At 51.5% G+C, this 57,671-nt stretch carries 51 protein-coding genes and 1 other RNA gene (2 of these 52 cut by a window edge); 24 read left to right on the plus strand and 28 right to left on the minus strand.

Annotated elements, in window-relative coordinates; genetic code table 11:
* Both hyuA and arcC read left to right on the plus strand, forming a co-directional pair.
* Positions 1-843 carry the 3' portion of a D-phenylhydantoinase gene (hyuA, locus tag FEK46_RS00225; RefSeq protein ID WP_130258070.1) on the plus strand. Its footprint begins 543 nt before the window's first position, so 843 of the gene's 1,386 nt are visible here — the last part of the coding sequence; its start codon lies off the left edge, out of view; its stop codon occupies positions 841-843.
* 47 nt (positions 844-890) lie between these two features.
* Complete coding sequence (gene arcC, locus FEK46_RS00230) at positions 891-1,823, plus strand: carbamate kinase (RefSeq protein WP_130207792.1); 933 nt, start codon at positions 891-893, stop codon at positions 1,821-1,823.
* A gap of 219 nt (positions 1,824-2,042) precedes the next feature.
* Here the strand turns inward: arcC and yqeB are convergent, their stop codons facing one another.
* Entirely contained in the window at positions 2,043-3,668 is a 1,626-nt protein-coding gene (gene yqeB / locus FEK46_RS00235) for a selenium-dependent molybdenum cofactor biosynthesis protein YqeB (RefSeq protein ID WP_130207794.1), read from the minus strand.
* Between the two features lie 47 nt (positions 3,669-3,715).
* Positions 3,716-4,486: a selenium cofactor biosynthesis protein YqeC gene (gene yqeC / locus FEK46_RS00240; RefSeq protein ID WP_131161991.1), complete on the minus strand. Its 771-nt coding sequence runs from the start codon at positions 4,484-4,486 to the stop codon at positions 3,716-3,718.
* A 92-nt stretch (positions 4,487-4,578) separates the two neighbouring features.
* Between yqeC and mocA the strand changes: the two genes are divergently transcribed.
* The 8 genes from mocA (at position 4,579) to ghxQ (ending at position 17,910) form a co-directional block, all read left to right on the plus strand.
* Entirely contained in the window at positions 4,579-5,157 is a 579-nt protein-coding gene (gene mocA / locus FEK46_RS00245; RefSeq protein WP_135407747.1) for a molybdenum cofactor cytidylyltransferase, read from the plus strand.
* A gap of 322 nt (positions 5,158-5,479) precedes the next feature.
* A complete protein-coding gene (gene ygfK, locus FEK46_RS00250) occupies positions 5,480-8,578 on the plus strand; it encodes a putative selenate reductase subunit YgfK (RefSeq protein ID WP_135559253.1) in 3,099 nt (1,032 codons plus the stop codon).
* Positions 8,579-8,580: 2 nt separating this feature from the next.
* Positions 8,581-9,909, plus strand: a complete 1,329-nt coding sequence (gene ssnA / locus FEK46_RS00255; RefSeq protein ID WP_130207802.1) for a putative aminohydrolase SsnA — start codon at positions 8,581-8,583, stop codon at positions 9,907-9,909.
* 50 nt (positions 9,910-9,959) lie between these two features.
* The gene (gene ygfM, locus FEK46_RS00260) at positions 9,960-10,739 is read left to right on the plus strand and encodes a molybdopterin-dependent oxidoreductase FAD-binding subunit (protein WP_130259390.1); all 780 of its coding nucleotides are present in this window, start codon (positions 9,960-9,962) and stop codon (positions 10,737-10,739) included.
* Positions 10,736-13,606 carry a molybdopterin-dependent oxidoreductase Mo/Fe-S-binding subunit gene (locus FEK46_RS00265; RefSeq protein WP_135559252.1) on the plus strand — a complete coding sequence of 957 codons (2,871 nt, stop codon included), beginning with the start codon at positions 10,736-10,738 and terminating at the stop codon, positions 13,604-13,606. The genes ygfM and FEK46_RS00265 overlap by 4 nt, the downstream gene beginning before the upstream one ends.
* A 166-nt stretch (positions 13,607-13,772) precedes the next feature.
* Positions 13,773-15,173 carry a xanthine/proton symporter XanQ gene (xanQ, locus tag FEK46_RS00270; RefSeq protein WP_130259392.1) on the plus strand — a complete coding sequence of 467 codons (1,401 nt, stop codon included), beginning with the start codon at positions 13,773-13,775 and terminating at the stop codon, positions 15,171-15,173.
* Positions 15,174-15,190: 17 nt separating this feature from the next.
* Entirely contained in the window at positions 15,191-16,507 is a 1,317-nt protein-coding gene (gene guaD, locus FEK46_RS00275) for a guanine deaminase (RefSeq protein WP_135559310.1), read from the plus strand.
* Positions 16,508-16,542: 35 nt separating this feature from the next.
* Positions 16,543-17,910, plus strand: coding sequence for a guanine/hypoxanthine transporter GhxQ (ghxQ, locus tag FEK46_RS00280; protein ID WP_130207810.1), 1,368 nt, complete (start codon positions 16,543-16,545; stop codon positions 17,908-17,910).
* 33 nt (positions 17,911-17,943) lie between these two features.
* Here the strand turns inward: ghxQ and FEK46_RS00285 are convergent, their stop codons facing one another.
* The gene (locus FEK46_RS00285) at positions 17,944-18,432 is read right to left on the minus strand and encodes a 4Fe-4S dicluster domain-containing protein (RefSeq protein ID WP_130259394.1); all 489 of its coding nucleotides are present in this window, start codon (positions 18,430-18,432) and stop codon (positions 17,944-17,946) included.
* A complete protein-coding gene (ygfT, locus tag FEK46_RS00290) occupies positions 18,432-20,351 on the minus strand; it encodes a formate-dependent uric acid utilization protein YgfT (protein WP_135559251.1) in 1,920 nt (639 codons plus the stop codon). The genes FEK46_RS00285 and ygfT overlap by 1 nt, the downstream gene beginning before the upstream one ends.
* A gap of 436 nt (positions 20,352-20,787) precedes the next feature.
* Here ygfT and uacT point away from each other — a divergent pair, with 436 nt between their 5' ends.
* Entirely contained in the window at positions 20,788-22,236 is a 1,449-nt protein-coding gene (gene uacT, locus FEK46_RS00295) for a urate/proton symporter UacT (protein ID WP_135559250.1), read from the plus strand.
* Between the two features lies 1 nt (position 22,237).
* Positions 22,238-22,363 carry a hypothetical protein gene (locus FEK46_RS00300; protein ID WP_130207818.1) on the plus strand — a complete coding sequence of 42 codons (126 nt, stop codon included), beginning with the start codon at positions 22,238-22,240 and terminating at the stop codon, positions 22,361-22,363.
* Between the two features lie 14 nt (positions 22,364-22,377).
* Here FEK46_RS00300 and FEK46_RS00305 read toward each other — a convergent pair whose 3' ends face one another.
* A complete protein-coding gene (locus tag FEK46_RS00305) occupies positions 22,378-22,431 on the minus strand; it encodes a hypothetical protein (protein ID WP_123057966.1) in 54 nt (17 codons plus the stop codon).
* A gap of 54 nt (positions 22,432-22,485) precedes the next feature.
* On the opposite strand from FEK46_RS00305, the gene idi reads away from it, so the two are divergent.
* Entirely contained in the window at positions 22,486-23,034 is a 549-nt protein-coding gene (idi, locus tag FEK46_RS00310; protein ID WP_135405583.1) for an isopentenyl-diphosphate Delta-isomerase, read from the plus strand.
* A 43-nt stretch (positions 23,035-23,077) separates the two neighbouring features.
* Here idi and lysS read toward each other — a convergent pair whose 3' ends face one another.
* The 5 genes from lysS to xerD form a co-directional block, all read right to left on the minus strand.
* Positions 23,078-24,595, minus strand: a complete 1,518-nt coding sequence (gene lysS, locus FEK46_RS00315; protein WP_021529652.1) for a lysine--tRNA ligase — start codon at positions 24,593-24,595, stop codon at positions 23,078-23,080.
* 9 nt (positions 24,596-24,604) lie between these two features.
* Positions 24,605-25,703 (minus strand): peptide chain release factor 2 gene (prfB, locus tag FEK46_RS00320; protein WP_096179399.1). Its coding sequence is split into 2 segments (ribosomal slippage): positions 24,605-25,627 and positions 25,629-25,703, totalling 1,098 coding nucleotides; the frame shifts between segments, so codons are not numbered across the junction.
* Positions 25,704-25,794: 91 nt separating this feature from the next.
* The gene (gene recJ, locus FEK46_RS00325; RefSeq protein ID WP_135559249.1) at positions 25,795-27,528 is read right to left on the minus strand and encodes a single-stranded-DNA-specific exonuclease RecJ; all 1,734 of its coding nucleotides are present in this window, start codon (positions 27,526-27,528) and stop codon (positions 25,795-25,797) included.
* 5 nt (positions 27,529-27,533) lie between these two features.
* Positions 27,534-28,244: a bifunctional protein-disulfide isomerase/oxidoreductase DsbC gene (dsbC, locus tag FEK46_RS00330; RefSeq protein ID WP_130207826.1), complete on the minus strand. Its 711-nt coding sequence runs from the start codon at positions 28,242-28,244 to the stop codon at positions 27,534-27,536.
* Between the two features lie 24 nt (positions 28,245-28,268).
* Entirely contained in the window at positions 28,269-29,165 is an 897-nt protein-coding gene (gene xerD, locus FEK46_RS00335) for a site-specific tyrosine recombinase XerD (RefSeq protein WP_064529792.1), read from the minus strand.
* 111 nt (positions 29,166-29,276) lie between these two features.
* Between xerD and fldB the strand changes: the two genes are divergently transcribed.
* On the plus strand, positions 29,277-29,798 hold the full coding sequence (fldB, locus tag FEK46_RS00340) for a flavodoxin FldB (RefSeq protein WP_130207828.1): 522 nt from the start codon (positions 29,277-29,279) through the stop codon (positions 29,796-29,798).
* Between the two features lie 39 nt (positions 29,799-29,837).
* On the opposite strand, the gene FEK46_RS00345 is transcribed toward fldB, so the two are convergent.
* Both FEK46_RS00345 and sdhE read right to left on the minus strand, forming a co-directional pair.
* On the minus strand, positions 29,838-30,245 hold the full coding sequence (locus FEK46_RS00345; protein WP_064529790.1) for a protein YgfX: 408 nt from the start codon (positions 30,243-30,245) through the stop codon (positions 29,838-29,840).
* Positions 30,226-30,492 carry an FAD assembly factor SdhE gene (gene sdhE / locus FEK46_RS00350; protein WP_000354046.1) on the minus strand — a complete coding sequence of 89 codons (267 nt, stop codon included), beginning with the start codon at positions 30,490-30,492 and terminating at the stop codon, positions 30,226-30,228. The genes FEK46_RS00345 and sdhE overlap by 20 nt, the downstream gene beginning before the upstream one ends.
* Positions 30,493-30,743: 251 nt before the next feature.
* Between sdhE and ygfZ the strand changes: the two genes are divergently transcribed.
* Positions 30,744-31,724 (plus strand): tRNA-modifying protein YgfZ, encoded by a 981-nt coding sequence (ygfZ, locus tag FEK46_RS00355; protein WP_130207830.1) that lies wholly within the window; start codon positions 30,744-30,746, stop codon positions 31,722-31,724.
* Between the two features lie 314 nt (positions 31,725-32,038).
* Here ygfZ and FEK46_RS00360 read toward each other — a convergent pair whose 3' ends face one another.
* Positions 32,039-32,698, minus strand: a complete 660-nt coding sequence (locus FEK46_RS00360) for a hemolysin III family protein (protein ID WP_135490303.1) — start codon at positions 32,696-32,698, stop codon at positions 32,039-32,041.
* 163 nt (positions 32,699-32,861) lie between these two features.
* The gene (yqfB, locus tag FEK46_RS00365; RefSeq protein WP_130259399.1) at positions 32,862-33,173 is read right to left on the minus strand and encodes a N(4)-acetylcytidine aminohydrolase; all 312 of its coding nucleotides are present in this window, start codon (positions 33,171-33,173) and stop codon (positions 32,862-32,864) included.
* 44 nt (positions 33,174-33,217) lie between these two features.
* Between yqfB and bglA the strand changes: the two genes are divergently transcribed.
* Positions 33,218-34,651 carry a 6-phospho-beta-glucosidase BglA gene (bglA, locus tag FEK46_RS00370; protein ID WP_138194629.1) on the plus strand — a complete coding sequence of 478 codons (1,434 nt, stop codon included), beginning with the start codon at positions 33,218-33,220 and terminating at the stop codon, positions 34,649-34,651.
* Positions 34,652-34,712: 61 nt separating this feature from the next.
* Here bglA and FEK46_RS00375 read toward each other — a convergent pair whose 3' ends face one another.
* From FEK46_RS00375 to ygfB, 8 genes are all read right to left on the minus strand, one after another.
* On the minus strand, positions 34,713-35,456 hold the full coding sequence (locus tag FEK46_RS00375) for an SDR family oxidoreductase (RefSeq protein ID WP_130207838.1): 744 nt from the start codon (positions 35,454-35,456) through the stop codon (positions 34,713-34,715).
* A gap of 168 nt (positions 35,457-35,624) precedes the next feature.
* The gene (gene gcvP / locus FEK46_RS00380) at positions 35,625-38,498 is read right to left on the minus strand and encodes an aminomethyl-transferring glycine dehydrogenase (protein ID WP_135559247.1); all 2,874 of its coding nucleotides are present in this window, start codon (positions 38,496-38,498) and stop codon (positions 35,625-35,627) included.
* 118 nt (positions 38,499-38,616) lie between these two features.
* Entirely contained in the window at positions 38,617-39,006 is a 390-nt protein-coding gene (gene gcvH / locus FEK46_RS00385; protein WP_001295377.1) for a glycine cleavage system protein GcvH, read from the minus strand.
* A 23-nt stretch (positions 39,007-39,029) separates the two neighbouring features.
* Positions 39,030-40,124 carry a glycine cleavage system aminomethyltransferase GcvT gene (gcvT, locus tag FEK46_RS00390; RefSeq protein WP_135559246.1) on the minus strand — a complete coding sequence of 365 codons (1,095 nt, stop codon included), beginning with the start codon at positions 40,122-40,124 and terminating at the stop codon, positions 39,030-39,032.
* 444 nt (positions 40,125-40,568) lie between these two features.
* Positions 40,569-41,771 carry an FAD-dependent 2-octaprenylphenol hydroxylase gene (gene ubiI, locus FEK46_RS00395; RefSeq protein WP_135559245.1) on the minus strand — a complete coding sequence of 401 codons (1,203 nt, stop codon included), beginning with the start codon at positions 41,769-41,771 and terminating at the stop codon, positions 40,569-40,571.
* A gap of 22 nt (positions 41,772-41,793) precedes the next feature.
* Positions 41,794-42,972, minus strand: a complete 1,179-nt coding sequence (gene ubiH / locus FEK46_RS00400; RefSeq protein ID WP_135559244.1) for a 2-octaprenyl-6-methoxyphenyl hydroxylase — start codon at positions 42,970-42,972, stop codon at positions 41,794-41,796.
* Positions 42,969-44,294 carry a Xaa-Pro aminopeptidase gene (pepP, locus tag FEK46_RS00405; RefSeq protein ID WP_135559243.1) on the minus strand — a complete coding sequence of 442 codons (1,326 nt, stop codon included), beginning with the start codon at positions 44,292-44,294 and terminating at the stop codon, positions 42,969-42,971. The genes ubiH and pepP overlap by 4 nt, the downstream gene beginning before the upstream one ends.
* Positions 44,295-44,319: 25 nt before the next feature.
* Positions 44,320-44,898, minus strand: coding sequence for a UPF0149 family protein YgfB (gene ygfB, locus FEK46_RS00410; protein ID WP_135383206.1), 579 nt, complete (start codon positions 44,896-44,898; stop codon positions 44,320-44,322).
* 167 nt (positions 44,899-45,065) lie between these two features.
* On the opposite strand from ygfB, the gene zapA reads away from it, so the two are divergent.
* The 3 genes from zapA (at position 45,066) to FEK46_RS00425 (ending at position 46,243) form a co-directional block, all read left to right on the plus strand.
* Positions 45,066-45,395: a cell division protein ZapA gene (gene zapA, locus FEK46_RS00415; protein WP_001276008.1), complete on the plus strand. Its 330-nt coding sequence runs from the start codon at positions 45,066-45,068 to the stop codon at positions 45,393-45,395.
* A 41-nt stretch (positions 45,396-45,436) separates the two neighbouring features.
* A non-coding RNA gene (gene ssrS, locus FEK46_RS00420) (6S RNA) lies at positions 45,437-45,620 on the plus strand.
* A gap of 20 nt (positions 45,621-45,640) precedes the next feature.
* The gene (locus FEK46_RS00425; RefSeq protein ID WP_130207850.1) at positions 45,641-46,243 is read left to right on the plus strand and encodes a 5-formyltetrahydrofolate cyclo-ligase; all 603 of its coding nucleotides are present in this window, start codon (positions 45,641-45,643) and stop codon (positions 46,241-46,243) included.
* 100 nt (positions 46,244-46,343) lie between these two features.
* Here the strand turns inward: FEK46_RS00425 and FEK46_RS00430 are convergent, their stop codons facing one another.
* From FEK46_RS00430 to rpiA, 3 genes are all read right to left on the minus strand, one after another.
* Positions 46,344-46,403: a type I toxin-antitoxin system Ibs family toxin gene (locus FEK46_RS00430; RefSeq protein WP_100635201.1), complete on the minus strand. Its 60-nt coding sequence runs from the start codon at positions 46,401-46,403 to the stop codon at positions 46,344-46,346.
* Between the two features lie 239 nt (positions 46,404-46,642).
* Positions 46,643-47,875: a phosphoglycerate dehydrogenase gene (serA, locus tag FEK46_RS00435; protein ID WP_064529774.1), complete on the minus strand. Its 1,233-nt coding sequence runs from the start codon at positions 47,873-47,875 to the stop codon at positions 46,643-46,645.
* Positions 47,876-48,129: 254 nt separating this feature from the next.
* The gene (gene rpiA / locus FEK46_RS00440) at positions 48,130-48,789 is read right to left on the minus strand and encodes a ribose-5-phosphate isomerase RpiA (RefSeq protein WP_130207853.1); all 660 of its coding nucleotides are present in this window, start codon (positions 48,787-48,789) and stop codon (positions 48,130-48,132) included.
* Between the two features lie 329 nt (positions 48,790-49,118).
* On the opposite strand from rpiA, the gene argP reads away from it, so the two are divergent.
* The 5 genes from argP to scpC all read left to right on the plus strand — a co-directional run bounded on the left by argP (position 49,119) and on the right by scpC (position 55,648).
* Positions 49,119-50,012, plus strand: coding sequence for a DNA-binding transcriptional regulator ArgP (gene argP / locus FEK46_RS00445; protein ID WP_000828349.1), 894 nt, complete (start codon positions 49,119-49,121; stop codon positions 50,010-50,012).
* 203 nt (positions 50,013-50,215) lie between these two features.
* Positions 50,216-52,360, plus strand: coding sequence for a methylmalonyl-CoA mutase (gene scpA, locus FEK46_RS00450; protein ID WP_130207855.1), 2,145 nt, complete (start codon positions 50,216-50,218; stop codon positions 52,358-52,360).
* The gene (gene meaB, locus FEK46_RS00455) at positions 52,353-53,348 is read left to right on the plus strand and encodes a methylmalonyl Co-A mutase-associated GTPase MeaB (protein WP_130259408.1); all 996 of its coding nucleotides are present in this window, start codon (positions 52,353-52,355) and stop codon (positions 53,346-53,348) included. The genes scpA and meaB overlap by 8 nt, the downstream gene beginning before the upstream one ends.
* A gap of 10 nt (positions 53,349-53,358) precedes the next feature.
* The gene (gene scpB / locus FEK46_RS00460) at positions 53,359-54,144 is read left to right on the plus strand and encodes a methylmalonyl-CoA decarboxylase (RefSeq protein ID WP_130258048.1); all 786 of its coding nucleotides are present in this window, start codon (positions 53,359-53,361) and stop codon (positions 54,142-54,144) included.
* Between the two features lie 25 nt (positions 54,145-54,169).
* Complete coding sequence (gene scpC / locus FEK46_RS00465; protein WP_135559242.1) at positions 54,170-55,648, plus strand: propionyl-CoA:succinate CoA transferase; 1,479 nt, start codon at positions 54,170-54,172, stop codon at positions 55,646-55,648.
* Here the strand turns inward: scpC and FEK46_RS00470 are convergent.
* The 3 genes from FEK46_RS00470 to argO all read right to left on the minus strand — a co-directional run.
* Entirely contained in the window at positions 55,645-56,541 is an 897-nt protein-coding gene (locus FEK46_RS00470) for a LysR family transcriptional regulator (protein WP_130207863.1), read from the minus strand. The genes scpC and FEK46_RS00470 overlap by 4 nt on opposite strands.
* Positions 56,542-56,711: 170 nt before the next feature.
* Positions 56,712-57,452, minus strand: a complete 741-nt coding sequence (locus tag FEK46_RS00475; protein WP_064529765.1) for an oxidative stress defense protein — start codon at positions 57,450-57,452, stop codon at positions 56,712-56,714.
* A gap of 92 nt (positions 57,453-57,544) precedes the next feature.
* A protein-coding gene (gene argO, locus FEK46_RS00480; protein WP_130207865.1) for an arginine exporter ArgO crosses the window boundary here: on the minus strand, positions 57,545-57,671 show its 3' portion. Its footprint extends 509 nt past the window's final position; 127 of the gene's 636 nt are visible here — the last part of the coding sequence; the start codon falls outside the window, past its right edge — the gene reads right to left on this strand; it ends in the stop codon at positions 57,545-57,547.

Below are 57,671 nucleotides of genomic sequence, written 5' to 3' on the forward strand. Positions count from 1 at the left end.
CACCCAGAAAATGACGCCGCAATCGCCAGTAAGCGAGCTGAGTTTATCGCCGCTGGGTTAACCGCACCGCGCTACCACGCCTTGAGCCGACCTCTGGAATGTGAAGCCGAAGCCATCGCAAGAATGATTAACCTGGCACAAATTGCCGGTAACGCCCCGCTCTATATCGTGCACCTGTCTAACGGCTTAGGTCTGGATTATCTGCGCCTTGCTCGCGCGAATCACCAGCCAGTCTGGGTTGAAACCTGCCCGCAATATCTCCTGCTGGACGAACGCAGTTACGATACAGAAGATGGCATGAAGTTCATTCTTAGCCCACCGCTGCGCAACGTTCGCGAGCAGGACAAGCTGTGGTGTGGCATCAGCGATGGTGCGATTGACGTGGTGGCGACCGATCACTGCACCTTCTCGATGGCCCAGCGCCAGCAAATTTCTAAAGGCGATTTCAGCCGCTGCCCAAATGGCTTGCCCGGTGTGGAAAATCGCATGCAGTTGCTGTTCTCCAGTGGCGTAATGACGGGACGTATCACACCGGAGCGTTTTGTTGAATTAACCAGTGCGATGCCCGCAAGGCTGTTTGGCCTGTGGCCACAAAAAGGATTATTAGCACCCGGTTCCGATGGCGACGTGGTGATTATCGACCCACGCCAGAGCCAACAAATTCAGCATCGCCATCTCCACGACAACGCCGACTACTCTCCCTGGGAGGGTTTTACCTGTCAGGGCGCGATTGTCAGAACCTTATCCCGTGGTGAGACGATTTTCTGTGACGGCACCTTTACAGGCAAAGCCGGACGAGGACGTTTCCTGCGACGCAAACCGTTTGTCCCTCCCGTGCTCTAACCACTGCCAGGGATCTATACACAATCAAGAATGATGAGTGAGGAAAAATGAGTAAGAAAATTGTTCTCGCCCTCGGCGGGAATGCGCTGGGCGACGATCTGGCCGGACAAATGAAAGCGGTAAAAATTACGTCTCAGGCAATTGTTGATTTAATTGCCCAGGGACATGAAGTTATCGTCACTCATGGTAATGGACCACAGGTAGGCATGATTAACCAGGCATTCGAAGCCGCTGCAAAAACTGAAGCGCATTCACCGATGCTGCCAATGTCTGTCTGTGTTGCGTTGAGTCAGGGATATATTGGTTACGATCTGCAAAACGCCTTAAGAGAAGAACTGCTTTCTCGTGGCATTAATAAACCCGTTGCAACGCTGGTTACCCAGGTCGAAGTCGACGCTAACGATCCGGCCTTCCTCAACCCAACCAAACCAATCGGTTCGTTCTTTACCGAGCAGGAAGCAGAGCAACTGACAAAACAGGGCTATACCCTGAAAGAAGATGCGGGTCGCGGCTATCGTCGTGTCGTTGCTTCGCCTAAGCCGGTAGATATTGTTGAAAAAGAGACAGTTAAAGCGCTGGTAGATGCAGGACAGGTTGTGATCACCGTTGGCGGTGGCGGTATTCCTGTGATTCGAGAAGGTAACCATCTGCGCGGCGCCAGTGCGGTTATCGATAAAGACTGGGCCAGCGCCCGTTTAGCAGAAATGATCGATGCCGATATGCTGATCATTCTGACTGCTGTAGAAAAAGTGGCGATTAACTTCGGTAAAGAGAATGAGCAGTGGCTCGATCGCCTGTCATTGGCTGATGCAGAACGCTTTATCGAAGAAGGGCATTTTGCAAAAGGTTCTATGCTGCCGAAAGTGGAAGCCGCCGCATCATTTGCCCGCTCTCGCGCAGGTCGCGAAGCACTGATTACCGTGTTGAGCAAAGCGAAAGAAGGGATTGAAGGAAAAACCGGAACGGTGATTTCTCAGTAATTTATTGGCCGGGTGGCGATGCCATTCGGCCAAAGATTGTTAACAAAGTGCGCGTTATTGATGCCGGATGCGGCGTGAACGCCTTACTCAGTCTACAAAACATCTAATATTCAATGGGTTGCAAAGCATTTGTAGGCATAATAAGCGCAGCGCATCAGGCAATTTGGCGTTTGTCATCAGTCTCAGGCCGGGTGGGTAATACCATCCGGCCATTTGCATTTAAGCCACTTCCAGTACTTCTTTCGTCGCTTTAACGCCCTGATGCATCAACATCATTAACGCCTCAAGTACGCCACCACCAATCGCTCGGGCTTTGTCAGAAACGCTGGTGAAATCAGCCGTTTCACCACGAGGATCGATATCACCGATTTTAAAGCCACCGACCACCGCCAGCCCGTCATTAAGTAAACCACGCACCATTCCCGTCAGCGGCGCTTTTATTTCATGCTCGCCAATCCAGGCAATAACATCGCCCTCTTGTACCAGATCGCCTAACTTCACGTTGGACCGCATGATACCTGCCGCCGGAGCGCGAATAACTCGCCGGGTGGTATGCCCCATAATATTTCCAGGAACGCCAGTGTTCTCCTGTGCGCAACCAGAGTAAATAACCTGTCCCAACCAATGCCCACGATTTGTTTCAATCACCGCATGACAATCTTTACCTGCGGTAAAGCCCGGCCCAAGCGCGATCGTCACTGGAGCCATGTCTGCACGCGTACCCAAATTCTGTTTCGCCAGAATAGCGTCCACCACACAAAGTGGTTTCAGCTCATCAAGCAGTAAACAGTCGGGGTCAACTATCACGGGAATAAACCCACGCTCAGTCAGTTTCATCGCCTCTACAGCGCTGGTTGCCAGTCGCGCGGTGACGCCTTCAACCGTCATTTCGTCATCGAACACGGCCTGGGCAAACGCCACGGTACAACGAATCACCGTCGGTTTTTCCACTTCCAGCATGATCACTTTAAAACCCGCATGATACAGACGTAGCGCCACACCACTGGCGATATCCCCCGCACCGCGAATCACCACCAGCTGGTGTCCGGAAGGATGAGAAGGTTTCATCATCAGCCCACCCGGCGCGTTATTTTTCACCTGTAATATTTCTGCCAGAACGCTGATAGCGATCTCCTGCGGCGTTTCAGCACCTATGTTGTAGCCCACCGGTGCGTGCAAACGGGCAATATGTTCTTCAGCCACGCCTTTCTCACGCAATTGACGCAGGAAAAGCTGAACCTTGCGGCGACTTGCCAGCAACCCCAACCATGCAATGGGTTGTTCAATGAGTTTATCGAGGGCTTCACGATCCTGATTATTCGTGGCAATCAGGACAAAATTATCAGGGCGAATATCCAGTGCTTCCACTGCCGCGCCAAACGACTCAGCATGAACAAGCGCAGTTGATGGCGGGAAAAGTTCAGGATTCAGGCTTTCGCGATAAATATCGGCAACAGCAATATCAAACCCCAGCAGTGCTGCGCTTTGGGCTATCGCCCGGTTAACATGCCCCGCGCCGATCAACACCAGCCGGGGTCGCATACCATGTACGCTGATAAACACTGACATTGCGCCTCCGCAATCTGAGCCGACGGCATCCGTGCCGTTACGCGCCATGCGTCCATGGAATAATCGTGGCTTACGTTCCTGCAATGCCTGAAGCGACTCTTCAATCACCTTCCGCTCAACCATTCCCCCGCCAATTGTACCGACGATAGAACCATCGGCGCGCACTAACATTTGTGCAGAATGGCGGGGAGTAGAGCCTCGGCTATCTACAATTTGCGCTATTGCAAAAGGACAATTTTGCTCTTCGAGTTTTGCAGCCTCTGTGAAAATATTCATACCAACCTCAATCGATATCCATTCAGTAACCCGGAAGGCCCGGGCCGCTAATTCACAAATCTGCGCGCGATTGCAGGATGTTCTTGTATATCGCCCAGCCAGATTGCCTCTACGTCATGTTGTTGCAGCGGCTGAAGTAGCTCGCTTTGCGCAATCGCATTCTCACATTGAGAAAAACGGTTAATGAACCAGATTCGTCGACAGCCTTGTGGTACGTTTTTAAACGCGCCCTGAGGGTGACGAACCAGCGCAACGAGATCGCTCAGTTGCAAGGTTGCATCAGGTGTTAACCCGGTAATATCAGCAAACTGCGACCAGCGATGGACATTTTCCGTGCCAACTTGCGCGCCCAAAATATGCCCTCCCATCACAGCAATCACACAGCAACTGCTTTTGGGTATGCAAGGTTCGTGCTCATCAGGCGCTTTTAACGGCATTCCACGCGAGCCATCTGCCTCAATGAGAATTACGTCACACTCTGGTCGTTGCACCAGTGCATCAATCACTTCTGGCGTAAATCCCTGCACTTTTCCCTGGTTCGCTTTCCAGCGGTGAAAACAAAATGAAATGGGGAATTTGAGAGACGAGTGAGGAAGCATTGCGGGATCACGACAGAAAACCACGGGCCAGTGAGAATCTGGCATAAACATATGTGTGGTCGTAGTAATTAACACGCGCCTGCCTATGGACTGAAATAACTGCGCCAGCCAAAAAAGCAGACTGGTTTTCCCCCCAGCGCCAACAACAGAAATCACAGTGGGGTGTTTCTGCGCGCCTAAATCAATGAATAACGCCGATGGGTCAATTATACTTTTCACGAGTCTTCATGGACCTCTCTGAGGTAAATACGCATTAATCAGGGAGTAACACATTTTCAGGCGTTATTAGCCCATATAATAATGGAACCACTATGTCAGCCATCGACTGTATAATTACCGCGGCCGGATTATCATCAAGAATGGGGCAATGGAAAATGATGTTACCCTGGCAACAGGGAACAATTCTTGACGCGAGTATCAAAAATGCGTTGCAGTTTTGTAGCCGAATTATTTTGGTCACTGGTTATCGCGGCAATGAACTGCATAATCGCTACGCTAGCCATAGCAACATTACTATTATTTACAATCCAGATTATGCGCAGGGGTTACTGACTTCGGTAAAAGCCGCAGCGCCAGCGGTACAAACAGAACATTGTTTTCTCACTCATGGTGATATGCCAACCATCAACAGAGATATCTTTCTAAAAATCTGGAAGTTACGAAACAACGGAGCCATACTCCCGCTCCATAATGGTACGCCTGGCCATCCGATTTTAGTGTCAAAATCCTGCCTGATGCAGGCGGTCAAACAACCTAACGTTACCCATATGCGCCAGGCATTACTCATGGGCGAACATTATTTCGTCGAAATGGAAAATGAAGAAATAATTTTAGATATTGATACTCCAAATGACTTTATTGATGCGCAAAAAAAGTATACTAAAATTTAGAAAAGCCAGTTAAACGATTGCGTTCAAATATTAAATCCACTCAGTACATCTTTATCATAATGATACAGAATCACTGATTTTGAGAAATGAGAAAAAGTGATAAAACGCATGACAACAATAATACCAAGGAGTGATTTTAATTCTCATTTAACTCCTGTGAGATCATTCACAAAAGCCCCTTAAGTTTCGAGGCGCTTCACATTTTTTTATATTTCCTGGCGAACATGGCAAGAGTGGTGTGATTGTTGCTCTATCCCCCTAAACCACCGGATTTCTCAATACCGGTCACTCAATGATATCTGTGTAAGCTAAGGAGAGGGTTATGGGGGATATTATGCGTCCCATTCCGTTTGAGGAACTTTTGACGCGCATATTTGATGAATACCAACAACAACGCTCAATCTTTGGTATTCCCGAGCAACAGTTTTACTCACCCGCAAAAGGTAAATCTGTCAGTGTTTTCGGTGAAACCTGTGCGACACCAGTCGGCCCCGCCGCAGGTCCGCACACGCAACTCGCACAAAACATCGTCACTTCCTGGCTGACTGGCGGACGCTTCATCGAACTTAAAACAGTACAAATCCTCGATCGTCTGGAGCTGGAAAAGCCCTGTATCGACGCCGAAGACGAGTGTTTTAACACCGAATGGTCCACCGAATTTACCCTGCTTAAAGCGTGGGATGAATACCTCAAAGCCTGGTTCGCCCTGCATCTTCTCGAAGCTATGTTCCAGCCGTCCGAGTCCGGTAAATCATTCATCTTTAATATGAGCGTCGGTTACAACCTCGAAGGCATTAAACAACCACCCATGCAGCAGTTCATCGATAATATGATGGACGCGTCTGCACATCCGAAGTTCGCACAATACCGCGATACGCTTCATAAACTACTCCAGGATGACGCATTTTTAGCCCGCCACGGTTTGCAGGAAAAACGTGAAAGCTTGCAGGCCTTATCGGCACGTATCCCCACCAGCATGGTACAAGGCGTTACCCTCTCCACGATGCACGGCTGCCCTCCACATGAAATCGAAGCCATTTGCCGTTACATGCTGGAAGAAAAAGAGCTCAATACCTTCGTGAAACTCAACCCGACTTTATTGGGTTACGCGCGAGTGCGCGAGATTCTCGATAGCTGTGGTTTCGATTACATTGGCTTAAAAGAAGAGTCATTTGATCACGATCTCAAGCTAACCCAGGCGCTGGAAATGCTGGAACGCCTGATGGCGCTGGCGAAAGAAAAATCGCTCGGCTTTGGCGTCAAACTGACTAACACCCTCGGCACCATCAACAATAAAGGCGCACTGCCTGGCGAAGAGATGTATATGTCCGGGCGTGCGCTGTTCCCGCTCTCCATCAATGTCGCTGCAGTTCTTTCCCGCGCCTTTGACGGCAAACTGCCTATCTCTTATTCCGGTGGCGCCAGCCAGTTAACTATCCGCGATATTTTCGATACCGGTATTCGCCCGATAACCATGGCAACTGACCTGCTGAAACCTGGTGGCTATCTGCGCTTAAGCGCTTGCATGCGCGAACTGGAAGGGTCAGACGCCTGGGAGCTTAACCGTGTTGACGTCGAACGGCTAAACAGGCTGGCAGCAGATGCGCTAACTATGGAATACACCCAGAAACACTGGAAGCCAGAAGAGCGTATTGAAGTGGCAGAAGACCTGCCACTGACCGACTGCTACGTTGCCCCCTGTGTTACTGCTTGTGCCATCAAACAGGATATTCCGGAATATATTCGCCTGCTGGGCGAACATCGCTATGCCGACGCGCTGGAACTTATCTACCAACGCAACGCCCTGCCCGCGATTACCGGCCATATTTGCGATCACCAGTGCCAGTACAACTGTACTCGTCTGGATTACGACAGTGCGTTGAATATCCGCGAACTGAAAAAAGTCGCCCTGGAAAAAGGCTGGGATGAATATAAGCAACGCTGGCACAAACCAGCCGGTTCTGGTTCTCGTCATCCGGTTGCTGTAATTGGCGCCGGTCCGGCGGGCCTGGCTGCAGGTTACTTCCTTGCCAGAGCAGGTCATCCGGTCACGCTGTTTGAACGCGAAGCTAACGCGGGCGGCGTGGTGAAAAATATCATTCCTCAGTTCCGTATCCCGGCTGAGTTAATTCAGCACGATATCGATTTTGTTGCCGATCACGGCGTGAAATTTGAGTACGGTTGCTCGCCGGACCTGACTGTCGAACAGTTAAAAAATCAGGGCTTCCACTACGTTCTGATTGCCACAGGTACTGATAAAAATAGCGGTGTGAAACTGGCGGGCGACAACCAGAATGTCTGGAAATCTCTCCCCTTCCTGCGCGAGTACAACAAGGGTACTGCGCTCAAGCTGGGTAAACATGTGGTGGTTGTCGGGGCGGGTAACACCGCAATGGACTGCGCCCGTGCGGCATTACGCGTGCCTGGCGTTGAAAAAGCAACCGTCGTTTACCGTCGTTCATTACAAGAGATGCCTGCATGGCGCGAAGAGTATGAAGAAGCACTGCACGATGGCGTGGAGTTCCGTTTCCTGAACAATCCTGAACGTTTCGATGCTGATGGCACCTTAACGTTGCGCGTCATGTCACTTGGCGAACCTGATGAGAAAGGTCGTCGCCGCCCGGTAGAAACCAACGAAACGGTAACACTGCACGTAGACAGTTTGATTACCGCCATTGGCGAACAACAGGATACTGAAGCCCTGAATACGATGGGCGTGCCGCTGGACAACAACGGCTGGCCAGACGTCGACCATAACGGTGAAACCCGCCTGACTAATGTCTTTATGATCGGTGACGTACAGCGCGGACCGTCCTCCATTGTCGCAGCTGTCGGCACAGCTCGTCGGGCATCGGATGCCATTCTTAGCCGGGAAAATATCCGTTCACACCAAAGCGATAAATACTGGAACAACGTCAACCCGACGGAAATCTACCAACGCAAAGGCGATATCTCTGTCACCCTGGTGAACAGCGATGATCGTGACGCGTTTGTCGCTCAGGAAGCCGCACGTTGCCTTGAATGTAACTACGTTTGCAGCAAGTGTGTGGATGTCTGCCCGAACCGCGCCAACGTGTCAATTGCGGTCCCTGGATTCCAGAACCGTTTCCAGACACTGCACCTGGACGCCTACTGCAACGAATGCGGCAACTGCGCCCAGTTCTGCCCGTGGAACGGTAAACCGTACAAAGACAAAATCACCGTCTTTAGCCTGTCGCAAGATTTTGATAACAGCAGCAACCCAGGCTTCCTGGTGGAAGATTGCCGAGTACGCGTGCGTCTGAATAACCAAAGCTGGGTGTTAAACATCGACAGCGAAGGCCAGTTCAACAACGTACCGCCGGAGCTGAACGATATGTGCCGCATCATTAGCCATGTCCACCAGCATCATCATTATCTGCTGGGCCGCGTGGAGGTGTAATCATGTTGATTCTGAAGAATGTCACCGCAGTACAGCTACACCCGGCGAAAGTGCAGGAAGGCGTCGATATCGCCATCGAAAATGATGTGATTATCGCTATCGGCAACGCCCTGACACACCGCTACCCTGAAGCCAACTACAAAGAGATGCATGGTCGGATTGTAATGCCGGGGATTGTCTGCTCGCACAACCATTTTTACTCGGGGCTTTCCCGCGGAATTATGGCAAACATCGCCCCCTGCCCGGACTTCATCTCGACGCTGAAAAACCTGTGGTGGCGGCTCGATCGCGCCCTTGATGAAGAATCTCTCTACTACAGCGGACTGATTTGTTCACTGGAAGCAATCAAAAGCGGATGTACATCGGTTATCGATCACCATGCTTCTCCGGCGTATATCGGCGGGTCGCTCTCAACGCTGCGCAACGCATTTTTAAAAGTTGGCCTGCGCGCGATGACCTGTTTTGAAACCACTGACCGTAACAACGGCATTAAAGAGTTACAGGAAGGGGTAGAAGAAAATATCCGCTTCGCCCGTCAGATTGATGATGCGAAGAAAGCAGCAACCGAGCCGTATCTGGTAGAAGCGCATATCGGCGCTCACGCCCCGTTTACCGTGCCGGATGCTGGACTGGAAATGCTGCGCGAAGCAGTGAAAGCTACCGGGCGTGGTTTACACATTCATGCCGCTGAAGACCTTTACGACGTTTCTCACAGTCACCACTGGTACGGCAAAGACCTGCTGGTACGGCTGGCAGAATACGATCTCATCGACAGTAAAACGCTGGTTGCTCACGGTCTATATTTGTCAAAAGAAGATATTGCTCTGCTCAATCAGCGCGATGCGTTCCTGGTGCATAACGCTCGTTCCAACATGAACAACCACGTCGGCTACAACCATCACCTTAGCGATATTCGCAATCTGGCGTTGGGAACCGACGGCATTGGTTCAGATATGTTTGAAGAGATGAAATTCGCCTTCTTTAAACATCGCGATGCGGGTGGTCCGCTATGGCCAGACAGTTTTGCCAAAGCCCTGACTAACGGCAACGAACTGATAAGCCGCAACTTTGGCGCGAAATTTGGCCTCCTGGAAGCCGGTTATAAAGCAGATTTAACCATTTGCGATTACAACTCGCCGACGCCGCTGCTGGCAGACAATATCGCCGGACATATCGCCTTTGGTATGGGGTCAGGCAGCGTTCACAGCGTGATGGTCAACGGAGTGATGGTCTATGAAGATCGTCAGTTTAACTTCGATTGCGATTCCATTTATGCGCAAGCCAGAAAAGCCGCTGCCAGTATGTGGCGTCGTATGGATGCATTGGCATAAATGACAAAAACCCTCTTCCTTCAGGGAAGAGGGTTAAATAAGGAAAGAAGATGATTGAACAATTTTTCAGGCCCGACTCTGTCGAACAGGCGCTGGAACTGAAGCGCCGCTACCAGGATGAAGCCGTCTGGTTTGCCGGCGGCAGCAAACTCAACGCCACGCCAACCCGCACCGATAAAAAGATTGCCATTTCCTTACAGGATCTGGAACTGGACTGGGTTGACTGGGATAACGGCGCACTGCGTATTGGTGCAATGTCTCGCTTACAGCCACTGCGTGATGCGCGCTTTATTCCTGCGGCACTGCGCGAAGCACTCGGTTTTGTTTACTCTCGCCATGTTCGTAATCAGTCGACTATTGGTGGCGAAATCGCCGCCCAGCAGGAAGAATCGGTGTTGCTTCCCGTTCTGCTGGCTCTGGATGCTGAACTGGTTTTTGGCAATGGTGAAACACTGTCAATCGAAGAGTACCTGGCCTGCCCATGCGATCGCCTGCTAACCGAAATCATCATTAAAGATCCGTACCGCACCTGTGCGACTCGCAAAATTAGCCGTTCCCAGGCTGGATTAACGGTAGTGACAGCAGCCGTAGCGTTAACCGACCACGACGGTATGCGAATTGCGCTGGATGGCGTCACCAGTAAAGCACTGCGTCTTCACGATGTCGAAAAACAAAATTTGGAAGGCTATGCACTTGAACAGGCTGTCGCCAACGCCATTTTCCCGCAGGAAGATTTGCGGGGCAGCGTGGCCTATAAACGCTATATCACGGGAGTTCTGGTAGCCGACCTGTATGCCGACTGCCAACAGGCTGGGGAGGAAGCCGTATGAATATCCACTTTACTTTAAATGGCGCGCCCCAGGAGCTAAAGGCCAATCCTGGTGAGAACGTGCAAAAGCTGTTGTTTGGCATGGGTATGCACTCTGTGCGCAACAGTGATGATGGCTTCGGTTTTGCCGGTTCTGACGCGATTCTTTTTAACGGTAATATCCTTAACGCCTCCCTGTTGATAGCAGCACAGTTAGAAAACGCAGACATTCTCACCACTGAATCCTTAGGCAAATGGAATGAATTAAGTCTGGTTCAACAGGCAATGGTTGATGTCGGCGTGGTGCAGTCCGGTTATAACGATCCGGCTGCGGCTCTGATTATCACCGATCTTCTCGATCGCATCGCCACACCAACCCGCGAAGAGATCGACGACGCGCTTTCTGGTCTGTTCAGCCGCGATGCTGGCTGGCAGCAATACTACCAGGTCATTGAACTGGCGGTTGCACGTAAAAATAACCCACAGGCTACGATTGATATCGCCCCAACTTTCCGCGATGACCTTGAAGTTATTGGTAAACATTACCCGAAAACCGACGCTGCCAAAATGGTGCAGGCGAAACCCTGCTATGTTGAAGACCGCGTAACCGCTGACGCCTGCGTCATTAAAATGTTACGTAGCCCACACGCTCACGCACTGATTACCCATCTGGATGTCAGTAAAGCCGAGGCTTTACCGGGCGTTGTTCACGTTATTACTCACCTGAATTGCCCGGATATCTACTACACACCTGGTGGTCAGAGCGCACCGGAACCGTCACCGCTTGACCGCCGTATGTTCGGCAAGAAAATGCGCCACGTCGGCGATCGCGTGGCTGCGGTCGTAGCTGAAAATGAAGAAATTGCGCTCGAAGCACTGAAGCTCATCGACGTTGAATATGAGGTGCTTAAGCCAGTAATGTCGATTGACGAGGCAATGGCGGAAGATGCGCCTGTCGTACACGATGAACCGGTGGTGTATGTTGCTGGTGCGCCAGATACTCTGGAAGACGATAACAGCCATGCAGCCCAGCGCGGCGAGCATATGATCATCAACTTCCCTATCGGTTCTCGCCCTCGCAAAAATATCGCCGCCAGTATTCATGGTCATATTGGTGATATGGACAAAGGCTTTGCCGACGCCGATGTGATCATTGAACGAACCTATAATTCAACTCAGGCACAACAGTGCCCGACTGAAACACACATCTGCTTTACCCGCATGGACGGCGATCGTCTGGTTATCCACGCGTCCACTCAAGTACCGTGGCACCTGCGTCGCCAGGTTGCGCGTCTCGTGGGCATGAAACAGCATAAAGTTCATGTCATTAAAGAACGCGTAGGCGGCGGTTTTGGGTCTAAACAGGACATCCTGCTGGAAGAAGTGTGCGCCTGGGCAACCTGCGTGACCGGGCGTCCGGTACTGTTCCGCTACACCCGTGAAGAAGAGTTTATTGCTAACACCTCTCGTCACGTCGCGAAAGTCACCGTCAAACTGGGGGCCAAAAAAGATGGTCGCCTGACGGCAGTGAAGATGGATTTCCGCGCCAACACAGGCCCTTACGGCAACCACTCACTCACCGTACCGTGTAACGGACCGGCGCTATCACTGCCGTTATATCCGTGCGATAACGTCGATTTCCAGGTCACCACCTACTACAGCAACATCTGCCCAAATGGTGCTTATCAGGGTTATGGCGCACCGAAAGGTAACTTCGCTATTACTATGGCATTAGCGGAACTGGCTGAACAGTTGCAGATCGACCAGCTGGAAATTATCGAACGTAACCGGGTACACGAAGGGCAAGAGCTGAAGATTCTCGGCGCAATTGGTGAAGGTAAAGCGCCAACCTCCGTTCCTTCTGCTGCCAGCTGCGCACTGGAAGAGATCCTGCGTCAGGGGCGTGAGATGATCCAATGGTCTTCACCTAAAGCGCAGGAAGGTGACTGGTGCGTGGGTCGTGGCGTCGCCATTATTATGCAGAAATCAGGTATCCCTGATATCGATCAGGCTAACTGCATGATCAAACTGGAATCAGACGGTACATTTATCGTCCATTCTGGTGGTGCTGACATCGGTACGGGTCTGGATACTGTAGTCACTAAACTGACGGCCGAAGTGCTGCATTGTCCACCGCAGGACGTGCATGTTATCTCCGGTGATACCGATCATGCGTTGTTTGATAAAGGCGCGTATGCCTCGTCCGGCACTTGCTTCTCAGGCAACGCCGCACGTATGGCAGCGGAAAATCTACGCGACAAAATCCTTTTCCACGGCGCGCAAATGTTGGGTGAGCCACTGGAAGATGTTCAACTGGCAACGCCGGGTGTCGTTCGCGGCAAGAAAGGCGAAGTCAGTTTCGGGGATATTGCCCATAAAGGCGAAACTGGTACTGGCTTTGGTTCATTGGTGGGAACAGCCAGTTACATCACGCCTGATTTCGCCTTCCCGTATGGGGCAAACTTCGCTGAAGTGGCCGTCAATACACGTACCGGTGAAATCCGCCTGGATAAATTCTACGCCTTGCTGGATTGCGGTACTCCGGTCAACCCGGAGTTAGCGTTGGGGCAGATCTACGGCGCTACCCTCCGAGCTATCGGCCACAGCATGAGCGAAGAGATCATTTATGACGCCAAAGGACACCCATTAACGCGTGATTTACGCAGCTATGGCGCGCCAAAAATTGGCGACATTCCGCGTGATTTCCGCGCTGTGCTGGTGCCGAGTGACGATAAAGTCGGCCCATTCGGGGCGAAATCAATCTCGGAGATCGGCGTGAACGGTGCAGCACCGGCAATTGCTACCGCAATTCACGATGCTTGCGGCATTTGGTTACGCGAATGGCATTTCACACCGGAGAAAATACTCACCGCACTGAAAAAAATATAAATAATAAATGGCCGCTTCGGCGGCCAGTTTCCCTTGTATTAAAGATAACTAATTAGTAACTGCGAAAATGAGATAAGCCGTTCTCAAGGCGTCCTGCGCCCCAAATTCGTGGGAATTTATTTTACTGATTCAGATGATCAAATTTACTTTATAAAGGAGTGAAGGGATGTCTGATATAAACCATGCAGGTTCTGACCTTATATTTGAACTGGAGGATCGCCCTCCTTTTCATCAGGCTATCGTTGGTGCCATTACTCATCTATTGGCAATTTTCGTCCCAATGGTAACACCCGCGCTAATTGTGGGGGCGGCCTTACAACTTTCCGCAGAAACCACTGCCTACCTGGTTTCTATGGCGATGATCGCTTCTGGTATTGGTACCTGGTTGCAGGTAAATCGCTATGGAATTATAGGTTCAGGTTTACTCTCTATTCAGTCAGTCAATTTTTCATTTGTGACAGTCATGATTGCGCTGGGTAGCAGCATGAAAAGCGACGGTTTTCATGAAGAGTTAATCATGTCGTCGCTCCTCGGCGTCTCCTTCGTTGGTGCCTTTCTGGTGGTCGGAGCCTCTTTTATTCTTCCTTATTTACGCAGAGTAATTACTCCCACTGTCAGTGGTATTGTTGTACTGATGATCGGCTTAAGCCTGATTAAAGTTGGCATTATTGATTTTGGCGGTGGTTTTGCCGCCAAGAGCAGTGGCACGTTCGGCAACTACGAGCACCTTGGCGTTGGTTTACTGGTGCTGATTGTGGTTATTGGCTTTAACTGTTGTCGCAGTCCGCTACTACGTATGGGCGGAATCGCCATTGGTCTGTGCGTGGGTTATGCGGTTTCATTATGCCTTGGCATGGTGGACTTCAGCAGTTTACGCAATCTCCCCCTCATTACTATTCCCCATCCTTTCAAATACGGATTTAATTTCAACCTCCATCAGTTCCTGGTGGTCGGCACCATTTATCTGCTTAGTGTGCTGGAAGCGGTAGGGGATATCACCGCCACAGCAATGGTTTCCCGCCGCCCTATCCAGGGAGAAGAATATCAGTCACGCCTGAAAGGCGGCGTGCTGGCAGATGGTCTGGTTTCGGTTATCGCCTCCGCCGTCGGTTCATTACCATTAACCACTTTTGCACAAAATAATGGCGTAATACAGATGACTGGCGTCGCTTCACGTTATATCGGGCGCACCATTGCGGTAATGCTGGTTATCCTTGGATTATTTCCGATGATCGGCGGCTTCTTCACCACTATTCCCTCGGCAGTTCTGGGTGGTGCAATGACGTTGATGTTTTCCATGATTGCCATTGCGGGTATCCGCATCATTATTACCAACGGATTAAAGCGCCGTGAAACACTTATTGTCGCCACTTCTTTAGGTTTAGGACTTGGTGTTTCTTATGACCCCGAAATTTTTAAAATATTGCCCGCCTCAATATATGTATTAGTTGAAAATCCTATTTGTGCCGGAGGCCTAACTGCGATTTTATTAAATATTATCCTCCCTGGTGGCTACCGACAGGAAAACGTTCTGCCGGGTATTACCTCTGCGGAAGAGATGGATTAACAGTAAAGGAGTCAATGATGTCAGGGGAACACACGTTAAAAGCAGTACGAGGCAGTTTTATTGATGTCACCCGTACTGTCGATAATCCAGAAGAGATCGCTTCTGCGCTGCGATTTATTGAGGATGGTTTATTACTCATTAAACAGGGGAAAGTGGAATGGTTTGGTGAATGGGAACAGGGCAAGCATCAAATCCCGGACACCATTCGCGTCCGTGATTATCGCGGCAAATTGATTGTACCGGGCTTTGTCGATACGCATATCCATTATCCGCAGAGTGAAATGGTCGGTGCCTATGGTGAGCAGTTACTGGAATGGCTGAATAAACACACCTTCCCTACTGAGCGCCGTTATGAGGATTTAGAGTACGCCCGCGAAATGTCGGCGTTCTTCATCAAGCAGCTTTTACGTAACGGAACCACCATGGCGCTGGTGTTTGGTACCGTCCATCCGCAATCCGTTGATGCGCTGTTTGAAGCCGCCAGTCATATCAATATGCGCATGATTGCCGGTAAGGTGATGATGGACCGCAACGCACCGGATTATCTGCTCGATACTGCCGAAAGCAGCTATCACCAAAGCAAAGAACTGATCGAACGCTGGCACAAAAATGGTCGTCTGTTGTATGCGATTACGCCACGCTTCGCCCCAACATCTTCACCTGAACAGATGGCGATGGCGCAACGCCTGAAAGAAGAGTATCCAGATACGTGGGTACATACCCATCTCTGTGAAAACAAAGATGAAATTGCCTGGGTGAAATCACTCTATCCTGAACATGATGGTTATCTGGATGTTTACCACCAGTACGGCCTGACAGGGAAAAACTGCGTCTTTGCTCACTGCGTCCATCTCGAAGAAAAAGAGTGGGATCGTCTTAGCGAAACCAAATCCAGCATCGCTTTCTGCCCAACTTCAAACCTCTACCTGGGCAGTGGTCTATTCAACCTACAAAAAGCCTGGAAGAAAAAAGTCAAAGTGGGCATGGGAACTGACATTGGTGCCGGAACCACCTTCAACATGCTGCAAACGCTTAACGAAGCCTACAAAGTGTTGCAATTACAAGGCTATCGCCTCTCGGCATATGAAGCGTTTTACCTGGCCACGCTCGGCGGAGCGAAATCTCTGGGCCTTGACGATTTGATTGGCAACTTTTTACCTGGCAAAGAGGCTGATTTCGTGGTGATGGAACCCACTGCCACACCACTACAGCAGCTGCGCTATGACAACTCTGTTTCTTTAGTCGACAAATTGTTCGTGATGATGACGTTGGGCGATGACCGTTCGATCTACCGCACCTACGTTGATGGTCGTCTGGTGTACGAACGCAACTAATAATAAAACCTTAACATCCTCGTGAGGACATCATTATGTCTGGAGACATCCTACAAACACCGGTCGCACCAAAGCCACAGGGCGCGCTGGATAGTTATTTTAAAATAACCGCTCGTGGCAGTACCGTTCGCCAGGAAGTACTGGCAGGCTTAACCACCTTTCTGGCCATGGTTTATTCTGTAATCGTGGTTCCCGGCATGTTGGGCAAAGCTGGTTTTCCCCCTGCTGCAGTCTTTGTTGCTACTTGTCTGGTCGCGGGCTTCGGTTCGCTGCTAATGGGGCTGTGGGCCAATTTGCCAATGGCGATCGGCTGCGCCATCTCCTTGACGGCATTTACCGCATTCAGTCTGGTACTCGGGCAACAAATTAGCGTTCCCGTCGCGCTGGGCGCGGTCTTCCTGATGGGCCTCATCTTCACCGCCATCTCGGTAACCGGTATACGAACCTGGATCTTACGCAATTTACCGATGGGTATCGCCCACGGAACAGGCATTGGTATCGGCCTGTTCCTGCTGCTGATTGCAGCTAACGGCGTTGGTATGGTTATCAAAAACCCGATTGAAGGTTTACCGGTAGCGCTCGGGGCATTTACCTCTTTCCCTGTGATGATGAGCTTGCTGGGATTAGCGGTAATTTTTGGTCTGGAGAAGTGCCGCGTACCAGGAGGGATCTTACTGGTAATTATCGCCATCTCGATAATCGGCTTAATCTTTGACCCCGCGGTGGAATACCACGGTCTGGTGGCGATGCCGAGCCTGACAGGAGAAGATGGTAAGTCGCTAATTTTCAGCCTCGACATTATGGGTGCACTCCAGCCAACCGTTCTCCCGAGTGTACTGGCACTGGTGATGACCGCCGTATTTGATGCCACCGGCACCATCCGCGCAGTAGCCGGTCAGGCGAATCTCCTGGATAAAGACAACCAGATAATCAACGGTGGTAAAGCCCTGACCAGCGATTCCGTCAGCTCGATATTTTCTGGGCTGGTGGGCGCTGCGCCTGCGGCGGTCTATATCGAATCTGCTGCAGGAACAGCTGCGGGTGGCAAAACAGGTCTGACAGCGACGATTGTTGGCTTACTGTTCCTGTTGATTCTGTTTTTATCACCGTTATCGTTTCTGATCCCCGGTTATGCCACAGCTCCCGCACTGATGTACGTGGGTCTGCTGATGCTAAGTAACGTCTCAAAACTGGACTTCAATGACTTTATTGATGCGATGGCGGGCCTGGTTTGCGCTGTCTTTATCGTCCTGACCTGTAATATCGTCACCGGCATTATGCTGGGCTTTGTAACTCTCGTAGTGGGTCGTGTTTTTGCTCGCGAATGGAACAAACTCAATATTGGTACTGTCATCATAACTGTCGCCCTGGTCGCGTTTTACGCGGGTGGCTGGGCTATCTAGAAGAACCTCCGCGCCATACCGCGCGGAGTTTTGTCAGAGTGGATTCTTGCCGCTGGCAGCAATACGCTGCTGGCGGACTCGCCTGAGTTCTCCTTCGGTTAACAACTGCAACGCCTGCGTCGGGCAAGATGCAACGCAAGCCGGTCCCTCTTCCCGCTGTTCGCAAAGGTCACATTTCACGATTTCTGGCCGAACATTTCCCGGCAACATTTGAATTGTGATCATCCCAAACGGACACGCGCTGACGCAACTCTGGCAGCCGATACAACGGGCAGAATTTGCCTGCACCACCTGCTCACCCATCGTCAGCGCCTGCACGGGGCAGGCCCCAACGCAAGGCGCATTTTCGCACTGGTGACACATCACCGGAGCACTAATTCGATCCAAACGCTGCACCTTTAAGCGAGGCAAAAAGAAGCTGGCATTTAAAGTCTGCTCTGACGGATGGGCGACAACACAGGCTACTTCACAAGTGCGACAGCCAATACAGTCAGCCGGATTAACGATAATTAACGATTTCATCACGATGCCTTCGTATCAAACATAGTTAACATATCGCGCGCCGCCTGCCGTCCTGCCGCCATTGCAGTGACAACGAGATCCGCACCATGAACCGCGTCCCCCCCGGCAAAGACCTTTTTCAGATGCGTCTGAGTAGCGAAATATCCCGCGTCACCGGTTTTAATCAGTCCCCATTTATCGAGTTTTATTCCACTCCCCTGTAACCACGGCATTGCATGTGCCTGAAAACCAAACGCCATAATCAGAACATCGGCGGGCAGTTCAAACTCAGAGCCCGCCACCGGACGTGGACGACGGCGCCCATCTGGTCCCGGCTCGCCCATTGCGGTACGAATCAGGCCCACCGCAGTTAAACGCCCATCATCGTCACAAGCAATATATTGCGGCTGAACATTGAACTGAAACTCAACGCCTTCCTCGCGCGCGTTGACTACCTCTTTACGCGAACCGGGCATACTGACTTCATCACGGCGATACGCGCAGGTCACACTGGCAGCATTGAGGCGGATGGAAGTACGCAAACAATCCATTGTCGTATCGCCGCCACCCAAAACCACGACGCGTTTACCTTCAACATCCGTCAGCGGATACTCTTCAGACTCCGGCAGTCCCATAAGCTGGCGGGTATGGGCAGTCAGGAACGGGAGCGCCTGAATGACGCCCGGCGCATCTTCATGCGGCAGATCTGCACGCATCATGCCGTAAGTCCCCACGCCGAGGAAAACAGCATCATATTCCGCCGTTAATTCGTTGAAAGAGATATCGCGGCCAATTTCACAATTGAGATGAAAGTCGATTCCCATTGCGGTGAATATCTCCCGCCGCTGGCTTAATACCATTTTATCGAGCTTGAACGGAGGAATGCCAAAAGTCAGCATACCGCCAATTTCTGGATGGCGATCAAAGACATCAACATGAACACCCGCCCTCGCCAGAATGTCGGCACATCCCAGCCCCGCGGGTCCTGCGCCAATCACCGCCACTTTTTCTATGCGGGGAACAACCTGGCTGACATCAGGACGCCAGCCCATCGCCAGCGCAGTATCAGTAATATAGCGTTCCAGATTACCGATAGAGACTGCGCCAGAGTGATCTTTTAAAGTACATGCGCCTTCACAAAGCCGGTCCTGCGGACACACCCTACCGCAAATTTCCGGTAATGAACTGGTCTGGTGGCAGAGTTCTGCCGCTTCAATAATCTTCCCTTCCTGCACCAGGCGGACGTAATCAGGGATAGCGTTATGCAGCGGGCAATGCCAGTTACAGTTGGCTTTTTCGGCGCAATAGACACAACGGTCGCTTTCATACGCTGCTTGTTTTTGATCAAGGCTGCAATAAATTTCGCCAAAGTGGGTCTTCCGCTCGCTTGCTGTAACTTTATCCGCCCCTTTGCGTGGAGTGACAGGGAGCAATGCCTCGCGACGCGATGATTGTGGTTTTTCCGATGCTTTTCCCTCCGCCGTCCTGCGCTGTCGCAGCGTTTTCATCTGCTGCAAGCCGCTCTCATCCATCAGCCGCAACGCCTGGGTTGGGCAGACTTCAATACAGGCTTGCGCTCCGGAATTGCGCTGGTTACAAAGGTCACATTTCTGCGCAATAGCATCGACCATCTCAATTACCCCAAAGGGGCAAGCGATTGCGCATCTTTTACAACCAATGCATTTTTGTTCGTCCAGTTGTACGCTATCGGGCTGGAAAGTCAGAGCATTTACAGGGCAAGCCGTAACACAGGGGGCATTGTTGCAATGATGGCAAGCCACTGGATTTGCAGTCTGGCCTTTCCCAACAACGTGGATACGGGGTCGAAAATCACCATGACTCTGCGGCCAGTTTTCTTGATTATGAGCCACCGCACAGGCAATTTCACAGGCATGACAGCCTATACATTCCGCAGCATCAGCAGCGATAAACTTGTTCATTTGCATCCCTTTCATTTGATGAGTTATGTCTTCTCAAATGTCGCAATGCAATAAACGGGCATATATGAGGAAACGAGTCAGTTTTAATTATAATTTTGTGAGCGATATCAAATTATCGCCCCTCAATCTGTGCCGTTTTCAATATTTAAACATCGCCGTTCAAAAAAATGCCATCCGGATAAAAAGTATTAAATACGAGAGTGCGACATGCCAGAATGATTAATGAAATATCAATATGAGAAAATTAAAGATAATTTCATTGTCTATTTTTATTCTCATTTTCTCGGTTTAACCCCGATTATGTGATTGCCCCCGCATTTCCATCTTGTAACGTCCCCTCCTTGTGAAAACTGGCATCCCACGAGCATGTCATTAAAGAGTTTTAGTGAACGTAAACGGTTGCTTTTTACTCTGGCGAGCGAAAGGAGAAAGACTGATGAGCGCCATAGATTCTCAAATTCCCTCATCTTCAGGGCAAGACCGCCCAACGGATGAGGTGGACCGCATATTATCACCAGGAAAGCTGATCATACTCGGTCTGCAACACGTCCTTGTTATGTACGCAGGCGCAGTCGCCGTCCCACTTATGATTGGTGACAGACTCAGACTCTCGAAAGAAGCTATCGCAATGCTGATTAGCTCCGATCTCTTTTGCTGCGGTATCGTCACATTATTGCAATGTATCGGCATTGGTCGCTTTATGGGAATTCGCCTGCCGGTGATTATGTCGGTGACCTTTGCGGCTGTAACGCCAATGATTGCCATTGGGATGAACCCGGATATCGGTCTGCTGGGGATTTTTGGCGCGACCATTGCGGCCGGTTTTATCACCACGCTATTAGCACCACTTATTGGTCGCTTAATGCCTTTATTCCCACCGTTAGTTACCGGTGTGGTTATTACCTCTATCGGCCTGAGTATTATTCAGGTAGGCATTGACTGGGCTGCTGGCGGTAAAGGAAATCCACAATATGGCAATCCGGTTTATTTAACCATTTCCTTCGCCGTCTTAATTTTCATCTTGCTTATCACCCGTTACGCCAAAGGATTTATGTCCAATGTCGCCGTATTACTGGGGATTGTATTTGGCTTCTTGTTGTCGTGGATGATGAATGAAGTGAATCTGTCTGGGCTGAATGATGCTTCGTGGTTCGCCATTGTCACGCCAATGTCGTTTGGTACGCCAGTTTTCGATCCGGTTTCCATTCTGACCATGACCGCAGTGTTAATCATCGTATTTATTGAGTCGATGGGGATGTTCCTGGCCTTGGGGGAAATTGTCGGTAGAAAACTTTCTTCACAAGACATTATTCGCGGGCTACGCGTAGATGGCATAGGGACAATGATTGGCGGCACGTTTAACAGCTTCCCGCATACTTCCTTTTCGCAAAACGTTGGCCTGGTCAGCGTGACGCGCGTTCACAGTCGCTGGGTGTGTATCTCTTCCGGGATTATATTAATCATGTTCGGGATGGTACCCAAAATGGCGGTGCTGGTGGCTTCCATTCCGCAATTTGTACTAGGCGGTGCAGGATTAGTAATGTTCGGTATGGTGCTGGCGACGGGGATCCGCATTCTGTCGCGCTGTAACTACACCACCAACCGCTACAACCTTTATATCGTGGCTATTAGCCTTGGCGTGGGTATGACCCCGACGCTTTCTCATGATTTCTTTTCTAAGTTACCGGCTGTACTGCAACCGTTGTTACATAGCGGCATTATGTTGGCGACTATCAGTGCGGTGGTGCTGAACGTCTTTTTCAATGGTTATCAGCATCATGCCGATCTGGTGAAGGAATCTGTTTCTGATAAAGATTTAAAAGTCAGAACAGTGCGTATGTGGCTTTTGATGCGCAAGCTAAAGAAAAATGAGCATGGTGAATGATATGAACCTATTAATACGCACTATATTCAGTCTGTTATTACTCTTAATGATCTCCATTCCTGTCATTTCTGACTGCGTGGCAATGGCTATTGAAAGTCGCTTCAACTATATGATGCTGCTTTTTTAAATGACCTTTCTCTGTCAGCATCCGCTCAAAACGGGCGGATGCCGATAAACACTCACTTGGTTAATCATTTGACTCTTCAGTTATCTATAATGACGAGTGATTAGAATTACATGTGAGAAATTATGCAAACGGAACACGTCATTTTACTGAATGCACAGGGAGTCCCCTCGGGTACGCTGGAAAAATATGCCGCACACACGGCAGACACCCCCTTACATCTCGCGTTCTCCTGCTGGCTGTTTAATGCTAAGGGACAACTGCTGGTTACCCGCCGCGCACTTAGCAAAAAAGCGTGGCCAGGCGTGTGGACTAACTCGGTGTGCGGTCATCCACAACTGGGCGAAAGCAATGAAGAGGCGGTAATCCGCCGTTGCCGCTATGAACTGGGCGTGGAAATAACGTCACCCGAATCGGTTTATCCAGACTTCCACTATCGCGCCACTGACCCGAATGGCATTGTCGAAAATGAAATGTGTCCAGTCTTTGCCGCACGAATTACCAGCGCGTTACAGCCCAACGGTGATGAAGTGATGGATTATCAATGGTGTGATTTATCAGATGTTTTGCGCGCTATTGATGCTACGCCGTGGGCGTTTAGTCCGTGGATGGTGATGCAGGCAGCCAATAGCAAAGCCAGAAATGTATTATCTGTTTTCGCAAAGAGAGAATAAAAAACCCCGACAAATGCCGGGGTTAAGTGCATACGCGTAACGCTTATTTTACCGGACGCATTGCCGGGAACAGAATAACGTCGCGGATGGTATGGCTGTTGGTGAACAGCATTACCATACGGTCGATACCAATACCCAGACCAGCTGTCGGCGGCAAACCATGTTCCAGTGCGGTGACGTAATCTTCGTCGTAGAACATTGCTTCGTCGTCGCCTGCATCTTTCGCTGCAACCTGATCCAGGAAGCGCTGCGCCTGATCTTCGGCATCGTTCAGCTCGCTAAAGCCGTTACCGATTTCACGACCGCCAATGAAGAACTCAAAGCGGTCAGTGATTTCCGGGTTAACGTCGTTACGACGCGCCAGCGGGGAAACTTCTGCCGGATATTCAGTAATGAAGGTCGGCTGAATCAGATGTGCTTCTGCCACTTCTTCGAAGATCTCGGTAACGATACGGCCCAGACCCCAGCTCTTCTCAACGTGGATGCCGATAGATTCAGCAATCGCTTTCGCAGAGTCGAAGTTGTCCAGATCTGCCATGTCGGTTTCCGGGCGATATTTCTTGATCGCTTCACGCATGGTCAGTTTTTCGAACGGTTTACCGAAGTCCAGCGTTACGTCGCCGTAGGTCACTTCCGTCTTACCGAGAATATTCTGTGCCAGAGTACGGAACAGCGATTCAGTCAGTTCGATCAGATCTTTGTAATCTGCGTAAGCCATGTAGAGTTCCATCATGGTGAACTCTGGGTTATGACGTACGGAAATACCTTCGTTACGGAAGTTACGGTTGATTTCGAACACACGTTCAAAGCCGCCAACCACCAGACGCTTGAGGTACAGTTCCGGCGCAATACGCAGGTACATGTCGAGATCCAGCGCGTTGTGATGGGTGATGAACGGACGCGCAGCCGCACCGCCAGGGATCACCTGCATCATCGGGGTTTCAACTTCCATAAAGCCGCGATTCACCATGAACTGGCGAATACCGGACAGAATTTGCGAACGCACTTTAAAGGTGTTGCGGGATTCATCGTTAGAGATGAGATCCAAATAACGCTGACGATAGCGCGCTTCCTGATCCTGCAAGCCGTGGAATTTGTCCGGCAGCGGACGCAGAGCTTTGGTCAGCAGACGCAGCTCGGTACAGTGGATAGACAGTTCGCCGGTTTTGGTTTTGAACAGTTTACCTTTCGCGCCGAGGATATCGCCGAGGTCCCATTTTTTGAACTGCTCGTTGTAAACGCCTTCCGGCAGATCGTCACGGGCAACGTACAGCTGAATGCGGCCACCCACATCCTGCAGGGTAACGAAAGACGCTTTACCCATAATACGGCGGGTCATCATGCGGCCAGCAACGGCAACTTCGATGTTCAGCGCTTCCAGTTCTTCGTTCTCTTTACCGTCGAATTCTGCGTGCAATTGGTCAGAGGTATGATCGCGACGGAAATCGTTCGGGAAGGCAATCCCCTGCTCGCGCAGGTTCGCCAGCTTCTCACGACGCGTTTTCAGTTCATTGTTAAGATCGACTACCGCGTCAGCGCCCTGTGCGTGTTGTTCAGACATGTTGGTTCCTCATAACCCTGCTTTCAAACTTGCTTCGATAAATTGATCCAGGCTGCCGTCCAGCACGGCCTGCGTGTTGCGGGTTTCTACCCCGGTACGCAGATCTTTAATGCGGGAGTCATCAAGGACATAAGAACGAATCTGGCTGCCCCAGCCGATGTCGGACTTGGTGTCTTCCATCGCCTGTTTCTCGGCATTCTTCTTCTGCATCTCCAGTTCATAAAGCTTCGCTTTCATCTGCTTCATGGCCTGGTCTTTGTTCTTGTGCTGGGAACGGTCGTTCTGGCACTGGGTCACGATCCCGGTTGGGATGTGAGTAATACGCACCGCAGATTCGGTACGGTTAACGTGCTGACCGCCCGCGCCGGACGCGCGATAAACGTCAATGCGCAGATCCGCCGGATTGATTTCGATATCAATATCATCATCAACTTCCGGGTAAACAAACGCGGAGCTGAACGACGTGTGGCGGCGACCGCCGGAGTCAAACGGACTCTTACGCACCAGGCGGTGAACACCTGTTTCTGTACGCAGCCAGCCGTAAGCGTAATCGCCGGAGATTTTGATCGTCACGGATTTAATACCCGCCACTTCACCTTCCGACTCTTCGATGATTTCAGTTTTGAAACCACGCGATTCTGCCCAGCGCAGATACATACGCTCAAGCATGCTCGCCCAGTCCTGTGCTTCCGTCCCGCCAGACCCCGCCTGAATATCGAGGTAGCAGTCGGCGCTGTCATATTCGCCAGAGAACATACGGCGGAATTCAAGCTGCGCCAGTTTTTCTTCCAAGGCGTCGAGTTCAGCAACGGCTTCGTTAAAGGTTTCTTCGTCGTCAGCTTCTACAGCCAGTTCCAGCAGACCAGAAACATCTTCCAGCCCCTGTTTCATTTGGTCGAGGGTGTCGACAACGGCTTCGAGGGAGGAACGCTCTTTACCCAGCGCCTGTGCGCGTTCGGGTTCGTTCCAGACATCCGGCTGTTCCAGCTCGGCGTTTACTTCTTCCAGACGCTCTTTCTTGGCGTCGTAGTCAAAGATACCCCCTAAGAACGTCGGAGCGTTCCGTGAGGTCCTGAATGCGATTATTTACCGGATTAATTTCAAACATGGTCTGATTTCTTTTATTGAGCTAGTCAAAATGCGGTGATAAGAGCGGGATTGTACCGGATCCCGGCTCAATTTTATACATACTAAATTCGTCAGACAGGCCAGATATTGTCGATGATAATTTGCAGGCTGCGGTTGCCGCGAAACTCGTTGATATCCAGTTTGTAGGCTAGTTGCACTTCACGCACACCGTTATCCGGCCAGAGGGCCGTATCAACGTTAAACGCAATACCATCCAGCAACGGGCCACCACCGACCGGTTCGACCATCACTTTCAGATGACGCTCGCCTACCAACCGCTGTTGCAGCAGGCGGAAATGGCCATCAAACAGTGGTTCCGGGAACATCTGCCCCCACGGGCCAGCATCACGTAGCAGCTGCGCCACTTCCATGGTCATCTCTTCAGCGCTTAACGGGCCGTCGGAGACGACTTCACCCTGTAATAATGCGGGGTCCAGCCACTCGGTAACCAGTTCGCCAAAGCGTTGCTGAAAAAGTTCGAATTTATCCTCTTCCAGCGACAGGCCTGCCGCCATCGCATGGCCGCCAAACTTGAGCATCATGCCCGGATAGAGCGTGTCTAAGCGCTCCAGCGCATCGCGCATATGCAGCCCCTGAATGGAGCGTCCAGAACCTTTTAACGTACCGTCTCCCGCTGGCGCAAACGCAATAACCGGACGGTGAAAACGCTCTTTAATACGCGAAGCCAGAATACCGACAACCCCCTGATGCCATTCAGGATGATACATTGCCAGCCCGCCGGGCAGCGTATCGCGACTTCGCTCCAGTTTCTCGCACAGAGTCAGCGCCTCAACCTGCATTCCCTGTTCAATCTCTTTGCGCGTCTGGTTTAGGGCGTCGAGTTCATTTGCCAGCACACGCGCTTCGCCGATGTTGTCGCACAGTAACAGCGCCACTCCGACGGACATATCATCCAGTCGCCCGGCAGCATTGAGACGTGGCCCCAGCGCAAAACCTAAATCGCTGGCGGCGAGTTTTTGCGGATCGCGGTTTGCCACTTCCAGCAGCGCTTTAATCCCTGGGCGGCACTTCCCGGCGCGGATTCGGCTCATGCCCTGCCAGGTCAGGATACGGTTATTCGCATCCAGCGGCACCACGTCCGCCACCGTCCCGAGCGCCACCAGATCCAGCAATTCCGCCAGATTAGGGATTGCAATGCCACGGTCATCAAACCAGCCCTGATCGCGCAAAAAGGTGCGCAGCGCCAGCATCAGATAAAATGCGACGCCTACGCCTGCCAGTGACTTCGATGGAAAGTCGCAGTCACGCAAGTTAGGGTTAATAATGGCTTCCGCCGCGGGTAACGTATCGCCCGGCAAATGGTGATCGGTAACAATAACCGGAATGCCCAGCGTGCGAGCGTGTTCAACGCCCGCGTGAGAGGAAATGCCGTTATCCACCGTCACAATCAACTGCGCGCCACGGGCATGCGCCTGCTCAACCACTTCCGGGCTTAAGCCGTAACCGTCTTCAAAACGGTTCGGCACCAGGAAGTCGATGTTGGCGCAGCCAAGCGAACGCATCGCCAGCACGCTAAGGGCGGTACTGGTGGCGCCGTCGGCGTCGAAATCTCCGACCACAATTATCCGCGTTCCTTCGCGAAAAGCGTTGTAAAGGATCTCAACGGCCTTTTCGACGCCGCTCAGTTGCTGCCAGGGCAGCATCCCTTTAACACCGAGTTCCAGTTCCTGCGCGCTACGCACGCCCCGGCTGGCGTATAAACGACGCAGCAAGGGCGGCAGATCAGCAGGCAGGTCTGCCGTTTCATCGATTTCACGGCGACGAAGTTTTATCTGTTGTTTCACGCGAATTATTTACCGCTGGTCATTTTTTGGTGTTCGTCGAGGAATTCTTTCATGTCTTTCGGCGGCTGGTAGCCTGGCACCAGAGTACCGTTGCTCAGCACAATCGCCGGAGTACCGCTGACGCCAAGCTGGACGCCAAGCGCGTAATGGTTGGCAATATCCACGTCGCAACTGGCTGGCGCGACGCTTTTACCCGCCATCACATCATCAAACGCTTTGTTTTTATCTTTCGCACACCAGATGGCTTTCATTTGTTGCTCAGCCTGGCTCTCCAACCCCTGGCGCGGGAAAGCGAGATAACGCACGGTGATCCCCAGCGCGTTGTAGTCTGCCATCTGCTCATGCAGCTTGTGGCAGTAGCCACAAGTAATATCGGTGAACACGGTGATGACGTGTTTTTCCTGCGGCGCTTTATAAACAATCATATCTTTTTCAAGCGCGTTCAGTTGCTTTAACAGCATCTTATTGGTGACATTGACCGGAGCCGTGCCGCTAACGTCATACATTGGCCCCTGAATGATATGTTTACCATCATCGGTGATGTACAACACACCGCTGTTAGTCAGAACTGTCTTCATGCCAGCCACGGGCGCGGGCTGGATATCGCTGCTTTTGATGCCCATTTTGGCTAACGTTTGTTGAATTGCCGCGTCATCCGCTTGAACAAAGCCTGAAAACGCCGCCAACAAAGTAAATAACATAAAACCTTTCTTCATAAATCTTCCCGTTCTTTTCAGACATCACGCCCGTGGGTGATGCTGTTGATGAAGTTGCCGCAGACGCTCGGTAGCGACATGCGTATAAATTTGCGTGGTGGAGAGATCGCTATGGCCCAACAACATCTGCACCACGCGTAAGTCCGCACCATGATTTAACAAATGAGTGGCAAAGGCATGACGCAACACATGCGGTGACAGCTTTTCGCTATCGATACCCGCCAGCACGGCATAATGTTTAATGCGGTGCCAAAAGGTCTGGCGCGTCATCTGCTGCGCGCGCTGGCTGGGAAACAGCACATCAATCGACACACCGTTCAATAGCCATGGCCGCCCGTGTTCCAGATAATTTTCCAGCCAGTAGACCGCCTCTTCACCTAATGGCACCAGGCGTTCTTTGTTGCCTTTACCAATGACCCGTACCACGCCCTGGCGCAGGCTGATATCACTCATTGTCAGCCCGACCAGTTCCGAGACACGCAACCCGGTAGCATACAACACTTCAAGCATGGCTTTGTCGCGAAGCTCCAGAGGCTGATCGACTAAAGGTGCCTGTAATAATCTTTCAACCTGCGCTTCGCTTAAATCTTTCGGCAAACGCTGGGGCAATTTCGGCGAAGCCAGATGTGCACTGGGATCGTCTTCACGAAACTTTTCGCGATAAAGATACTGGAACAATCGGCGCACCGCACTCAGCAAACGTGCTGAACTGGTGGCTTTATACCCGCCCTCCAGCCGTTCTGCCAGTAATGCCTGCAAATCGTCACTTTGTGCCGTTGCCAGCGTCAGCCCACGATGATGCAACCACTCCACCATCATTGACAGATCGCGACGGTATGCGTTCAACGTATTTTCGGCGAGATTTTTTTCCAGCCACAGGGCATCCAGAAACTGCTCGATGCGTGCCAGATCTTGTTTCACTTGCGCCCCTTATCGTTACTCGTTTGATCCATTATGCCTTATTGTGCCGTGACTAAAGCGATTCTGATACACTAGCCACAAAAGCCACAGCAGAATCGAGAAGCTTACGTTATGAATATGGGTCTTTTTTACGGTTCCAGCACCTGTTACACCGAAATGGCAGCGGAAAAAATCCGCGATATTATCGGCCCAGAACTGGTGACCTTACATAACCTCAAGGACGACTCCCCGAAATTAATGGAGCAGTACGATGTGCTCATTCTGGGTATCCCGACCTGGGATTTTGGCGAAATCCAGGAAGACTGGGAAGCCGTCTGGGATCAGCTCGACGACCTGAACCTCGAAGGTAAAATTGTTGCGTTATATGGGCTTGGCGATCAGCTGGGATACGGCGAGTGGTTCCTTGATGCGCTCGGCATGCTGCATGACAAACTCTCGACCAAAGGCGTGAAGTTCGTCGGCTACTGGCCAACGGAAGGATATGAGTTTACCAGCCCGAAACCGGTGATTGCTGACGGACAGCTGTTCGTGGGTCTGGCGCTGGATGAAACTAACCAGTATGACCTTAGCGACGAGCGTATTCAGAGCTGGTGTGAGCAAATCCTTAACGAAATGGCAGAGTATTACGCCTGATGTGACTGACGGCTTTGCGCATTAGCGTTGCCGTCATGTTTACCTTTGCGTCTCTTGTTGCAACAAAATTCGCCGTAAATCCCGCCATTCGGCTTCGTCCATGCTGTCTGCTGCCAGCCATAAATGTTGACGTTTGCCACTATCAGCGCGTAAACGCAACATCATACCGCTTTTAATCATCCATGGCGCTTTGACGATGCTCCACTCCTGTCCTTGCCAACGCAAACGCCCGTCCATCAACAGGCGAATTTCCCCCTGACGAGCATTAATGCGCCGCTGGCTGCGAACGCAATCAAACACCACCAGCGAAAGCAACACCATCCATAACGGGGTGTAACTGAGCGGCCAGGGCATGAGTAAAATAACAGCGGCAACCAGCCCATGAATCAGCAAGGAAAGCCACTGTGCGCGCCAGGAGACGCGCAGATCAGATTGCCACAGGACCACGTTCCCGGTTCCGTGTCTGGATAAGTCGGACCATCATTTCCAGTTCTGCATCGGCCGGTTTACCGTGATTCATCAGCCAGTTGAACAGGTCCGGGTCGTCGCATTCCAGCAGACGAATAAAGATGCGTTTTTCGTCATCACTTAAGCTGTCGTACTCATGTTCGAAAAACGGCATGATTGAAATATCGAGTTCGCGCATACCACGGCGGCATGCCCAATGAATGCGGGCTTTGTTGTTAATGTCCATCTTCTTCCTGTCTCACGAAAATCCAGTACCAGGCTATTGTAACGTGTTTTTCGACTTCTTTTGCGGGAATATCGGTAAACACAATCGCGATCGCGAAATTAATCCGCAACAATTCAATGGCTTCATTTTTTTGGATGTCGCCTCGCAAAGCATATCAGAAGGCACAGATCGCGTAGTGAAAGCACTTGCATTGCCTCATAGCTCTTTTACCATTAGTCATTAATACGCCGTTTGTTACACAGGACTCCATTATGGCTTTTACACCTTTTCCTCCCCGTCAGCCTACGGCTTCTGCCCGTTTACCACTGACGCTGATGACGCTTGATGACTGGGCGCTTGCCACCATTACTGGCGCGGACAGCGAAAAATATATGCAGGGTCAGGTGACAGCAGACGTCAGCCAGATGTCAGAAGACCAGCATTTGCTCGCCGCGCATTGCGACGCCAAAGGTAAAATGTGGAGCAATTTACGTCTGTTCCGCGACGGCGATGGCTTTGCGTGGATTGAACGCCGCAGCGTGCGTGATTCGCAGCTGACTGAACTGAAAAAATATGCGGTGTTTTCTAAAGTGACCATCGTGCCGGACGATGAACGCGTGCTGCTCGGTGTTGCCGGTTTTCAGGCACGCGCCGCGCTGGAAAATCTCTTCAGCGAAATGCCTTCGAAGGAAAAACAGGTAGTCAGAGAAGGTGCGACCACACTGCTATGGTTTGAACACCCGGCAGAACGTTTTCTGATCGTAACCGATGAAGCTACCGCTAATACTTTGACCGATAAACTGCGCGGTGAAGCGGAACTGAACAATAGCCAACAGTGGCTGGCATTAAACATTGAAGCGGGTTTCCCTGTTATTGACGCTGCTAACAGTGGGCAGTTTATCCCGCAGGCGACTAACCTTCAGGCGCTGGGCGGTATCAGCTTTAAGAAAGGCTGCTATACCGGGCAAGAGATGGTGGCACGAGCTAAGTTCCGCGGAGCCAACAAACGCGCGCTCTGGTTGCTGGCGGGTAGCGCCAGCCGTTTGCCGGCAGCTGGTGAAGACTTAGAGCTGAAAATGGGCGAAAACTGGCGTCGTACCGGTACGGTGCTGGCTGCGGTAAAACTGGAAGATGGTCAGGTAGTGGTTCAGGTCGTCATGAATAACGATATGGAACCGGACAGCATCTTCCGCGTTCGTGATGATGCGAATACATTGCGTATCGAGCCGCTGCCGTATTCGCTGGAAGAGTAAATCGCTGTATCGCTTCGGGCATCTATTGCCTGATGCGACGCTGGCGCGTCTTATCAGGCATGGGATTTGGTGCCTTTTTCACAAATGGGAAGCGGCCCGTAGGCCGGATAAGGCGTTCACACCACATCCGGCAGTTGCGCTCCGATGCCTGATGCGACGCTGGCGCCTCTTATCAGGCCTGGGATTTGGTGCCTTTTTCACAAGTGGGAAGCGGCCCGTAGGCCGGATAAGGCGTTCACGCCGCATCCGGCAGTTGCGCTCCGATGCCTGATGCGACGCTGGTGCGTCTTTTCATGCCGACAAAGACACAGCCATTACGGCTGTCCAATATACAAATAGATCGCCAGGAAATGGCACACACTGCCGCCGAGCACAAAGCCGTGCCAGATGGCGTGGTTGTAGGGGATGCGTTTGCAGACGTAGAAAATCACCCCAAGCGAGTAAACCACACCGCCTACTGCCAGTAAGGTAACGCTGCCCGCCGCGAGTTTAACTGCCATTTCATAAATCACCACCAGTGACAGCCAACCCATCGCCAGATAAGTCACCAGAGATAAAATTTTGAATCGGTGCGCGATGGTCAGTTTGAACAGAATCCCCAGCAATGCCAGGCTCCAGATAACAATCATCAACCCGTGCGCTAACGGAGAATCCAGCCCCACCAGCAAAAACGGCGTGTAGGTTCCGGCAATCAACAGGTAAATGGCGCAATGGTCAAATTTCTTCAGCCACATTTTTGCCCGTTGATGGGGAATGGCGTGATAGAGCGTCGAAGCGAGAAACAGCAGGATCATACTGCCGCCATAAAGGCTGTAACTGGTTATCGCCGTGGCGCTGGCATTAAGATCCACCGCCTGAACCAGTAGCAATACCAACCCGACGATACCAAACACCAGCCCAATGCCGTGACTGATGCTGTTGGCAATTTCCTCTGCCAGCGAATATCCCTGCTTAATGAGAGGCTTCTGAACCATAACTTACTCCGGAGAAACGTACACGCACGTGAACACTTCTCCAGCGTAACTGAGAATAGTTCCAGTGAACACCTGTTAGCTAAAATAAATTCTGATTTGAGAGTAATCTCCGAAAAATCATGAAATTAAATGTTAAATTTCAACTAACAGGCGTGAGTTCAACTTAAAGGCATTTAAATTCAATTACATAAAACTGTGTCTGACCAGGATAGATGTCGGCAATGACTTTTTTCAGTTCAGGCAGGGTCATATTTTCCTGTTGTGCATGTTTTTCTGTGAGAGTATCCAGCGTTACGGTTGAAGTTGCGGTAACTTCAATGGTGCAAAAATAGCCGTCATCTTCAAAGCGCCCGACGCGGAGCACATCGCCCGGTTTAAAGTGCGATTCAGACTCGTCGCGAATAGTGATGGTTTTACGCCCAGCCAGAATGTCATCCTGGAAACGTTGAAAAAAAGTGATGTCGTTTGGCTGCATGGTACTATTTCCTGTAAGAATTGACTCATTTGGAGCCTATGATAGTGAAAAAACTCACCTTACCGAAAGATTTCTTATGGGGTGGCGCAGTTGCCGCTCATCAGGTCGAAGGCGGCTGGAACAAAGGCGGCAAAGGGCCGAGTATTTGTGACGTGCTAACCGGTGGCGCACACGGCGTGCCGCGCGAAATCACCAAAGAAGTTTTGCCCGGCAAATACTATCCGAACCATGAAGCCGTTGATTTTTATGGCCACTACAAAGAAGACATTAAGCTGTTTGCTGAAATGGGCTTCAAATGTTTTCGTACTTCCATCGCCTGGACGCGCATTTTTCCAAAAGGCGATGAAACACAGCCAAACGAAGAAGGGCTGAAGTTCTACGATGATATGTTCGATGAACTGCTGAAATACAACATCGAACCGGTGATCACCCTCTCCCACTTTGAAATGCCACTGCATCTGGTGCAGCAATACGGTAGCTGGACCAACCGTAAAGTGGTTGATTTCTTTGTGCGTTTCGCGGAAGTGGTATTTGAACGCTATAAGCATAAAGTCAAATACTGGATGACCTTCAACGAAATTAACAACCAGCGTAACTGGCGTGCGCCGCTGTTCGGTTACTGCTGCTCCGGCGTGGTGTATACCGAGCATGAAAACCCGGAAGAGACGATGTATCAGGTGCTGCATCATCAGTTTGTCGCCAGCGCCCTGGCGGTGAAAGCCGCGCATCGCATCAACCCGGAGATGAAAGTCGGTTGTATGCTGGCGATGGTGCCGCTCTATCCTTACTCCTGTAACCCGGACGATGTGATGTTCGCTCAGGAGTCGATGCGCGAGCGCTACGTCTTTACCGATGTGCAGCTGCGTGGCTATTACCCGTCCTATGTATTGAACGAGTGGGAGCGTCGCGGATTTAACATCAAAATGGAAGATGGCGATTTTGAAGTGCTACGCGAAGGCACCTGCGATTATCTTGGCTTCAGTTATTACATGACCAACGCGGTGAAGGCCGAAGGCGGCACCGGCGATGCGATCTCTGGTTTTGAAGGCAGTGTACCGAACCCATTTGTTAAAGCGTCGGACTGGGGATGGCAGATTGATCCGGTGGGTCTGCGCTATGCACTATGCGAATTGTATGAGCGTTATCAGAAGCCGCTGTTTATTGTCGAAAACGGTTTTGGCGCTTACGACAAAGTGGAAGAAGACGGCAGCATCATCGATGACTACCGTATTGACTACCTGCGCGCCCATATTGAAGAGATGAAAAAAGCGGTGACTTACGATGGCGTGGATCTGATGGGCTACACGCCGTGGGGCTGCATCGACTGCGTGTCGTTCACTACCGGGCAGTACAGCAAACGCTACGGCTTTATCTATGTGAATAAACATGACGACGGTACTGGCGATATGTCGCGTTCACGTAAGAAGAGCTTTAACTGGTACAAAGAGGTGATTGCCAGCAACGGCGAGAAGCTTTAAGTAGATAAAGTACCGGATGCAATACTTGCTGCGTTGCATCCGGTCAGACAACTTTCCTGTTTTATTTCCCACCTGCCAAATCGATAAAACTTCCCGTGACATAAGATGCTTTATCACTAATCAGCCAGACAATGGCCTGCGCGACCTCTTCCGCCTGTCCGCCACGCTGCATCGGAATGTTCGATTTCACGCGATCGACGCGTCCGGGTTCACCACCGCTGACGTGCATTTCGGTATAGATAAAACCGGGTCGCACGCCATTGACGCGAATTCCCTGCGCGGCGACTTCCAGCGATAGTCCGGTGGTTAACGTATCAATCGCCCCTTTCGATGCCGCATAATCAACGTATTCCCCCGGCGATCCCAGCCGTGAGGCTACCGAAGAGACATTGACGATAGCGCCGCCATTGCCGCCGTTTTTAAACGCCATGCGTTTTACCGCCTCGCGTGAGCAGAGAAAATATCCCGTTACGTTGGTGGAAAATACTCGGTTGATTCGCTCTGCGGTAAGGTTTTCTACGGTGCACTGGGTAAACAAGATCCCGGCATTGTTGACCAGCACGGCTAGCGGTTCATCACGCTGGTCGATTGCTGTAAACATTGCGACGATCTGGTTTTCGTCGCTGATATCCGCCTGGAGTGCAAATGCCTTGCCACCGGCTTTCGTTATTAAGTTCACCACTTCCTGCGCCGCGTGGAGGTTTTGCTGATAATTAAGCGCAACCGTATACCCTTCTTGCGCCAACAGTAACGCAGTTGCCCGCCCAATACCACGACTGCCGCCAGTCACAAGTGCTATAGCCATTTGTTTTCCCCATAAATTAAGACTGATGACAAAGCCAAAAGAACGCACGATCAGTTCCCTCGCCCTAAAAGGGCGAGGGGGAAAACCGTACCATCATTTACGCTTGAGCAAATTGTCAGCAAGTAAAAAGGCGCCGAAGCGCCTTTAGAAGATAGTCGAATCAGTGAATTACTGGTATTCGCTAATCGGTACGCAGGAGCAGAACAGGTTACGGTCGCCGTAAACATCATCCAGACGTTTCACCGTCGGCCAGTATTTGTCTGCCACGCCTGCCGGGAATACTGCAACTTCACGGCTGTACGGATGCGCCCACTCGGCGACCAGTTCGCTCTGAATGTGCGGCGCGTTCACCAGCGGGTTATCTTCCAGCGGCCAGACACCGGTTTTCACCTGGTCAATCTCTGCGCGGATAGCCAGCATCGCGTCGATAAAGCGATCCAGTTCCACTTTGCTTTCAGATTCAGTCGGTTCAACCATCAGCGTACCCGCCACCGGGAACGACATAGTCGGCGCGTGGAAACCGTAGTCGATCAGGCGCTTGGCAATATCCAGCTCGCTGATGCCGGTTTCTTCTTTCAGCGGGCGAATATCGAGAATACATTCGTGTGCCACGCGACCGTCGCGACCGGTATACAGCACCGGGAAAGCATCCTGCAGGCGGCTGGCAATATAGTTGGCGTTAAGAATTGCCACCTGGCTTGCTTTTTTCAGCCCTTCTGCGCCCATCATGCGGATGTACATCCAGCTGATTGGCAGAATGGATGCGCTACCGAACGGTGCCGCAGAAACCGCGCCCTGACGGGTTAACATGCCTTCGATTTGCACCACGCTATGGCCCGGCACAAACGGCGCCAGATGCGCTTTCACGCCGATCGGTCCCATACCTGGGCCGCCACCGCCGTGCGGAATGCAGAAGGTTTTATGCAGGTTAAGGTGCGAAACGTCCGCACCAATAAAGCCCGGTGAGGTAATGCCAACCTGAGCATTCATGTTCGCGCCATCAAGATAAACCTGACCACCGAACTGATGCACGACTTCACACACTTCACGGATCGTTTCTTCATACACGCCATGGGTGGAAGGATAGGTCACCATGATGCAGGAGAGGTTATCGCCCGCCTGTTCCGCTTTCGCGCGCAGGTCAGTCAGATCAATGTTGCCGTTTTTATCACACGCCACAACTACCACCTGCATTCCTGCCATATGTGCAGAAGCAGGGTTAGTTCCGTGCGCAGAAGCCGGGATCAGGCAGATATCGCGATGCCCTTCGTTGCGGCTTTCATGATAATGACGAATCGCCAGCAGGCCCGCGTATTCGCCCTGTGCACCAGAGTTCGGCTGCATACAAACGGTGTCGTAACCGGTCAATTTCACCAGCCAGTCAGCCAGCTGCGCGATCATCTGCTGATAACCTTCGGCCTGTTCCGGCGGGCAGAACGGGTGCAGTTCGGCAAATTCCGGCCAGGTGATCGGGATCATCTCGGCGGCGGCGTTCAGTTTCATGGTGCAGGACCCCAGCGGAATCATCGCCTGATTCAGCTCCAGATCTTTACGCTCCAGCGAGTGCATATAGCGCATCATTTCGGTTTCGCTGTGGTAGCGATTAAACACCGGATGGGTGAGGATTTCGTCATCACGCAGCATCGCAGGTTGAATAGAGCGACTGTCGTGAGCCACGTCTTTATCCAGCGTGTCGATCTCCAGCCCGTGGTTATCGCCCAACAGCACGCTGAAAAGCTGCATCACGTTTTCGCGCGTGGTTGTTTCATCAAGGGTGATCCCAACCGCGTTCAGAATATCGCTGCGCAGGTTGATTTCAGCCGCTTCGGCACGCGCCAGTACGCCCGCTTTGTCGGTCACTTCCACACACAAAGTATCGAAATAGTGCGCATGGCGCAGCTTCAGACCTTTTTGTTGCAGGCCCGCCGCCAAAATATCGGTCAGGCGGTGGATGCGGTTAGCGATACGTTTCAGGCCAACCGGACCGTGATAAACGGCGTACAGGCTGGCGATGTTTGCCAGCAGTACCTGGGAAGTACAAATGTTGGAGTTCGCTTTCTCACGACGAATATGTTGCTCGCGAGTCTGCATCGCCATGCGTAGCGCAGTATTACCCGCGGCATCTTTCGATACGCCAATAATACGACCAGGCATTGAGCGTTTGTATTCATCTTTCGCCGCAAAGAATGCTGCGTGCGGGCCACCGTAGCCCATCGGTACGCCAAAGCGTTGCGCCGAACCAAAAACAATATCCGCGCCCTGTTTACCCGGCGCGGTTAACAGCACTAGCGCCATAATATCGGCGGCGACGCTGACCACAATTTTGCGTGATTTCAGTTCGCTGATAAGCGCTGTGTAGTCGTGAATTTCACCAGTAGTGCCGACCTGCTGTAACAGCACGCCGAACACATCCTGATGCTCGAGCACTTTTTGCGCGTCATCGACAATCACTTCAAAACCAAAGGTTTCGGCACGAGTACGTACCACATCCAGCGTTTGCGGATGAACGTCAGAAGCAACAAAGAAGCGGTTGGCATTTTTCAGTTTGCTGACGCGTTTCGCCATCGCCATTGCTTCGGCGGCAGCGGTGGCTTCGTCAAGAAGAGAAGCCGAAGCCATATCCAGCCCAGTCAAATCCAGCGTTACCTGCTGGAAGTTGAGCAGCGCTTCGAGGCGGCCCTGGGAGACTTCAGGTTGATACGGAGTATACGCGGTATACCAGCCCGGATTTTCCAGCATGTTACGCAGAATAACCGGCGGCAACTGCACGGCGGTGTAACCCATGCCAATGTAAGACGTGAAGCGTTTATTGCGACTGGCAATAGCCTTGAGTTCCGCCAGCGCGGCGTATTCGGTCGCCGGTGCGCCAACCTGCGGCGGAGTCGCAAGCTGAATATCTTTCGGCACAATCTGGCCGGTCAGCGCGTTTAACGATTGTGCACCAACGGCATTCAGCATTTCTTGCTGTTGCGCGGCGTCCGGTCCGATATGGCGTTCAATAAAAGCGCCGCTGTTTTCAAGCTGGCTTAACGTCTGTGTCATGAGCGATGGTTCCTGAAACGTGCAGTGAATTGTGAACCTCTCTCCTTGCGAAGAGAGTGAGGGTGAGGCGTAAATTTCCCTCACCCTGATCCTCTCCCGCAGAAGAGGATTAAAGCCGTTACTCGTCTTCTAACAATGCTTCGTATGCGGTCGCATCCAGCAGTGATTCCAGTTCGCTTTCGTCGCTGGCTTTGATTTTAAAGATCCAGCCGCCTGCATACGGTTCGCTGTTCACCAGTTCCGGGGAATCGCTCAGTGCGTCGTTTACCGCCACGATTTCACCGCTTACTGGCGCATAAATGTCTGACGCCGCTTTTACTGATTCGGCAACCGCGCAGTCATCGCCCGCGCTAACCGTTGCGCCGACTTCCGGCAGGTCAACAAACACCATATCGCCCAACAACTCCTGAGCGTGTTCGGTGATGCCAACGGTGTAAGTGCCGTCGGCTTCTTTACGCAGCCATTCGTGTTCTTTGCTGTATTTCAGTTCTGCTGGTACGTTGCTCATCAATCAATCTCCAAAAAAGTAAATCACGCGACGGCTTTGCCGTTACGCACAAAAACAGGTTTCGTCACTTTAACCGGCATTTCACGGTTGCGAATTTGCACAATCGCTGTTTCACCAATACCTTCCGGCACACGCGCCAGCGCAATGCTGTAGCCCAGCGTCGGGGAAAAAGTACCGCTGGTGATAATGCCTTCTTGCTGGTTGCCCTGTGCGTCGGTAAAACGTACCGGCAGTTCATTACGCAGCACGCCTTTTTCGGTCATCACCAGGCCAACTAATTTTTCTGTGCCATGTTCACGCTGCACTTCCAGGGCTTCACGACCGATAAAGTCACGATCTGCCGGTTCCCAGGCGATAGTCCAGCCCATGTTGGCGGCTAAAGGAGAGATGGTTTCGTCCATCTCCTGACTATAAAGATTCATACCCGCTTCCAGACGCAGCGTGTCACGCGCGCCCAGGCCACATGGCTTAACGCCCGCTTCCACCAGCGCGCACCAGAAATCAGCCGCTTTTTCATTGGGCAGCGCAATTTCGTAGCCCGCTTCACCGGTGTAACCGGTGGTGGCAATAAACAGATCGCCCGCCTGCACGCCAAAGAACGGTTTCATCCCTTCCACCGCCTGACGCTGGGCGTCATTAAACAGTGTGGCAGCTTTTGCCTGCGCATTCGGCCCTTGTACGGCAATCATGGAAAGGTCATCACGAACGGTAATTTCGATGCCGAAAGGTTCAGCGTGTTGGGTAATCCAGGAGAGGTCTTTTTCGCGGGTGGCGGAGTTAACAACGAGGCGGAAGAAATCTTCAGTGAAGTAGTAGACGATGAGGTCATCTATCACACCGCCAGAGGCATTCAACATCCCCGAGTAAAGGGCTTTGCCGCTTTTGGTGAGCTTCGCCACATCGTTCGCCAGCAGATAACGCAGAAACTCCCGGGTGCGGCTGCCGCGGAGATCGACGATGGTCATATGCGACACATCAAACATTCCGGCATCGGTACGTACCGCATGATGTTCGTCGATTTGCGAACCGTAATGCAGCGGCATCATCCAGCCGTGGAAATCCACCATGCGAGCGCCGCAAAGCGTGTGTTGTTCGTACAAAGGAGTCTGTTGTGCCATCTTGTCCTCATTGAATAAGCGGGGCTGACAACTTTTCGTGGTGAAATTGTCACCACGAAACCCAGCACTGGAGCCACTCCCGGTCCCCAACGCAATCGTTCTCTTTTCCCTGAACTTACCACCGAAACAGACGGTTAACCATAAGGAAAAATTGATCATCACATTAGCTTATGGTTAAAAATCTCAAAAATGACAACAGGACAAAAAACCAAATAACGCGATACACGCAAACAAACATAACGAGTTAATAAAACAGTTTTAAATAAAGCGATATTAAGAACTAAAAAATTGTCAAAAATCGCTAAATCAAAAATTCACGACATTAGAAAATATAATGCGAAATTACGGGTGAAATTAGTTTATTTCAAATGAGGAAAATCTCCCGGCGAAAAACCGGGAGATGAAAGTGTGATGGGTATCAAATAAACAAAAGATGAGAAATTTTTAACGCAGCCATTCAGGCAAATCGTTTAATCCCATTGCCTGACGAATAAGTTGCGGTTTAACGCCAGGAAGCGTGTCGGCCAGTTTCAGACCAATATCACGCAGCAGTTTTTTCGCTGGATTAGCTCCAGAAAACAGATCGCGGAATCCTTGCATACCTGCCAGCATCAGCGCCGCGCTGTGCTTGCGGCTACGCTCATAGCGACGCAGGTAAATGTACTGCCCGATGTCTTTACCCTGACGATGCAGTCGTTTCAGTTCAGCAATCAGCTCTGCAGCATCCATAAAGCCGAGATTTACCCCCTGCCCCGCCAGCGGGTGGATGGTATGCGCGGCGTCGCCCACCAGCACCAGACGGTGCGCGGCAAACTGGCGCGCATAACGCCCCGTCAGCGGGAACACCTGACGCTCGCTCTCAACCTTGCATAAGCCCAGTCGATTATCAAAAGCGATATTTAACGCGCGATTAAATTCGTCTTCCCCTGCCTGCTGCATCCGCTGCGCTTCCTCTGGCGACAGTGACCACACAATCGAGCAAAGATGCGGATCGCTAAGTGGTAAAAAGGCCAGAATGCCTTCGCCATGGAAAACCTGCCGCGCCACCGCATCATGCGGTTCTTCCGTGCGAATGGTCGCCACCAGCGCGTGATGCTGATAATCCCAGAAAGTCAGCGGAATATCGGCCTTGTTGCGCAACCAGGAATTAGCGCCGTCCGCACCAATTACCAGACGCGCCGTTAACATGCTGCCATCTTTCAGCGTCAGGAAGGTTTCGTTTTCCCCCCAGGCGACCTGTTGTAATTCTGCGGGGGCCAGCAGGGTGATATCTGACGACTGCAGCGCTTTGTTCCACAGCGCGTAGTGAATCACTGAGTTTTCAACGATATGCCCAAGATGGCTATAACCCATGCTTTGATCGTCAAACGAGATGTGACCAAAACTGTCTTTATCCCACACTTCCATACCGTGATAACAGCTGGCTCTGCGAGAGAGGATGTCCTGCCAGACGCCAAGACGGGTGAGTAATTTTTCGCTGGCGGCATTGATAGCCGAAACGCGCAGTTGTGGTGGTGCATCCGCCGCCAGAGGTTCCGGTACGCGCTGCTCCAGTACGGCAACTCGTAAGCCGCTCCCCTGTAAGCCGCAGGCAACCGCCAGCCCCACCATGCCGCCGCCAACAATGGCTACATCAACACTTTGCATTGTTTATTCCTTAAAACCGCCTTCAACGCGCCACCCAACCGAGGGTGCGCTGCGCCAGCACATCGCGTGCCGGGGTGAATAATTCCATCGTCATCAGCCCGATGTTGCGCCCGACAACCAACGGCGCCCAACGGTTGGCAAAAAGATGTACCAGACTGTCCGTGACGCCGATGGTTGCTTCGCGATCGCTCTGTCGACGCTGCTGATAACGGCACAATACGCCGTAATCACCCATGTCTTCTGCGCGCTCCTGCGCCTGGGTCAGGGTTTCCGCAAGGCTCATCACATCACGCATACCGAGGTTAAATCCTTGCCCGGCAATCGGGTGCAGGGTTTGTGCCGCATTGCCCACCAGCACGGTGCGATGGGTAATCGGTCTGGCGGCGCGGGTTAACGCCAGCGGATAAGCACTGCGTTTACCGGCGTGGGTAATTTGCCCCAGTCGCCAGCCAAAGGCCAACTGGAGTTCACGGCAAAACTTCTCGTCGCTCCACGCCAACACTTCTTCGCGCCGTTCCAGTGGATGACACCAGACCAGCGAACAGCGTCCTTCAGACATCGGCAACATCGCCAGCGGGCCATGTTGCGTAAAGCGTTCAAAAGCGCGCCCTTCATGCGCAATGGAAGTTGCAACGTTCGCAATCACAGCCAGTTGTTCGTAGGGCTCCTGCTGCCAGTCAACGCCACAGGTAGTAGCTAACGAGGAATGCGTACCGTCAGCCGCCACCAGCACGCGGCCCGTCAGCGTCTCGCCACTCTCCAGCGTCACTTCAACGTTAGCTGGGGTACGAACAACATTAGCAATGCGATCCGGGCAATGCAGCGTTACGCCAGGCGCTTTGCGCAACAGCGCAAACAGCCGTTGCCCGACATTGTGCAATTCGACAACCTGCCCCAGCGCCGCCAGTTGGTAATCTTCTGCGGCGAGGGTGACGAATCCGGCATGACCACGATCGCTGACATGCACGGTGGTGATGGCGGTTGCGCAATCAGCCAGAGATTGCCAGACGCCGATGCGCGCCAGTTGCTGACAGGTGCCCGCCGCCAGCGCAATAGCCCGTCCATCAAAGCCCGGATGAGCATGAGACTCTGGCGCGGTCGCTTCAATTAAATGTACCGACAGCGTCCCGTGACTTAACCGGGAAATAGCCAGCGCCAGCGTCGCGCCAGCCATGCCGCCACCGACGATGATTACGCTCATTGCTTTCTCGCAGCTGCCATCAACGCTTCAATTTCTTCCGGCTTTTTCACCACGCTGGCGGTGAGGTTTTCGTTACCGGTTTCGGTAATTACAATGTCATCTTCAATACGAATGCCGATCCCACGATATTGTTCTGGAACATCCGCATCCGGCGCAATATACAGCCCTGGCTCTACGGTCAGTACCATACCTGGTTCAAGAATGCGCGAGCGCTCCTGGCCATAAACGCCAACGTCATGGACATCCAGTCCTAACCAGTGGCTAAGGCCATGCATAAAGAAAGGACGATGTGCGTTCTGAGCGATCAGTTCATCAACATCACCTTTCAGGATGCCGAGTTTTACCAGGCCGCTAATCATGATGCGCACCACTTCACCGGTGACTTCCTGAATGGATGTTCCCGGACGATACAGGCGCAAGCTGGTTTCAAGAGATTCCAGCACAATGTCGTAGATTTCACGCTGGGCCTGGGTGAATTTGCCATTGACCGGGAAGGTACGGGTGATGTCGCCCGCGTAACCTTTATATTCACAACCTGCGTCAATCAACACCAGGTCGCCGTCGCGCAATTCACACTCGTTTTCGGTGTAATGAAGAATGCAGCCGTTTTCACCGCTGCCGACAATGGTGTTATAGGAAGGATAGCGCGCACCGTGGCGGTTGAATTCGTGGTGAATTTCGCCTTCCAGATGGTACTCGAACATCCCCGGACGGCATTTTTCCATCGCCCGGGTATGCGCCAGTGCGGTGATTTCACCCGCGCGGCGAAGTACGGCAATCTCTTCCGGCGATTTGAACAGGCGCATTTCATGAACAATGGGACGCCAGTCGATCATCGTTGCTGGCGCGGTGAGATTTTGCCGCGAGCCTTTACGCAATTTTTCCAGCGCACTATTCACGATTTCATCAGCATATACATATTCGCCCTGGGCGTGGTAAACCACATCCAAACCGTTAAGCAGTTGATAAAGTTGCTGATTAATTTCACTGAACGCCAGTGCGCGATCAACGCCCAGTTTCTCTGGCGCGGCATCCTGACCTAAACGACGGCCAAACCAGATCTCCGCCGTCAGGTCGCGCACGCGGTTAAACAAAACGCTGTGGTTATGAGTGTCATCGCTTTTAATCAGCACCAGCACCGCTTCCGGTTCATTAAAGCCGGTGAAGTACCAGAAGTCGCTGTTCTGACGATAGGGGTATTCGCTGTCGGCGCTTCGGGTCACTTCTGGTGCCGCAAAAATCAGCGCGGCGCTGCCGGGTTGCATTTGCTCCACCAGGGCCTGACGGCGGCGCTGAAATTCCTGCTGAGATATCTCACTCATAACACTCTCCTTACGTTTTTTGTTTTTAGTGTAGAGTTGGTTTTTGTACTTCTGGTGCGGTCGGTTGCGGATGAGTAAAGGTGTCGTGGCATAACAGCGCGGCAACACGGACGTACTCGATGATCTCTTCAAGCGACATTTCCAGCTCTTCTTGATCTTCGTCTTCGTCGTAGCCCAGTTGCGCGATGTTACGCAGATCGTCAATGGCTTCACCAGTTTCGCCAGTCACTTTATCCAGCTTCGGCTGAGTGACGCCAAGACCGAGCAGGAAGTGATTTACCCAGCCTGCCAACGCATCAGCGCGATCGAAAACGCTAACGCCATCGCCATCAGGCAGATAAAGCTGAAAAAGGAAGCCGTCATCTTGCAAGGCATCACTGGTGGCAGAGTGCATTTTGCGCAATGCCTGGGCAAGTTCATGCCCGAAAGCCATACCTTCGTTCGTCAGGTCGTGAAGCAGCGGCAGCCAGGAGCTGTCATCATTACCGCCACATATCATCCCACTGATTAAACCATGCATCTCAGCAGGGGTCAGACCTGTCCCTTGTTGGTTCAGATACTGGTTCATTTCATTGTAACCAGGCATTTCGTTCTGTATAGACATAAGCATTCGGCATCAAAGGGAGGAAGATTCATGATATGCTATCACTTTGGACCCTGGTGGACCAGAAAAGGGCTTGTCTCATTGCACCAGGGTAGCTATAGTTTCGCCCCTTCGCAGACCAAAGTTCTGAAGGCGAAGGCAGCGCAGTCAATCAGCAGGAAGGTGGCATGTCTGCACAACCCGTCGATATCCAAATTTTTGGCCGTTCACTGCGTGTGAACTGCCCGCCTGACCAAAGGGATGCGTTGAATCAGGCTGCGGACGATCTGAACCAACGGTTGCAAGATCTGAAAGAACGCACTAGAGTCACAAATACTGAACAGTTGGTTTTCATTGCCGCATTGAATATCAGCTACGAGTTAGCGCAAGAAAAAGCGAAGACTCGTGACTACGCGGCAAGTATGGAACAGCGTATTCGGATGCTGCAACAGACCATAGAACAAGCGTTACTTGAACAAGGTCGCATCACCGAAAAAACGAACCAAAACTTTGAATGACACTTTCCGGTTTACTGTGGTAGAGTAACCGTGAAGACAAAATTTCTCTGAGATGTTCGCAAGCGGGCCAGTCCCCTGAGCCGATATTTCATACCACAAGAATGTGGCGCTCCGTGGTTGGTGAGCATGCTCGGTCCGTCCGAGAAGCCTTAAAACTGCGACGACACATTCACCTTGAACCAAGGGTTCAAGGGTTACAGCCTGCGGCGGCATCTCGGAGATTCCCTTCTTATCTGGCACCAGCCATGACGCAACTACCAGAACTCCCACTGACATTATCCCGACAAGAAATCCGTAAAATGATTCGGCAGCGTCGTCGTGCGTTAACGCCGGAGCAACAACGTGAAATGGGCCAGCAGGCTGCCATGCGGATGATGAGTTATCCCCCTGTTGTGATGGCGCATACGGTCGCTGTATTCCTCTCTTTTGATGGCGAACTCGACACCCAGCCGCTCATAGAGCAACTCTGGCGCGCAGGTAAGCGCGTGTATCTTCCCGTTTTGCATCCCTTTAGTGCCGGTAATTTACTGTTCCTGAATTACCATCCTAAGAGTGAACTGGTGATGAACAGGTTGAAGATCCACGAGCCAAAACTGGACGTGCGTGACGTGCTCCCCCTTTCCCGATTAGACGTCCTGATAACGCCGCTGGTCGCCTTTGATGAGTTCGGTCAACGGCTGGGAATGGGCGGTGGATTTTATGATCGGACATTGCAAAACTGGCAGCACTACAACATGCAGCCAGTAGGTTATGCCCATGATTGCCAGTTGGTGGAAAAACTCCCCGTAGAAGAATGGGACGTCCCGCTGCCTGCAGTGGTTACGCCATCGAAAATCTGGGAGTGGTGAGAGCGACACACCTGCATCGCCCTGATTGACATCGTTGATTCTTTAACCTAATTTAGTGAGTAAGGGTAAGGGAGGATTGCTCCTCCCCTGAGACTGACTGTTAATAAGCTGGCAAACTTATCAGTAACAGTACAATCAGTATGATGACAAGTCGCATCATAACCCTTCTCCTTTAAGCCCTCGCTTCGGTGAGGGCTTTACCGTTACAGCCCTGTGCTGCCCCGCCATCGTAAATCCTCTTTGAATAAACACAACGCATTGATCTGGCTTTAATTTATTTCTTCGAGCAGGCTCGCAAAGGCGATTACACAGCGATGCAAATGCCGTAATTAGCGCGGTAAAAGAGATAAAAAAACGGGCAAGTCAGTGACCTGCCCGTTGATTGTCAAAGAAGGGGAATTAGTACAGCAGACGGGCGCGAATGGTACCCGGAATAGCTTTCATAGCCTGCAGAGCTTTTTCGGCAACGTCTTCGTCAGCTTCAATATCAATAACGACGTAACCCATTTGCGCAGAAGTTTGCAGATATTGCGCGGCAATGTTGACGCCCTGCTCGGCAAATATTTTGTTCAGCGCAGTCAGCACGCCCGGACGGTTTTCGTGGATGTGCATCAGACGACGCCCACCGTGCAGTGGCAGAGAGACTTCCGGGAAGTTCACCGCAGAGAGCGTTGAGCCATTGTCAGAGTACTTGATTAATTTGCCCGCAACTTCCAGGCCGATATTCTCCTGTGCTTCCTGAGTCGAACCGCCAATGTGTGGCGTCAGCAGAACATTGTCGAATTCGCACAGCGGAGAGGTAAATGGATCGCTGTTAGTCGCCGGTTCCGTCGGGAACACGTCGATTGCGGCCCCTGCCAGATGTTTGCTCGCCAGAGCGTCACACAGCGCCGGAATATCAACCACCGTTCCGCGCGAAGCGTTAATCAGTAGCGAGCCCGGCTTCATCAGCGAGATCTCTTTCGCGCCCATCATATTTTTGGTAGACGCATTCTCTGGCACATGCAGACTCACTACATCGCTCATATTCAGCAGGTCGGAAAGATGTTGCACCTGAGTGGCGTTGCCCAACGGCAGTTTGTTTTCAATATCATAGAAGTAAACATACATCCCCAGCGATTCCGCCAGAATGCCCAGTTGTGTACCAATATGACCATAACCAATAATGCCCAGCTTTTTGCCGCGCGCTTCAAAAGAACCTGCGGCCAGCTTGTTCCATACGCCACGGTGCGCTTTGGCGTTGGCTTCCGGCACTCCGCGTAATAGCAGCAGAAGTTCGCCAATCACCAGCTCAGCAACGGAACGCGTATTTGAAAACGGGGCATTAAATACCGGGATCCCGCGTTTTGCCGCAGCATTCAAATCAACCTGGTTGGTCCCAATGCAGAAACAGCCAATAGCGACCAGTTTTTCAGCAGCGTTGATCACGTCTTCGGTCAGATGGGTACGGGATCGCAAGCCGATGAAGTGGGCATCGCGGATGGATTCTTTTAATTGTTCATCATCCAGCGCGCCTTTGTGAAATTCGATGTTGGTATAACCTGCCGCACGAAGGCTTTCGAGCGCCTTTTGATGCACGCCTTCTACCAGCAGAAACTTAATCTTGTCTTTCTCCAGCGATACCTTTGCCATTTACCCAATCCTGTCTTTGAAATGTTGTGTGCGGATTTGCGTCCGCCTTTCAACATATCAAAAAATAATATTGCGGCAATATGAACGTTTGCGTCGCGATGTTGAGGAAATATCACGCAAAGGTATTTCTTGGATGAATATGCTGGATTAGAGGATTTATTTAGAGCAATCAGCAATAGCCAAGTAAAAACGTGATACATGTCACCAAATTTAACGAAGAGAATTTTTTTAACGGGGGAGGTTCCCCCGTCAGATCATTTCACAATGGTTTTGACACCGTCAGGTGTGCCAATCAGCGCAACGTCCGCGCCACGGTTAGCAAACAAGCCAACGGTCACCACGCCAGGAATCGCATTTATAGCGTTTTCCATCGCGATCGGGTCAAGGATTTCCATGCCATGGACGTCGAGGATCACGTTGCCATTATCGGTCACCACACCCTGACGGTATTCCGGACGACCGCCCAGTTTCACCAGCTGGCGCGCCACTGCACTACGTGCCATCGGGATAACTTCTACTGGCAGCGGGAATTTGCCCAGAATATCAACCTGCTTGGAAGCGTCTGCAATACAGATAAATTTTTCCGCAACCGAAGCAATGATTTTTTCACGGGTCAGCGCCGCGCCGCCGCCTTTGATCATTTGCATGTGGCCGTTGATTTCATCTGCGCCATCAACGTAGATGCCGAGGCTGTCTACTTCATTGAGATCAAAAACGTGAATGCCGAGGCTCTTCAGTTTTTCAGTGGATGCATCCGAGCTGGAAACTGCCCCTTCAATCTGATCTTTCATCGTGCCGAGCGCATCAATAAAGTGTGCGGCGGTGGAACCTGTACCTACGCCAACAATGGTACCGGGCTGAACATACTGAAGTGCCGCCCATCCTACTGCTTTTTTCAATTCATCCTGCGTCATGATCGTTTCGCCTGTGGTATGAAATTTCACACGCATTATATACAAAAAAAGCGACCCGGACCCCGTCAGCAAGTCGGCGACGCATTTATCCATGAAATAACAGGTAACACCGGACATCCTCTTTTGCCCTGGTAAGCCAGGGGCTTGATAATATGACGAATATGAATAATATCCATTGCGGTTTTCGCGCCTCACAAAGACTAAAAAAGCACGATAAAGCCAACCAAAATTTCCATTATGACTGCTTTTGCATACGTTAAATGCTCTGTACCCAAAGCAAAATTATGTCATAGTTCGGCATAAGAAAATTTGAGGAGCAGGTTAAAGCAATGAAACGCCCGGACTACAGGACATTACAGGCACTGGATGCGGTGATACGTGAACGAGGATTTGAGCGCGCGGCACAGAAATTGTGCATTACGCAATCAGCCGTCTCACAGCGCATTAAGCAGCTGGAAAATATGTTCGGGCAGCCGCTGTTGGTGCGAACGGTTCCCCCGCGCCCGACAGAACAAGGGCAAAAATTACTGGCACTGCTTCGCCAGGTCGAGCTGCTGGAAGAAGAGTGGCTGGGCGATGAACAAACCGGTTCCACCCCACTACTGCTCTCGCTGGCAGTCAACGCCGACAGTCTGGCAACCTGGTTGCTTCCGGCACTGGCTCCTGTACTGGCTGATTCGCCTATTCGTCTGAACTTACAGGTGGAAGATGAAACTCGCACCCAGGAGCGTCTGCGTCGAGGTGAAGTGGTCGGCGCGGTGAGTATTCAGCATCAGGCGCTGCCCAGTTGCCTGGTCGATAAACTTGGCGCGCTCGACTATCTGTTCGTCAGCTCCAAACCGTTTGCCGAGAAATACTTCCCCAACGGAGTAAGCCGTTCTGCGCTGCTCAAAGCACCAGTAGTCGCGTTTGACCATCTTGACGATATGCACCAGGCATTTTTGCAGCAAAACTTCGATCTGCCGCCAGGTAGCGTACCGTGCCATATCGTTAACTCGTCCGAAGCCTTCGTGCAGCTCGCTCGCCAGGGTACAACCTGCTGTATGATCCCACACCTGCAAATTGAAAAAGAATTGGCCAGCGGGGAGTTGATTGATCTGACGCCCGGGCTATTCCAACGGCGAATGCTCTACTGGCATCGCTTTGCCCCAGAAAGCCGCATGATGCGTAAAGTCACTGATGCTTTGCTCGACTATGGTCACAAAGTGCTTCGTCAGGATTAATCAATCAGTTAACGCCTGATAGCACATATCAGGCGTTTTTCTTTTTTTCTTTTTTATTCTTTGAATAACGTCGCAAAACAGACAAATCTCACACGGCAAAAAACGACGCCCCATTCCATTTTTTTTGCTGGCGACAAACCCGTATAAAAAGCTCACCGTAAGCGCAAACACCCTCATTTTTATTGCGTTTTATGGAGCAAATAATGTCAAACGTGCAAGAGTGGCAACAGCTTGCCAACAAGGAGTTGAGCCGTCGGGAGAAAACCGTCGACTCACTGGTTCAGCAAACGGCGGAAGGGATCGCCATCAAGCCACTGTATACCGAAGCCGATCTCGACAATCTGGAAGTGACCGGTACCCTTCCTGGCTTGCCGCCCTATGTTCGTGGTCCCCGCGCCACCATGTATACCGCCCAACCGTGGACCATCCGTCAGTATGCCGGTTTCTCGACCGCCAAAGAGTCCAACGCTTTTTATCGCCGTAACCTGGCTGCCGGGCAAAAAGGTCTTTCCGTGGCGTTTGACCTTGCCACCCACCGTGGCTACGACTCCGATAACCCGCGCGTGGCGGGCGATGTTGGCAAAGCGGGCGTCGCTATCGACACCGTAGAAGATATGAAAGTGCTCTTCGACCAAATCCCGCTGGATAAAATGTCGGTTTCGATGACCATGAACGGCGCAGTCCTGCCAGTGCTGGCCTTTTATATCGTGGCGGCAGAAGAGCAAGGCGTTCCCCCCGATAAACTGACGGGTACAATTCAGAACGATATCCTCAAAGAGTACCTCTGCCGCAATACCTATATTTACCCACCGAAACCTTCTATGCGCATTATCGCTGACATTATCGCCTGGTGTTCTGGCAATATGCCGCGCTTCAATACCATTAGCATCAGCGGCTACCACATGGGCGAAGCCGGTGCGAACTGTGTGCAACAGGTGGCGTTTACTCTCGCCGATGGGATTGAGTACATCAAAGCAGCTCTCTCTGCTGGCTTAAAAATTGATGACTTCGCCCCGCGCCTGTCGTTCTTCTTTGGTATCGGCATGGACCTGTTTATGAACGTTGCCATGCTGCGCGCCGCACGCTATCTCTGGAGCGAAGCAGTAAGCGGGTTTGGTGCTAAAGATCCGAAATCGCTGGCGCTACGCACCCACTGTCAAACCTCCGGCTGGAGTCTCACCGAACAGGATCCGTATAACAACGTTATCCGCACCACCATTGAAGCGTTGGCAGCTACCCTTGGCGGAACCCAGTCGCTGCATACAAATGCCTTTGATGAAGCGCTTGGTTTGCCGACCGATTTTTCGGCACGTATTGCCCGTAACACCCAGATCATTATTCAGGAAGAGTCAGAACTCTGTCGCACCGTCGATCCGCTGGCCGGTTCTTATTACGTTGAGTCACTAACCGATCAGATCGTGAAACAGGCCAGAGCCATCATTGATCAGATCGACGAAGCCGGAGGCATGGCGAAGGCGATCGAAGCAGGTCTGCCAAAAAGGATGATCGAAGAAGCGTCTGCTCGTGAACAGTCGTTGATCGACCAGGGCAAACGCGTGATCGTCGGCGTCAACAAGTACAAACTGGATCACGAAGATGAAACTGATGTCCTTGAAATCGACAACGTGATGGTGCGTAACGAGCAAATTGCTTCGCTGGAACGCATTCGCGCCACCCGTGATGATGCCGCCGTAACCGCCGCGTTGAACGCTCTGACTCACGCTGCACAGCATAACGAAAACCTGCTGGCTGCCGCTGTTAATGCGGCTCGCGTTCGCGCGACGCTGGGTGAAATATCCGATGCGCTGGAAGCCGCTTTTGACCGTTATCTGGTACCGAGCCAGTGTGTTACCGGCGTCATTGCGCAAAGCTATCATCAGTCGGAAAAATCAGCCTTCGAGTTTGATGCCATTGTTGCGCAAACGGAGCTGTTCCTTGCCGACAATGGTCGTCGCCCGCGCATTCTGATCGCCAAAATGGGACAAGATGGACACGATCGCGGAGCGAAAGTCATTGCCAGCGCCTATTCCGATCTTGGTTTCGACGTTGATTTGAGTCCCATGTTCTCCACGCCGGAAGAGATCGCCCGCCTGGCAGTGGAAAACGACGTTCATGTGGTGGGCGCATCCTCGCTTGCAGCAGGACATAAAACGCTGATCCCGGAACTGGTTGAAGCTCTGAAAAAATGGGGGCGCGAAGATATTTGCGTGGTCGCCGGTGGCGTTATTCCGCCGCAAGATTATGCCTTCCTGCAAGAGCGTGGCGTGGCGGCGATTTACGGTCCTGGTACTCCCATGCTCGACAGCGTGCGTGATGTGCTGAACCGGATTAGCCAACATCATGATTAACGAAGCCACGCTGGCAGACAGCATTCGGCGCCTACGTCTGGGTGAGCGAGCCACGCTCGCCCAGGCCATGACGCTGGTTGAGAGCCGTCACCCTCGCCATCAGGCACTCAGCACTCAACTGCTTGATGCCATCATGCCGTTTTGTGGTAACGCCCTGCGACTGGGCGTTACCGGCACGCCAGGAGCAGGAAAAAGTACCTTTCTTGAAGCCTTCGGTATGTTGCTGATCCGCCAGGGGCTGAAAGTCGCGGTGATTGCCGTCGATCCCAGCAGCCCAGTGACCGGTGGCAGCATCCTTGGGGATAAGACTCGCATGACCGAACTGGCGCGTGCCGATGCAGCGTTTATTCGCCCGGTTCCGTCATCTGGTCACCTTGGCGGCGCCAGCCAGCGGGCGCGGGAGTTAATGCTGTTATGTGAAGCGGCGGGTTATGACGTGGTGATCGTTGAAACCGTCGGCGTCGGGCAGTCAGAAACGGAAGTCGCCCGCATGGTGGACTGCTTTATCTCGCTGCAAATTGCCGGTGGTGGCGATGATCTCCAGGGCATTAAAAAGGGTTTGATGGAGATGGCGGATCTGATTGTCATCAACAAAGATGATGGTGATAACCACACCAATGTCGCCATTACCCGCCATATGTACGAAAGCGCTCTGCATATTTTGCGCCGCAAATATGACGAATGGCAGCCCCAGGTCCTCACCTGTAGTGCACTGGAAAAATGCGGCATCGATGAAATTTGGCGCGCAATTATCGATTTCAAAACCGCACTGACTACCAGCGGTCGTTTACAACAGGTGCGGCAACAACAATCGGTGGAATGGCTGCGTAAACAGACCGAAGAAGAAGTGCTACGCCACCTGTTCACTAATGAAGATTTCGATCGCTATTACAGCCAAACGCTACTAGCGGTCAAAAATAATATGCTCTCGCCACGCACAGGTTTGCGGCAGCTCAGTGATTTTATCCAGACTCAATATTTTAATTAAGGGAATTTTTATGTCTTATCAGTATGTTAATGTAGCCATCATCAACAAAGTGGCGGTCATTGAGTTTAACTATGCCCGCAAACTCAATGCGTTAAGTAAAGTCTTTATTGATGACCTGATTCAGGCATTAAACGATCTCAATCGTCCAGAAATCCGCTGCATCATTCTGCGTGCCCCAAGTGGTTCCAAAGTCTTTTCCGCAGGTCACGACATTCATGAGTTGCCGTCAGGAGGTCGCGATCCGCTCTCTTACGATGATCCGCTACGTCAAATTACCCGCGTGATCCAAAAATGCCCTAAACCAGTAATTTCGATGGTCGAAGGTAGCGTCTGGGGTGGCGCATTTGAAATGATCATGAGCTCTGATCTGATCATCGCCGCCAGTACCTCTACCTTCTCAATGACGCCAGTCAACCTGGGCGTACCGTATAACCTGGTGGGGATCCACAACCTGACTCGCGACGCGGGCTTCCACATTGTCAAAGAGCTGATTTTTACCGCTTCGCCAATCACCGCCCAACGCGCGCTGGCTGTTGGCATTCTTAACCACGTTGTTGAGGCCGATGAACTGGAAGATTTCACCTTACAAATGGCTCACCACATTTCCGAAAAAGCACCGTTAGCCATTGCAGTAATCAAGGAAGAGCTGCGCGTGTTGGGTGAAGCGCACACTATGAATTCAGATGAATTTGAGCGTATTCAAGGGATGCGCCGGGCGGTTTATGACAGCGAAGATTATCAGGAAGGTATGAACGCCTTCCTGGAAAAACGTAAACCTAATTTCGTCGGTCATTAATGATCCACGAACTAAGGAGCAAAGGATGAATATTACCCGGACAAGGATGACCGCCGATGAAGCGGCGGAAATTATCCAGCACAACGATATGGTGGCATTCAGTGGTTTTACCCCTGCAGGTTCGCCCAAGGCTCTTCCTGTTGCCATTGCCCGTCGCGCCAATGAACAACATGAGGCGAAAAAACCGTATCAAATTCGCCTGCTGACCGGAGCGTCGATTAGCGCTGCCGCCGATGACATACTCTCTGAAGCTGACGCCGTTTCATGGCGCGCGCCATACCAGACATCATCGGGATTGCGTAAAAAGATCAATCAGGGATCGGTTAGTTTTGTTGATCTGCATTTGAGCGAAGTTGCGCAAATGGTCAACTACGGCTTTTTCGGCGACATCGATGTTGCGGTAATTGAAGCCTCAGCCCTCGCTCCGGATGGTCGCGTCTGGTTAACCAGTGGGATCGGTAATGCCCCGACCTGGTTGCTGCGCGCAAAGAAAGTGATCATTGAACTCAATCATTATCACGATCCGCGCGTTGCAGAACTGGCGGATATTGTGACTCCTGGCGCACCACCGCGGCGCAATAGCGTGTCGATCTTCCATGCGATGGATCGCGTCGGTACCCGCTATGTACAAATCGATCCGAAAAAAATTGTCGCCGTCGTGGAAACTAACTTACCTGATGCAGGTAACTCGCTGGATAAACAAAATCCTGTGTGCCAGCAAATCGCCGACAATGTGGTCACCTTCTTGTTGCGTGAAATGGCGCAGGGGCGTATTCCACGGGAATTTCTGCCACTGCAAAGCGGGGTAGGCAACATCAATAATGCGGTAATGGCGCGTCTGGGGGAAAACCCGGAAATTCCTCCGTTTATGATGTATTCGGAAGTGCTACAGGAGTCTGTGGTTCATCTTCTGGAAACCGGCAAAATTACCGGGGCCAGCGCCTCCAGTCTGACAATTTCTGCCGATTCACTGCGCAAGATTTACGCCAATATGGATTACTTCGCCAGTCGCATTGTGTTACGTCCGCAAGAAATTTCCAATAACCCAGAAATTATCCGCCGCCTTGGTGTTATCGCTCTGAATGTCGGCCTCGAGTTTGATATTTACGGACACGCCAACTCCACGCACGTCGTCGGCGTTAATTTAATGAATGGTATCGGCGGTAGCGGTGATTTTGAACGCAACGCGTATCTGTCGATCTTTATGGCACCGTCGATTGCTAAAGAAGGCAAGATCTCAACCATCGTGCCTATGTGCAGCCATGTTGATCACAGCGAACACAGCGTGAAAGTGATCGTCACAGAACAAGGGATCGCCGACTTACGTGGCCTCTCTCCACTTCAGCGCGCGCGCACTATCATCGATAACTGCGCACATCCGATGTACCGTGACTATCTGCATCGCTATCTGGAGAATGCACCCGGCGGGCATATTCACCACGATCTTAGCCACGTTTTCGATCTGCATCGTAATTTGATCGAAACGGGCTCAATGCTAGGTTAATCGCTCGTACCGTCACGATCTTCAGCAATTTGCTGTAGCAGCGTGGCGGTATAGCGATGATTTTTCAGTGAATAAAGGTATTCCTGCATATACATTGGCGTATGCGGTGCATCAAAATATTTCAACGTAGCTGGGTTCACCAGCCGCCATGCAAAATGTGGGATCACCGTAAGAAAATGTCCGTGCTCAACGGCGCTGATTTTGGCCATAAAACTGTATGGGCGATAAATAATTGTTGGATTGATCCCACAAGGGCGCATGTTCGCATCAATCATCGCTTCATAATTAGCACGGTTTTGAAAGCGCATCTGTAACCAGGGCAACTCCTGTAACAACTCCTGCTCCTGACGCTCTTCATAACGGCGAGAAACGAGAAACCCCAGTCGCAGCGGCGGCAGTTCACTCATTGTTAGATTATCCAACCCGTGTACACGAGCGGAAACATGCTGCGGAGAGATAATAAAATCAAGCTGACGATAGAAGAGATTGTCGATAACCTCATTTTCGCTGAATTCAACCGGCTGGGCCGTCACGCCTTCATACTTATCACCCAGGCTAATTAACTGATCAAAAATAATCGTCGGATAGGTATTATCGATACCAATCACAATTTCACGAGAGCGACGTCCGGAATTATGAATTTCATTATCGATAGCAGAAAGCCGTTGGTAAACCGGGAAGAGCTTTTGATAAAGCTCCTGCCCGGCTTTATTAAGGCTGATGTTATTATCTTTACGGGTAAATAATGTATAACCAATTTGCTCCTCTAGCGCGGCAATACTTTTGCCGAACGGTGAAGCAGTCATATGTAACTTTTCTGCCGCTCGGGCAATATTATTGGTTTGCGCTAATAAAATAAAATTGCGCATCTTTTTCGAAATAAAAATATCCATCGCCGCTTCCTCCAAACATCCCTGTCCGCTTAACCGTTTCAGTAAGTTAATCCTTAATGAAATCGCAAGCAAAGATAGGTGTTTACGTCATGGTTTTACAGAAAATTACAGAAAAAAGAGGCGATATCAGATAAAGACATTAGCCCGACAAATGAGTCGGGCTACAGGTATTATTGTGCGGCAGGTGTTTTAGCGGGTTGTTGATCCACTGGTTCTAACTGGAAGACCACATCGACCTGATCATCAAACTGAATAGCGGCCTGCTCGTAAGTTTCCTGGGCGGAAACCGGCGCGGCATCGGCTTTCATCATGCGTACCATTGGGCTGGGCTGATAATTGGAAACATGGTAGCGCACGCTATATACCGGCCCCAGTTTGCGATTAAAGCCGTTCGCCAGCTCCTGAGCCTGATGAATCGCGTTATCAATTGCAGCCTTACGCGCTTTGTCTTTATAGGCATCTGGCTGTGCCACGCCCAACGACACAGAACGAATTTCGTTGAGCCCGGCCTTCAGCGCGCCATCCAGCAAGGAATTCAGTTTGTCTAACTGACGAAGCGTGACTTCCACCGTTCTCACGGCACGATAGCCTTTCAGGATACTTTTACCATCCTGGTAATCGTAGTCTGGCTGGGTACGCAAATTCGCGGAACTGATATCTTTTTTCGCGATCTGATTGAGTTCAAGGAAAGAAATATATTGCGCGACACGCTCATCCGCCTGCTTCTTGGCAGAAGCGGCATCCTTCGCCGTCACGTTAACTTCAATAGCAAGAATAGCGATATCTGGCACCGCATCAACGCTTGCCGTTCCTGAAGTGACAATGTGCGGACCATCCGGTAGTTCATTGGCCTGCACAGCCATCCCGCTGAAACCCATCAATGCCGCCAGGGCGATAACTTTGAACTTCACGTTAGTCTCTCCGTGTTAATTGACTTGCCCAAAATTCAGGACCTCTGGAGGCAAGCTTAGCGTCTCTGTTTTATTTTTCCATCAGATAGCGCCTAACTGAACAAGGCTTGTGCATGAGCAACACCCTCTTTCGCCAGTTGTAGGGCGATAATCCACATAACGCAGCCCACCACGAGATTGATAATGCGCTGCGCTTTGGCGGTACGCAAACGCGGCGCC

The organism is Escherichia sp. E4736 (assembly GCF_005781225.1).
GTDB lineage: Bacteria > Pseudomonadota > Gammaproteobacteria > Enterobacterales > Enterobacteriaceae > Escherichia.

Coding starts and splice junctions, on each gene's coding strand:
- arcC (WP_130207792.1), top strand. CDS start 891: ATGAGTAAGAAAATTGTTCTCGCCCTCGGCGGGAATGCGCTGGGCGAC.
- yqeB (WP_130207794.1), bottom strand. CDS start 3,668: ATGAATATTTTCACAGAGGCTGCAAAACTCGAAGAGCAAAATTGTCCT.
- mocA (WP_135407747.1), top strand. CDS start 4,579: ATGTCAGCCATCGACTGTATAATTACCGCGGCCGGATTATCATCAAGA.
- ygfK (WP_135559253.1), top strand. CDS start 5,480: ATGGGGGATATTATGCGTCCCATTCCGTTTGAGGAACTTTTGACGCGC.
- ssnA (WP_130207802.1), top strand. CDS start 8,581: ATGTTGATTCTGAAGAATGTCACCGCAGTACAGCTACACCCGGCGAAA.
- ygfM (WP_130259390.1), top strand. CDS start 9,960: ATGATTGAACAATTTTTCAGGCCCGACTCTGTCGAACAGGCGCTGGAA.
- FEK46_RS00265 (WP_135559252.1), top strand. CDS start 10,736: ATGAATATCCACTTTACTTTAAATGGCGCGCCCCAGGAGCTAAAGGCC.
- xanQ (WP_130259392.1), top strand. CDS start 13,773: ATGTCTGATATAAACCATGCAGGTTCTGACCTTATATTTGAACTGGAG.
- guaD (WP_135559310.1), top strand. CDS start 15,191: ATGTCAGGGGAACACACGTTAAAAGCAGTACGAGGCAGTTTTATTGAT.
- ghxQ (WP_130207810.1), top strand. CDS start 16,543: ATGTCTGGAGACATCCTACAAACACCGGTCGCACCAAAGCCACAGGGC.
- FEK46_RS00285 (WP_130259394.1), bottom strand. CDS start 18,432: ATGAAATCGTTAATTATCGTTAATCCGGCTGACTGTATTGGCTGTCGC.
- ygfT (WP_135559251.1), bottom strand. CDS start 20,351: ATGAACAAGTTTATCGCTGCTGATGCTGCGGAATGTATAGGCTGTCAT.
- uacT (WP_135559250.1), top strand. CDS start 20,788: ATGAGCGCCATAGATTCTCAAATTCCCTCATCTTCAGGGCAAGACCGC.
- FEK46_RS00300 (WP_130207818.1), top strand. CDS start 22,238: ATGAACCTATTAATACGCACTATATTCAGTCTGTTATTACTCTTAATG.
- idi (WP_135405583.1), top strand. CDS start 22,486: ATGCAAACGGAACACGTCATTTTACTGAATGCACAGGGAGTCCCCTCG.
- lysS (WP_021529652.1), bottom strand. CDS start 24,595: ATGTCTGAACAACACGCACAGGGCGCTGACGCGGTAGTCGATCTTAAC.
- dsbC (WP_130207826.1), bottom strand. CDS start 28,244: ATGAAGAAAGGTTTTATGTTATTTACTTTGTTGGCGGCGTTTTCAGGC.
- fldB (WP_130207828.1), top strand. CDS start 29,277: ATGAATATGGGTCTTTTTTACGGTTCCAGCACCTGTTACACCGAAATG.
- sdhE (WP_000354046.1), bottom strand. CDS start 30,492: ATGGACATTAACAACAAAGCCCGCATTCATTGGGCATGCCGCCGTGGT.
- ygfZ (WP_130207830.1), top strand. CDS start 30,744: ATGGCTTTTACACCTTTTCCTCCCCGTCAGCCTACGGCTTCTGCCCGT.
- FEK46_RS00360 (WP_135490303.1), bottom strand. CDS start 32,698: ATGGTTCAGAAGCCTCTCATTAAGCAGGGATATTCGCTGGCAGAGGAA.
- yqfB (WP_130259399.1), bottom strand. CDS start 33,173: ATGCAGCCAAACGACATCACTTTTTTTCAACGTTTCCAGGATGACATT.
- FEK46_RS00375 (WP_130207838.1), bottom strand. CDS start 35,456: ATGGCTATAGCACTTGTGACTGGCGGCAGTCGTGGTATTGGGCGGGCA.
- gcvP (WP_135559247.1), bottom strand. CDS start 38,498: ATGACACAGACGTTAAGCCAGCTTGAAAACAGCGGCGCTTTTATTGAA.
- gcvH (WP_001295377.1), bottom strand. CDS start 39,006: ATGAGCAACGTACCAGCAGAACTGAAATACAGCAAAGAACACGAATGG.
- gcvT (WP_135559246.1), bottom strand. CDS start 40,124: ATGGCACAACAGACTCCTTTGTACGAACAACACACGCTTTGCGGCGCT.
- ubiI (WP_135559245.1), bottom strand. CDS start 41,771: ATGCAAAGTGTTGATGTAGCCATTGTTGGCGGCGGCATGGTGGGGCTG.
- ubiH (WP_135559244.1), bottom strand. CDS start 42,972: ATGAGCGTAATCATCGTCGGTGGCGGCATGGCTGGCGCGACGCTGGCG.
- pepP (WP_135559243.1), bottom strand. CDS start 44,294: ATGAGTGAGATATCTCAGCAGGAATTTCAGCGCCGCCGTCAGGCCCTG.
- ygfB (WP_135383206.1), bottom strand. CDS start 44,898: ATGTCTATACAGAACGAAATGCCTGGTTACAATGAAATGAACCAGTAT.
- zapA (WP_001276008.1), top strand. CDS start 45,066: ATGTCTGCACAACCCGTCGATATCCAAATTTTTGGCCGTTCACTGCGT.
- FEK46_RS00425 (WP_130207850.1), top strand. CDS start 45,641: ATGACGCAACTACCAGAACTCCCACTGACATTATCCCGACAAGAAATC.
- serA (WP_064529774.1), bottom strand. CDS start 47,875: ATGGCAAAGGTATCGCTGGAGAAAGACAAGATTAAGTTTCTGCTGGTA.
- rpiA (WP_130207853.1), bottom strand. CDS start 48,789: ATGACGCAGGATGAATTGAAAAAAGCAGTAGGATGGGCGGCACTTCAG.
- argP (WP_000828349.1), top strand. CDS start 49,119: ATGAAACGCCCGGACTACAGGACATTACAGGCACTGGATGCGGTGATA.
- scpA (WP_130207855.1), top strand. CDS start 50,216: ATGTCAAACGTGCAAGAGTGGCAACAGCTTGCCAACAAGGAGTTGAGC.
- meaB (WP_130259408.1), top strand. CDS start 52,353: ATGATTAACGAAGCCACGCTGGCAGACAGCATTCGGCGCCTACGTCTG.
- scpB (WP_130258048.1), top strand. CDS start 53,359: ATGTCTTATCAGTATGTTAATGTAGCCATCATCAACAAAGTGGCGGTC.
- scpC (WP_135559242.1), top strand. CDS start 54,170: ATGAATATTACCCGGACAAGGATGACCGCCGATGAAGCGGCGGAAATT.
- FEK46_RS00470 (WP_130207863.1), bottom strand. CDS start 56,541: ATGGATATTTTTATTTCGAAAAAGATGCGCAATTTTATTTTATTAGCG.